General features: G+C 63.7%; 54 protein-coding genes and 1 pseudogene (1 of these 55 cut by a window edge). 22 read left to right on the forward strand and 33 right to left on the reverse strand.

Annotated features, from left to right (window positions below; genetic code table 11):
• Positions 1-109 precede the first annotated feature (109 nt).
• Positions 110-1,006, reverse strand: coding sequence for a D-hexose-6-phosphate mutarotase (locus ABE459_RS10065; protein WP_323830814.1), 897 nt, complete (start codon positions 1,004-1,006; stop codon positions 110-112).
• Positions 1,007-1,079: 73 nt separating this feature from the next.
• A complete protein-coding gene (locus ABE459_RS10070) occupies positions 1,080-1,478 on the reverse strand; it encodes an acyl-CoA thioesterase (RefSeq protein WP_003253317.1) in 399 nt (132 codons plus the stop codon).
• A gap of 360 nt (positions 1,479-1,838) precedes the next feature.
• On the opposite strand from ABE459_RS10070, the gene ABE459_RS10075 reads away from it, so the two are divergent.
• The 8 genes from ABE459_RS10075 to ABE459_RS10110 all read left to right on the forward strand — a co-directional run bounded on the left by ABE459_RS10075 (position 1,839) and on the right by ABE459_RS10110 (position 12,556).
• Positions 1,839-3,128 (forward strand): MFS transporter, encoded by a 1,290-nt coding sequence (locus ABE459_RS10075; RefSeq protein WP_125861144.1) that lies wholly within the window; start codon positions 1,839-1,841, stop codon positions 3,126-3,128.
• 272 nt (positions 3,129-3,400) lie between these two features.
• Positions 3,401-4,399 carry a phosphate ABC transporter substrate-binding protein PstS gene (locus tag ABE459_RS10080; RefSeq protein ID WP_125466086.1) on the forward strand — a complete coding sequence of 333 codons (999 nt, stop codon included), beginning with the start codon at positions 3,401-3,403 and terminating at the stop codon, positions 4,397-4,399.
• A 140-nt stretch (positions 4,400-4,539) separates the two neighbouring features.
• Positions 4,540-6,828, forward strand: coding sequence for an ABC transporter permease subunit (locus ABE459_RS10085; protein WP_125466085.1), 2,289 nt, complete (start codon positions 4,540-4,542; stop codon positions 6,826-6,828).
• Positions 6,829-6,845: 17 nt separating this feature from the next.
• On the forward strand, positions 6,846-8,516 hold the full coding sequence (pstA, locus tag ABE459_RS10090) for a phosphate ABC transporter permease PstA (protein WP_323830815.1): 1,671 nt from the start codon (positions 6,846-6,848) through the stop codon (positions 8,514-8,516).
• Between the two features lie 102 nt (positions 8,517-8,618).
• Positions 8,619-9,452, forward strand: a complete 834-nt coding sequence (gene pstB / locus ABE459_RS10095; RefSeq protein WP_125466083.1) for a phosphate ABC transporter ATP-binding protein PstB — start codon at positions 8,619-8,621, stop codon at positions 9,450-9,452.
• A gap of 130 nt (positions 9,453-9,582) precedes the next feature.
• Positions 9,583-10,353, forward strand: a complete 771-nt coding sequence (phoU, locus tag ABE459_RS10100) for a phosphate signaling complex protein PhoU (protein ID WP_125466082.1) — start codon at positions 9,583-9,585, stop codon at positions 10,351-10,353.
• 164 nt (positions 10,354-10,517) lie between these two features.
• Positions 10,518-11,426 carry a response regulator gene (locus tag ABE459_RS10105; RefSeq protein WP_125466081.1) on the forward strand — a complete coding sequence of 303 codons (909 nt, stop codon included), beginning with the start codon at positions 10,518-10,520 and terminating at the stop codon, positions 11,424-11,426.
• Positions 11,427-11,656: 230 nt separating this feature from the next.
• Entirely contained in the window at positions 11,657-12,556 is a 900-nt protein-coding gene (locus ABE459_RS10110; protein WP_346648023.1) for a peptidoglycan DD-metalloendopeptidase family protein, read from the forward strand.
• A 75-nt stretch (positions 12,557-12,631) separates the two neighbouring features.
• Here ABE459_RS10110 and ABE459_RS10115 read toward each other — a convergent pair whose 3' ends face one another.
• The 3 genes from ABE459_RS10115 to phoB all read right to left on the reverse strand — a co-directional run bounded on the left by ABE459_RS10115 (position 12,632) and on the right by phoB (position 16,324).
• The gene (locus ABE459_RS10115) at positions 12,632-13,972 is read right to left on the reverse strand and encodes a hemolysin family protein (protein ID WP_125466079.1); all 1,341 of its coding nucleotides are present in this window, start codon (positions 13,970-13,972) and stop codon (positions 12,632-12,634) included.
• Positions 13,973-14,167: 195 nt separating this feature from the next.
• Positions 14,168-15,439: a phosphate regulon sensor histidine kinase PhoR gene (phoR, locus tag ABE459_RS10120; protein WP_258646724.1), complete on the reverse strand. Its 1,272-nt coding sequence runs from the start codon at positions 15,437-15,439 to the stop codon at positions 14,168-14,170.
• 195 nt (positions 15,440-15,634) lie between these two features.
• A complete protein-coding gene (gene phoB / locus ABE459_RS10125) occupies positions 15,635-16,324 on the reverse strand; it encodes a phosphate regulon transcriptional regulator PhoB (RefSeq protein ID WP_011536427.1) in 690 nt (229 codons plus the stop codon).
• Between the two features lie 175 nt (positions 16,325-16,499).
• Between phoB and ABE459_RS10130 the strand changes: the two genes are divergently transcribed.
• Positions 16,500-16,871 (forward strand): hypothetical protein, encoded by a 372-nt coding sequence (locus tag ABE459_RS10130; RefSeq protein ID WP_125861140.1) that lies wholly within the window; start codon positions 16,500-16,502, stop codon positions 16,869-16,871.
• Positions 16,872-16,927: 56 nt separating this feature from the next.
• Here the strand turns inward: ABE459_RS10130 and ubiA are convergent, their stop codons facing one another.
• Together ubiA and ABE459_RS10140 are read right to left on the reverse strand one after the other, a co-directional pair.
• Positions 16,928-17,818, reverse strand: coding sequence for a 4-hydroxybenzoate octaprenyltransferase (gene ubiA / locus ABE459_RS10135; protein ID WP_323830816.1), 891 nt, complete (start codon positions 17,816-17,818; stop codon positions 16,928-16,930).
• On the reverse strand, positions 17,818-18,375 hold the full coding sequence (locus tag ABE459_RS10140) for a chorismate lyase (protein WP_125466075.1): 558 nt from the start codon (positions 18,373-18,375) through the stop codon (positions 17,818-17,820). Before ABE459_RS10140 ends, ubiA begins: the two co-directional genes overlap by 1 nt.
• Positions 18,376-18,590: 215 nt before the next feature.
• Between ABE459_RS10140 and ABE459_RS10145 the strand changes: the two genes are divergently transcribed.
• The 4 genes from ABE459_RS10145 (at position 18,591) to ABE459_RS10160 (ending at position 20,940) form a co-directional block, all read left to right on the forward strand.
• Positions 18,591-18,758, forward strand: coding sequence for a rubredoxin (locus ABE459_RS10145; RefSeq protein WP_008091623.1), 168 nt, complete (start codon positions 18,591-18,593; stop codon positions 18,756-18,758).
• 31 nt (positions 18,759-18,789) lie between these two features.
• Positions 18,790-19,938, forward strand: a complete 1,149-nt coding sequence (locus ABE459_RS10150; RefSeq protein WP_323830817.1) for an FAD-dependent oxidoreductase — start codon at positions 18,790-18,792, stop codon at positions 19,936-19,938.
• Positions 19,939-20,126: 188 nt separating this feature from the next.
• Positions 20,127-20,423 carry an HU family DNA-binding protein gene (locus tag ABE459_RS10155; protein ID WP_110991978.1) on the forward strand — a complete coding sequence of 99 codons (297 nt, stop codon included), beginning with the start codon at positions 20,127-20,129 and terminating at the stop codon, positions 20,421-20,423.
• A 142-nt stretch (positions 20,424-20,565) separates the two neighbouring features.
• Positions 20,566-20,940: a helicase gene (locus tag ABE459_RS10160; RefSeq protein WP_323830818.1), complete on the forward strand. Its 375-nt coding sequence runs from the start codon at positions 20,566-20,568 to the stop codon at positions 20,938-20,940.
• A 114-nt stretch (positions 20,941-21,054) separates the two neighbouring features.
• Here the strand turns inward: ABE459_RS10160 and ABE459_RS10165 are convergent, their stop codons facing one another.
• From ABE459_RS10165 to exbB, 6 genes are all read right to left on the reverse strand, one after another.
• Positions 21,055-22,458, reverse strand: coding sequence for an aminoacyl-tRNA deacylase and HDOD domain-containing protein (locus ABE459_RS10165; protein ID WP_125861132.1), 1,404 nt, complete (start codon positions 22,456-22,458; stop codon positions 21,055-21,057).
• A 78-nt stretch (positions 22,459-22,536) separates the two neighbouring features.
• The gene (recG, locus tag ABE459_RS10170; RefSeq protein ID WP_323830819.1) at positions 22,537-24,615 is read right to left on the reverse strand and encodes an ATP-dependent DNA helicase RecG; all 2,079 of its coding nucleotides are present in this window, start codon (positions 24,613-24,615) and stop codon (positions 22,537-22,539) included.
• Positions 24,616-24,619: 4 nt separating this feature from the next.
• Positions 24,620-25,546 (reverse strand): hydrogen peroxide-inducible genes activator, encoded by a 927-nt coding sequence (locus ABE459_RS10175; protein WP_258705375.1) that lies wholly within the window; start codon positions 25,544-25,546, stop codon positions 24,620-24,622.
• Positions 25,547-25,640: 94 nt separating this feature from the next.
• Complete coding sequence (locus ABE459_RS10180) at positions 25,641-26,375, reverse strand: TonB family protein (protein ID WP_258643760.1); 735 nt, start codon at positions 26,373-26,375, stop codon at positions 25,641-25,643.
• On the reverse strand, positions 26,372-26,800 hold the full coding sequence (gene exbD, locus ABE459_RS10185; protein WP_110991985.1) for a TonB system transport protein ExbD: 429 nt from the start codon (positions 26,798-26,800) through the stop codon (positions 26,372-26,374). The genes ABE459_RS10180 and exbD overlap by 4 nt, the downstream gene beginning before the upstream one ends.
• Positions 26,801-26,803: 3 nt before the next feature.
• Complete coding sequence (exbB, locus tag ABE459_RS10190; protein WP_125466068.1) at positions 26,804-27,766, reverse strand: tonB-system energizer ExbB; 963 nt, start codon at positions 27,764-27,766, stop codon at positions 26,804-26,806.
• A gap of 192 nt (positions 27,767-27,958) precedes the next feature.
• Here exbB and ABE459_RS10195 point away from each other — a divergent pair, with 192 nt between their 5' ends.
• On the forward strand, positions 27,959-28,816 hold the full coding sequence (locus ABE459_RS10195) for an SDR family oxidoreductase (RefSeq protein ID WP_323830820.1): 858 nt from the start codon (positions 27,959-27,961) through the stop codon (positions 28,814-28,816).
• Positions 28,817-28,973: 157 nt separating this feature from the next.
• On the opposite strand, the gene ABE459_RS10200 is transcribed toward ABE459_RS10195, so the two are convergent.
• From ABE459_RS10200 to ABE459_RS10220, 5 genes are all read right to left on the reverse strand, one after another.
• Entirely contained in the window at positions 28,974-29,699 is a 726-nt protein-coding gene (locus ABE459_RS10200; protein WP_125466066.1) for a hypothetical protein, read from the reverse strand.
• A gap of 59 nt (positions 29,700-29,758) precedes the next feature.
• A complete protein-coding gene (locus ABE459_RS10205; protein WP_110991989.1) occupies positions 29,759-30,139 on the reverse strand; it encodes a RidA family protein in 381 nt (126 codons plus the stop codon).
• A 23-nt stretch (positions 30,140-30,162) separates the two neighbouring features.
• Positions 30,163-32,271, reverse strand: coding sequence for a bifunctional GTP diphosphokinase/guanosine-3',5'-bis pyrophosphate 3'-pyrophosphohydrolase (spoT, locus tag ABE459_RS10210; protein WP_110991990.1), 2,109 nt, complete (start codon positions 32,269-32,271; stop codon positions 30,163-30,165).
• Between the two features lie 59 nt (positions 32,272-32,330).
• Complete coding sequence (gene rpoZ, locus ABE459_RS10215) at positions 32,331-32,594, reverse strand: DNA-directed RNA polymerase subunit omega (RefSeq protein WP_003253383.1); 264 nt, start codon at positions 32,592-32,594, stop codon at positions 32,331-32,333.
• Positions 32,595-32,813: 219 nt separating this feature from the next.
• Positions 32,814-33,686, reverse strand: coding sequence for a LysR family transcriptional regulator (locus ABE459_RS10220; protein WP_110991991.1), 873 nt, complete (start codon positions 33,684-33,686; stop codon positions 32,814-32,816).
• 207 nt (positions 33,687-33,893) lie between these two features.
• Between ABE459_RS10220 and ABE459_RS10225 the strand changes: the two genes are divergently transcribed.
• The 3 genes from ABE459_RS10225 to ABE459_RS10235 all read left to right on the forward strand — a co-directional run bounded on the left by ABE459_RS10225 (position 33,894) and on the right by ABE459_RS10235 (position 37,715).
• Positions 33,894-35,276 (forward strand): glutamine synthetase family protein, encoded by a 1,383-nt coding sequence (locus ABE459_RS10225; protein WP_125466065.1) that lies wholly within the window; start codon positions 33,894-33,896, stop codon positions 35,274-35,276.
• 4 nt (positions 35,277-35,280) lie between these two features.
• Positions 35,281-36,060 carry a gamma-glutamyl-gamma-aminobutyrate hydrolase family protein gene (locus tag ABE459_RS10230; RefSeq protein WP_323830821.1) on the forward strand — a complete coding sequence of 260 codons (780 nt, stop codon included), beginning with the start codon at positions 35,281-35,283 and terminating at the stop codon, positions 36,058-36,060.
• 107 nt (positions 36,061-36,167) lie between these two features.
• A complete protein-coding gene (locus ABE459_RS10235) occupies positions 36,168-37,715 on the forward strand; it encodes an APC family permease (protein WP_110991994.1) in 1,548 nt (515 codons plus the stop codon).
• Positions 37,716-37,849: 134 nt separating this feature from the next.
• Here the strand turns inward: ABE459_RS10235 and gmk are convergent, their stop codons facing one another.
• A complete protein-coding gene (gmk, locus tag ABE459_RS10240; RefSeq protein ID WP_323830822.1) occupies positions 37,850-38,506 on the reverse strand; it encodes a guanylate kinase in 657 nt (218 codons plus the stop codon).
• A 14-nt stretch (positions 38,507-38,520) separates the two neighbouring features.
• Entirely contained in the window at positions 38,521-39,384 is an 864-nt protein-coding gene (locus ABE459_RS10245; RefSeq protein ID WP_323830823.1) for a YicC/YloC family endoribonuclease, read from the reverse strand.
• A 227-nt stretch (positions 39,385-39,611) separates the two neighbouring features.
• On the opposite strand from ABE459_RS10245, the gene rph reads away from it, so the two are divergent.
• Positions 39,612-40,334 (forward strand): ribonuclease PH, encoded by a 723-nt coding sequence (rph, locus tag ABE459_RS10250; RefSeq protein ID WP_110991997.1) that lies wholly within the window; start codon positions 39,612-39,614, stop codon positions 40,332-40,334.
• A 138-nt stretch (positions 40,335-40,472) separates the two neighbouring features.
• Here the strand turns inward: rph and ABE459_RS10255 are convergent, their stop codons facing one another.
• Entirely contained in the window at positions 40,473-41,252 is a 780-nt protein-coding gene (locus ABE459_RS10255; RefSeq protein WP_110991998.1) for an exodeoxyribonuclease III, read from the reverse strand.
• An 80-nt stretch (positions 41,253-41,332) separates the two neighbouring features.
• Between ABE459_RS10255 and pyrE the strand changes: the two genes are divergently transcribed.
• Complete coding sequence (gene pyrE / locus ABE459_RS10260) at positions 41,333-41,974, forward strand: orotate phosphoribosyltransferase (RefSeq protein ID WP_125466060.1); 642 nt, start codon at positions 41,333-41,335, stop codon at positions 41,972-41,974.
• A 55-nt stretch (positions 41,975-42,029) separates the two neighbouring features.
• Here the strand turns inward: pyrE and ABE459_RS10265 are convergent, their stop codons facing one another.
• The 8 genes and pseudogenes from ABE459_RS10265 to coaBC all read right to left on the reverse strand — a co-directional run bounded on the left by ABE459_RS10265 (position 42,030) and on the right by coaBC (position 48,505).
• The gene (locus tag ABE459_RS10265; protein WP_110992000.1) at positions 42,030-42,239 is read right to left on the reverse strand and encodes a hypothetical protein; all 210 of its coding nucleotides are present in this window, start codon (positions 42,237-42,239) and stop codon (positions 42,030-42,032) included.
• Positions 42,240-42,390: 151 nt separating this feature from the next.
• Positions 42,391-43,038 carry a DUF799 domain-containing protein gene (locus tag ABE459_RS10270; protein ID WP_223277235.1) on the reverse strand — a complete coding sequence of 216 codons (648 nt, stop codon included), beginning with the start codon at positions 43,036-43,038 and terminating at the stop codon, positions 42,391-42,393.
• Between the two features lie 8 nt (positions 43,039-43,046).
• A complete protein-coding gene (locus ABE459_RS10275) occupies positions 43,047-43,415 on the reverse strand; it encodes a DUF4810 domain-containing protein (protein WP_258643747.1) in 369 nt (122 codons plus the stop codon).
• A 29-nt stretch (positions 43,416-43,444) separates the two neighbouring features.
• A complete protein-coding gene (locus tag ABE459_RS10280; protein WP_110992002.1) occupies positions 43,445-44,125 on the reverse strand; it encodes a CsgG/HfaB family protein in 681 nt (226 codons plus the stop codon).
• Between the two features lie 263 nt (positions 44,126-44,388).
• Positions 44,389-45,294 carry an acetylglutamate kinase gene (gene argB / locus ABE459_RS10285; RefSeq protein WP_110992003.1) on the reverse strand — a complete coding sequence of 302 codons (906 nt, stop codon included), beginning with the start codon at positions 45,292-45,294 and terminating at the stop codon, positions 44,389-44,391.
• A 30-nt stretch (positions 45,295-45,324) separates the two neighbouring features.
• Positions 45,325-46,692 (reverse strand): annotated as a pseudogene (locus ABE459_RS10290) (phosphomannomutase/phosphoglucomutase); the annotation flags it as partial.
• 140 nt (positions 46,693-46,832) lie between these two features.
• Complete coding sequence (dut, locus tag ABE459_RS10295; RefSeq protein WP_102684802.1) at positions 46,833-47,288, reverse strand: dUTP diphosphatase; 456 nt, start codon at positions 47,286-47,288, stop codon at positions 46,833-46,835.
• Positions 47,289-47,293: 5 nt separating this feature from the next.
• Complete coding sequence (gene coaBC, locus ABE459_RS10300) at positions 47,294-48,505, reverse strand: bifunctional phosphopantothenoylcysteine decarboxylase/phosphopantothenate--cysteine ligase CoaBC (protein ID WP_110992005.1); 1,212 nt, start codon at positions 48,503-48,505, stop codon at positions 47,294-47,296.
• A gap of 127 nt (positions 48,506-48,632) precedes the next feature.
• Here coaBC and radC point away from each other — a divergent pair, with 127 nt between their 5' ends.
• Complete coding sequence (gene radC / locus ABE459_RS10305; protein WP_258705372.1) at positions 48,633-49,313, forward strand: DNA repair protein RadC; 681 nt, start codon at positions 48,633-48,635, stop codon at positions 49,311-49,313.
• An 86-nt stretch (positions 49,314-49,399) separates the two neighbouring features.
• Here the strand turns inward: radC and gltP are convergent, their stop codons facing one another.
• From gltP to ABE459_RS10325, 4 genes are all read right to left on the reverse strand, one after another.
• Positions 49,400-50,734: a glutamate/aspartate:proton symporter GltP gene (gltP, locus tag ABE459_RS10310; RefSeq protein WP_110995031.1), complete on the reverse strand. Its 1,335-nt coding sequence runs from the start codon at positions 50,732-50,734 to the stop codon at positions 49,400-49,402.
• 741 nt (positions 50,735-51,475) lie between these two features.
• Complete coding sequence (locus ABE459_RS10315) at positions 51,476-51,946, reverse strand: inhibitor of vertebrate lysozyme family protein (protein ID WP_322359744.1); 471 nt, start codon at positions 51,944-51,946, stop codon at positions 51,476-51,478.
• A gap of 3 nt (positions 51,947-51,949) precedes the next feature.
• A complete protein-coding gene (locus ABE459_RS10320) occupies positions 51,950-52,111 on the reverse strand; it encodes a DUF1328 domain-containing protein (RefSeq protein ID WP_003252966.1) in 162 nt (53 codons plus the stop codon).
• Between the two features lie 36 nt (positions 52,112-52,147).
• Positions 52,148-52,432, reverse strand: a complete 285-nt coding sequence (locus tag ABE459_RS10325) for a hypothetical protein (protein WP_323831235.1) — start codon at positions 52,430-52,432, stop codon at positions 52,148-52,150.
• Between the two features lie 402 nt (positions 52,433-52,834).
• Here ABE459_RS10325 and algB point away from each other — a divergent pair, with 402 nt between their 5' ends.
• Complete coding sequence (algB, locus tag ABE459_RS10330) at positions 52,835-54,181, forward strand: sigma-54-dependent response regulator transcription factor AlgB (RefSeq protein WP_125462088.1); 1,347 nt, start codon at positions 52,835-52,837, stop codon at positions 54,179-54,181.
• An 8-nt stretch (positions 54,182-54,189) separates the two neighbouring features.
• Positions 54,190-55,360, forward strand: the 5' portion of a protein-coding gene (locus ABE459_RS10335) for a KinB sensor domain-containing domain (protein WP_323831234.1). Its footprint extends 596 nt past the window's final position; 1,171 of the gene's 1,767 nt are visible here — the first part of the coding sequence; it begins with the start codon at positions 54,190-54,192; its stop codon lies off the right edge, out of view.

A 55,360-nucleotide genomic window follows, 5' to 3' on the forward strand; every position in this document is an offset into this window, starting at 1 on the left:
TGCCGGGGCCGGCCGCTGCGCGGTTAACCCCGCTCCAACCGGCCGCCGCATAACCTGTGGGAGCGGGTTTACCCGCGAAAGGGCCGGCACTGACCTTGAAAATTTCAGATCAAAGCGCTTCGCTTCCGATCATTACGCTCAGGGAATGACTCGCCCCAGGCTTCAGCTCCACCACGTCATCCCACACATTCGCCGTCTCGATGCACAGCATGCGCTGCCAGCCATCGTCGGCCATGTCCGCCAGCTCCTGGGCGCGGTCGGTCCAGGGGTTCCAGATCACCGCACTGCGTGAACCGCTGGCCTGCAGGGTGATGCGCCGGTTCCAGTGTGGGTCGACGATGGCCAGCTGTTGGGGCGCGTTCAGGTAGATGCGGTCGGTCTCGCCGGTGAACGCCAGATTGCCCTGCTGCTGGCGCTGCTCCCAGTCGGCCAGGGTTTCGATATAGCCCAGGCCATCGACGCCTTCCACCTGCACCTGGCGCACATCGCTCACGGCGAAGTAACTGTGCAGGGCCTGGCTGAGGGTGAGGTTGGTATTGCCGAGGTTGTAGCTGGTGAGGGTCAGTTGCAACTGATCGCCCAGCTCCATCCGCAGTTTGAGCTCGACGTCATGGGGCCAGCCTGGCAGTTCGCCCTGGGCTTCGGGCAGGGTGAATTCGATAAGCAGGTTGTTGCCGGACTCTTCCATGCCGAGCAACTGCCAGTCGCGGCCACGGGCCAAGCCGTGGGCCGGTGCCTGCTCGCCCTGGAACATGTTCTGGACCGATTGCGGGTTGCGCTGCAGATTGCCGAACCAGGGCCAGCACACCGGTACCCCGGCACGCACTGACTTGCCCTGACGGAAGATGGCCTGGTCGCTCAGCCACAGCAGAGGCGGCTCGCCGATGCGCTGGTAGCTGAGGACCTGCGCGCCCTGCTGGGCGATCAGAAGTTCGGCACGGTCGCTGGTGATGCGCCAGCAGTTGAGTTCGCCGTGTTGCTCGGTGTCGACCTGATAGGTAGCCATTGCGCTCGTCTCATTGAATGCCTGTCGGGCCGTTGGACCCGTTAGCCTGCAATGAGTTTACCGCTCGCCTGGCTCAGCGACGAGGCACCGAGCGCGTGCGACCGCTGCCGTCGATGGCGACGAACACGAACACCGCTTCGGTGACCTTGCGCCATTCGCTGGACAACGGATCGTCGCTCCACACTTCGACCATCATCTGGATCGAGCTGCGGCCGATTTCCAGGGTCTGGGTATAAAAGGAGAGCTGCGCGCCCACGGCCACCGGCACCAGGAAGGCCATGCGGTCGATGGCCACCGTGGCCACGCGGCCACCGGCAACGCGGCTGGCCATGGCGGTTCCGGCCAGGTCCATCTGCGCGACCAGCCAGCCGCCGAAGATGTCGCCAAAACCGTTGGTTTCGCGCGGCAGCGCGGTGATCTGCAAGGCCAGATCGCCCTGCGGGATAGGATCTTCTTGTTCGAGCTCAATCATGCCGTGGGGCCTCTGACCCGTGACGCTTCGTGGGTGGCGCAGTGAAGGACGCCGTAAAAACGATTCAGCTGTTCGCATACTACGCTGATTTCGCTTCGGGGCGGCCAAAGGGGAGACTCTGCGAAACAGTCTGACAATAGAGACCGACGTTTTCGCACAACATCCCGCACCAGAATCAACCTTTTCCTACGAGCGGGCAGTATATAGACCCTTACAGCCAGCGACGACGTCACATTCATGAATATCTGTACGGATTTTGTACCGCTATGAGCGCTGCTCGGCAATTTGTTATCTTCACCCGCCAGCCAATCCAGAAGCCGCATGCCAAGCGGCCTGCACACTACAAGAGAACAAGCAGCGATGACCTCCGTGCCGAGCAGTATCGAGCAGCCTTCCAGGCCGCTGACCCGCAGCGACTACAAGACCCTCTCTCTGTCCGCCCTCGGTGGTGCCCTGGAGTTCTACGACTTCATCATCTTCGTGTTCTTCGCCACGGTGGTGGGCAAGCTGTTCTTCCCCGCCGACATGCCCGAATGGCTGCGCCTGATGCAAACCTTCGGCATCTTCGCCGCCGGCTACCTGGCACGGCCGCTGGGCGGCATCGTCATGGCCCACTTCGGTGACCTGCTCGGGCGCAAGAAGATGTTCACCCTGAGCATCTTCATGATGGCGCTGCCGACCCTGATCATGGGCCTGCTGCCAACTTATGCACAGATCGGCCTGTGGGCGCCGATCCTGCTGCTGTTGATGCGTGTCATCCAAGGTGCGGCCATCGGTGGTGAAGTGCCGGGTGCCTGGGTATTCGTCTCCGAGCACGTGCCGGCGCGCAACACCGGCTATGCCTGCGGCACCCTGACGGCTGGCCTGACCTCGGGCATCCTGCTTGGCTCGCTGGTGGCGACGCTGATCAACACCATCTACAGCCCGGAAGAAGTGGCGGACTACGCCTGGCGCATCCCGTTCCTGCTGGGTGGGGTGTTCGGCTTCTTCGCGGTCTACCTGCGCCGCTGGCTGCATGAAACCCCAGTGTTCGCCGAGATGCAGGCGCGCAAGGCCCTGGCCGAAGAGCTGCCGCTGCGCGCGGTGCTGCGCGACCACCGCGGCGCGATCATCCTGTCGATGCTGCTCACCTGGCTGCTGTCGGCCGGCATCGTGGTGATCATCCTGATGACCCCGGCCCTGCTGCAGAGCCTCTACCACGTCAGCCCCACCGATTCGCTCAAGGCCAACAGCCTGGCCATCGTGCTGCTCAGCCTGGGCTGTGTCGCCGCCGGTAGCCTGGCCGACCGTTTCGGCGCCGGGCGCGTGTTCGTGATCGGCAGCCTGGCGCTGCTGGCCTCGTCCTGGGCCTTCTACCACAGCCTGCCGACCCGTCCGGACCTGTTGTTCCCGCTGTATGCCTTGACCGGGCTGTGCGTGGGTATCGTTGGCGCCGTGCCGTACGTGATGGTCAAGGCGTTCCCGCCGGTGGTGCGCTTCAGTGGGCTGTCGTTCTCCTACAACCTGGCCTACGCCATCTTCGGCGGTTTGACGCCGATGGTGGTGACCGCGCTGCTCAAGTTCAGCCCGATGGCGCCGGCTTACTACGTGGCGTGCCTGTGTGCCGTTGGTCTGGCCGTGGGTCTCTACTTGCTCGCCAACAAGCGCTAAGCGGCTGGCACTGCTGGCCTCTTCGCGGGTAAATCGCAGCGGCGAACCGCCGCTCCCACAGGCAGGGCGCAAGCCTTGTGGGAGCGGGTTTACCCGCGAAGAGGACGGACCTGCTCGAACCCTTCTTGAAACATCTTGAAAGGCCATCCCGGGCAACCGGTGATGGCCTTTCATCCAATTGTCATATTGGAGTCATATCGTGTTCATGCGGCCTGCAGATACTTGGGCCCGTTCCATCACAACCCCTACGATATTCCTGCTAGGAGCAAGGCATGAAACTGAAGCGTTTGATGGCGGCCCTGACCTTTGCCGCCGCTGGCGTTGCCACCGCCAATGCGGTCGCCGCTGTCGACCCAGCCATCCCGACCTACACCAAGACCACCGGTGTATCGGGTAACCTCTCCAGCGTCGGTTCGGACACCCTCGCCAACCTGATGACCCTGTGGGCCGAGGCCTACAAGAAGGAATATCCGAACGTAAACATCCAGATCCAGGCCGCCGGCTCCTCCACCGCGCCACCCGCTCTGACCGAAGGCACCGCCAACCTGGGCCCGATGAGCCGCAAGATGAAGGACGTCGAGCTGCAGGCTTTCGAGCAGAAGTACGGCTACAAGCCAACCGCCATCCCGGTTGCCGTCGACGCCCTGGCCGTGTTCGTGCACAAGGACAACCCGATCAAGGGCCTGACCATGGCTCAGGTCGACGCCATCTTCTCGTCCACCCGCCTGTGCGGCGCCAAGGCTGACGTGAAGACCTGGGGTGACATCGGTGTGACCGGCGACCTGGCCAACAAGCCAATCCAGCTGTTCGGCCGCAACTCGGTATCGGGCACCTACGGCTACTTCAAGGAAGAAGCCCTGTGCAAAGGCGACTTCAAGCCTAACGTCAACGAACAGCCTGGCTCGGCTTCGGTCGTGCAGTCGATCAGCTCCTCGCTGAACGGCATTGGCTACTCGGGCATCGGCTACAAGACCGCCAGCGTGAAGACCGTGGCCCTGGCCAAGAAGGAAGGCGGCGAGTTCATCGAAGACAACGAAGCCAACGCCCTGAACGGTTCGTACCCGCTGTCGCGCTTCCTCTACGTCTACGTCAACAAGGCCCCGAACAAGCCTCTGGCCCCGCTGGAAGCCGAGTTCGTCAAGCTGGTGCTGTCGCAGGCTGGCCAGCAGGTCGTGGTGAAGGATGGCTACATCCCGCTGCCGGCCAAAGTGGTCGACAAGACCCTGGCTGACCTGGGCCTGTCCCACGCCGGTAACGTCGCAAAGAAGTAAGTAACTGAGGATGAGGCCGGTGCTGATGCCCGGCCTTGTCCACGAATCTCTCAGTCCGAAGCCAGGGTTCCTGCGCGGCGGGCTTTCTTGCGTCACTGCATTGTCATGTTTTTGTCATACGGGACCGCTAGGGTGTGCGCATGAATGATCTGGCCAACTCCACCATGACCCAAAATTCCCCGCCGGTGCGCATTGATTTCAATACGCCCGAGCTGCAACGCAAGCGCCGCATGCGCGCCCTCAAGGACCGCCTGACCCGCTGGTACGTCCTGGTGGGCGGGCTGGCCGTGCTGGCTGCCATTACCCTGATCTTCTTCTATCTGGCCTACGTGGTGCTGCCGCTGTTCCAGGGCGCCACGCTGACCAGCAAGAAAGCGCTGGAGCCGACCTGGCTGCAGCAGGACGCCGGCAAGCCGCTGATGATCGCCCTCGAGGAACAGAACCTCGTGGGCATGCGCGTTTCCGACAAGGGCCAGGCCCTGTTCTTCGATACCAAGACCGGTAACGAACTCAAACGCGTCGACCTGCCAGTGCCCGCCGGCACCCAGGTCAGCTCGATCAGCACCGATCAGCCGGGCAGCCCGCTGGTGGTGCTGGGCCTGTCCAACGGCCAGGCGCTGGTGTTCCACCACACCTACAAGATCACCTATCCGGACAACAAGAAGACCATCGAGGCGGGCATCGACTACCCCTATGGTCAGGACCTGTTCACCCTGGATGACCAGGGCCGCGCGCTGGAACACGTGAGCGTCAACGTCAATGGCGACACCCTGTTGCTGGCCGGCTCCACCGGTGCCCACCTGCAGGTGATCGAACTGTCGCGCACCGAGAACATGATGACCGACGAGGTCACCGTCGAGCAGAACCGTATCGAGCTGCCGCAGATGACCGAGACGGTGAAGAACATCTTCATCGACCCGCGCCAGCAGTGGCTGTACGTGGTCAACGGCCGTGCCACCGCCGACGTCTTCAGCCTGCGCGAGAAGAGCCTCAACGGCCGCTACAAGCTGCTCGAGGACGGCAACGCCGAAATCACCGCCAGCGGCCAACTGGTCGGCGGCATCTCGCTGATCTTCGGTGACTCCAAGGGTGGCCTGAGCCAGTGGTTCATGGCCCGCGACCCGGATGGCGAGTCGCGCCTGAAACTGATCCGCAGCTTCCAGCTGGGTAACGCCCCGGTGGTGCAGATCGACGCCGAAGAGCGCCGCAAGGGCTTCATCGCCCTCGACAGCGCCGGCAAGCTGGGCGTGTTCCACAGCACCGCGCACCGTACCCTGCTGGTCGAGCCGGTCGCCGAAGGCGCGGGCATCCTGGCCCTGTCGCCGCGCGCCAACCGCATCATCATCGAAGAAGGCGGCAAGCTGCTGCCACTGAGCCTGCGCAACCCGCACCCGGAGATTTCCTTCAGCGCGCTGTGGGGCAAGGTCTGGTACGAGAACTACGACGAGCCTAAATACGTCTGGCAGTCCACCGCCTCGAACACCGACTTCGAACCCAAGCTGAGCCTGTCGCCGCTGACCTTCGGTACGCTCAAGGCCGCGTTCTACGCGATGATCCTGGCTGCCCCGCTGGCCATCGCCGCCGCCATCTACACCGCCTATTTCATGGCCCCGGGCATGCGCCGCAAGGTCAAGCCGGTGATCGAACTGATGGAAGCGATGCCGACAGTGATCCTCGGCTTCTTCGCCGGCCTGTTCCTCGCGCCGTACCTTGAAGGCCACCTGCCGGGCGTGTTCAGCCTGCTGCTGATCCTGCCGGTGGGCATCCTGGTCGCAGGTTTTGCCTGGAGCCGCCTGCCGGAGTCGATCCGCCTGCGTATCCCGGATGGCTGGGAAGCGGCGATCCTGATCCCGGTGATCCTGGCGATCGGCTGGTTCGCGCTGTACATGAGCCCGTTCATGGAAAGCTGGTTCTTCGGTGGCGACATGCGCCTGTGGATCAGCAACGACCTGGGGATCACCTACGACCAGCGCAACGCCCTGGTAGTCGGTATCGCCATGGGCTTTGCGGTCATCCCGAACATCTACTCCATCGCCGAAGACGCCGTGTTCAGCGTGCCGCGCAGCCTCACCCTGGGCTCGCTGGCCCTGGGCGCCACGCCGTGGCAGACCCTGACCCGCGTGGTCATCCTCACCGCCAGCCCGGGTATCTTCTCGGCGCTGATGATCGGCATGGGCCGTGCGGTGGGCGAGACCATGATCGTGCTCATGGCCACCGGCAACACCCCGGTGATGGAAATGAACCTGTTCGAGGGCATGCGCACCCTAGCCGCCAACGTGGCCGTGGAAATGCCGGAATCGGAAGTCGGTGGCAGCCACTATCGTGTGCTGTTCCTCGCCGCCCTCGTGCTGCTGATGTTCACGTTCATCATGAACACCTTGGCCGAGCTGATTCGCCAGCGCCTGCGCAAGAAATACTCGTCGCTTTGATAGAAAGGTAGAGATCCGTGAAAAAGGATTCCCTCAAAGGCTGGTTCAAGAGCGGCGCCCCCGGCGTCTGGATCAGCGGTGGCGCGGTAGCCATGGCGGTCATCATGACCGTCGGCCTGCTGGCCGTGATCGCCGTGCGTGGTTTGGGCCACTTCTGGCCGGCCGACCTGGTCCAGGCCACCTACAAGGTGCCTGGCCAGGCTGACCACGTGATCATCGGTGAAGTGGTACAGAAGGAAGAAGTACCGCGCGAACGCCTCAAGGGTGCCGGCCTGCCGGTGCCCGACCAGGGCCCGGAGTTCATGACCCGCGAGCTGATCAAGATCGGTAACCGCGACCTCAACGGCAGCGACTTCACCTGGGTGGTCGGCGACTGGCTGGTGGACCAACAAAAGCCCGCCGAGCTGATCGCCCTGGAGCGCCGCGAGTGGGGCAACTTCTACGGCTACCTGGTCAGCGTCAAGGAAGAAGGGCGGGTGGTTGCCCAAGGCCCCGAGGCCTGGAACGAGCTGCAGGCCCGCCTCAAGCGCGCCAGCGAACTCAACGACCAACTGGTGAAGCTCGAGAAGAAAGACATCGGCGCCATCAACCATGGCCTGGAGCGCCTGCGCCTGCATGGCCGCAAGCTGGAACTGGACGGCAAGCTCGATGCCGCCGCCCAGGCCGACATGGACGCCGAGCGCGCCGAGCTGAACAACCGCTACAAGGCCATCGAAGAGCGCCTGAGCGGCCTGCACCAGGCCTTCGCCCGCGACAGCCTGGTGGCCCGCGACGGCAACGGCCGCGAAGTGGAGATCAACCTGAGCAAGGTGGTCCACGCGATCCAGCCGAACGCCATGTCTGGCCTGACCAAGATGGGCGCCTACTTCGCCAAGGTGTGGGAGTTCCTCAGTGATGACCCGCGTGAGGCCAACACTGAAGGCGGTATCTTCCCGGCCATCTTCGGCACCGTGATGATGACCCTGATCATGGCCGTGATCGTCACCCCGTTCGGCGTTCTGGCCGCAGTTTACCTGCGCGAGTACGCCAAGCAGGGCCCGGTGACCCGCTTGATCCGCATCGCCGTGAACAACCTGGCCGGTGTACCGGCGATCGTTTACGGTGTGTTCGGCCTGGGCTTCTTCGTCTATGTGCTGGGCGGCTCGATCGACCGCCTGTTCTTCCCCGAGTCGCTGCCGGCGCCTACCCTGGGTACGCCTGGCCTGCTGTGGGCTTCGCTGACCCTGGCGCTGCTGGCGGTGCCGGTGGTGATCGTGGCCACCGAGGAAGGCCTGGCGCGCATCCCACGCACCGTGCGTGAGGGCTCTCTGGCCCTGGGTGCGACCAAGGCCGAGACCCTGTGGAAGATCGTCCTGCCGATGGCCAGCCCGGCCATGATGACCGGCATGATCCTCGCCGTGGCCCGCGCCGCCGGTGAAGTGGCCCCGCTGATGCTGGTGGGTGTGGTGAAGCTGGCGCCATCGCTGCCGGTGGACGGCAACTACCCGTACCTGCACCTGGACCAGAAGATCATGCACCTGGGCTTCCACATCTACGACGTCGGCTTCCAGAGCCCCAACGTCGAGGCCGCGCGGCCGCTGGTGTATGCCACCGCGTTGCTGCTGGTGCTGGTGATCGCCACCCTCAACCTCTCGGCGGTGTGGATGCGTAACCACCTGCGCGAGAAGTACAAGGCCCTCGACAGCTGAGTTCAGCTTTAAGCCACAAGCGGCAAGCTCCAAGCAGATTGCCGCTCTGTCCAAACTTGCAGCTAGCAGCTTGAAGCTTGCAGCTTCAAATGGAGTAAGAACATGCAACACGAAGCTCATACCCACGGTATCGACATGTCGGCCCTGGGCCGCGACAAGCAGAGCCTGCGCCTGGCTGAAGAGACCGTGGCCATCGAAGTGCCCGGCCTGTCCCTGTTCTACGGCGACAAGCAGGCGCTGTTCGACGTCAGCATGAATATCCCCAAGCAGCGCGTGACCGCCTTCATCGGCCCGTCCGGCTGCGGCAAGTCGACCCTGCTGCGCACCTTCAACCGCATGAACGACCTGGTTGACGGCTGCCGCGTTGAGGGCGCCATCAACCTGTACGGCAACAACATCTACCGCAAGGGCGAGGACGTGGCCGAGCTGCGCCGCCGCGTGGGCATGGTGTTCCAGAAGCCCAACCCGTTCCCCAAGACCATCTACGAGAACGTGGTCTATGGCCTGCGCATCCAGGGCATCAACAAGAAGCGTACCCTCGACGAAGCCGTGGAATGGGCGCTGAAGGGCGCGGCCCTGTGGGATGAGGTCAAGGACCGCCTGCACGAATCGGCGCTGGGCCTGTCCGGTGGCCAGCAGCAGCGTCTGGTGATTGCCCGTACCATCGCCGTCGAGCCGGAAGTGCTGCTGCTCGACGAGCCGTGCTCGGCACTGGACCCGATCTCGACGCTGAAAGTCGAAGAGCTGATCTACGAACTGAAATCCAAGTACACCATCGTCATCGTTACCCACAACATGCAGCAAGCGGCCCGTGTTTCGGACTACACCGCGTTCATGTACATGGGCAAACTGGTCGAATTCGGTGATACCGACACCCTGTTCACCAACCCGGCGAAGAAGCAGACCGAAGACTACATCACCGGTCGCTACGGCTAACGGCGCCGTTGGCGCAGCTGCAAGCTTTGAGCTGCAAGCTGCAAGATAAAGCGGTTAGCGCGGAGCCAGGGAACGACACGAACCACTTGAAGCTTGCAGCTTATAGCTAGCAACTTCGCGGAGCGACAGCATGATCAACAAAGAAAGCCTTACCCATCACATCTCCCAGCAGTTCAACGCCGAGCTCGAAGAGGTGCGCAGCCACCTCCTGGCCATGGGCGGGCTGGTCGAGAAGCAGGTCAACGACGCCGTCACCGCGCTGATCGAGGCCGACTCGGGCCTGGCCCAGCAAGTGCGTGAAGTCGACGAACAGATCAACCAGATGGAGCGCAACATCGACGAGGAATGCGTGCGCATCCTCGCCCGCCGCCAGCCGGCGGCCTCCGACCTGCGTCTGATCATCAGCATTTCCAAGTCGGTGATCGACCTGGAGCGCATCGGTGACGAATCCACCAAGATCGCTCGGCGCGCCATCCAGCTGTGCGAGGAAGGCGTGTCGCCACGGGGTTATGTCGAGGTGCGCCACATCGGCGACCAGGTGCGCAACATGGTGCGTGACGCACTGGATGCCTTCGCCCGTTTCGACGCCGACCTGGCGCTGTCGGTGGCCCAGTACGACAAGACCATCGACCGCGAGTACAAGACCGCGTTGCGCGAACTGGTCACCTACATGATGGAAGATCCGCGTTCGATCACTCGCGTGCTCAGCGTGATCTGGGCCCTGCGCTCGCTGGAGCGGATCGGCGACCACGCGCGCAACATTTCGGAGCTGGTGATCTACCTGGTACGCGGGACCGACGTGCGTCACATGGGCCTCAAGCGCATGAAAGCGGAAGTGCAGGGCGAGGCCTTCGATGAGGGCGAAATCGCTAATGTTCCGGCTGAACCGGACGATAAATAGAATTGCTCCCGAGCAACAACGCCCGGCATCCGCCGGGCGTTTTCGTTTGCGGTCGAGCACCCTGCAGGCAGCCGCGAACGTGAAGAGAAGTCCCGGCGTGACCCGTGTTTTGGCAAATGGCCATCAGTCGGCGGTATGCTAGTCGGGATTCAAGAGGAGTATCGATGAGTAAAGTCAATGTGCTGGTCGTGGACGATGCCCCGTTCATCCGCGATCTGGTAAAGAAGTGCCTGCGTAATGCCTTCCCGGGCATGGTAATCGAAGATGCGGTCAACGGCCGCAAAGCCATGGCCATGCTCAGCAAGGAGCGTTTCGACCTGGTCCTGTGCGACTGGGAGATGCCGGAGATGTCCGGCCTCGAGCTGCTGAGCTGGTGCCGCCAGCAGGAAGAAATGAAGACCATGCAGTTCATCATGGTGACCAGCCGTGGTGACAAGGAGAACGTGATCCAGGCCATCCAGGCCGGCGTCTCCGATTTTGTCGGCAAGCCGTTCACCAACGAACAGCTGCTGACCAAGGTGAAAAAGTCGCTGACCAAGATCGGCAAACTCGACAGCCTGATGGCGAGTGGGCCGGCGCGGGTCAACTCGGCATTTGCCAACGATTCGCTCAGCGCCCTTACCGGGGGCCGCCCGGAAGCCGCCAAGGTAGCCGCCCCTGCCGCGCCAGCAGCAACGGCCGCCAAGCCGTTGATCAACGCGCCTGCGCCGAAAGCGGCCGCAGCTGCAGCACCGACCGGCCGCGGGCAAGGTCAGCTGCGCCTGGCCAGCGGTCCGCAACCTTGCGTGATCAAGGCCCTGAGCCTGAAGGAGGCGTTGCTGGTGGTGCGTCGCAGCGCCAACCTGCCGCAGGTGCTCGAAGGCGCGGTGCTCGACCTTGAGCAAGGTGATAACGCCGAAGTGGCGCGGCTGAACGGCTACCTGCACGCCGTTGCGGCGCTGGAACCGAAGCCGGACAGCGACTGGCTGCAATTGAACTTCAAGTTCGTCGATCAGGATGCGCAGAAGCTCGATTACCTGTCGCGGCTGATTGCCCGTGGCACTGCGCAGAAGCACTTCACGCCCGGCGCCTGAGGCGCAGGGCTTGCCTTCGTAGGAGCGGCCTTGCGTCGCGAAAGGGCTGCGCAGCGGCCCCAGATTTTGACCAATGGCAAAGATCGCTGGGGCCGCTCTGCGGCCCTTTCGCGGCACAAGGCCGCTCCTACAGGTCGGTGTGAGCTCATGTCTTCCGACCAGCTGTAGCAACTCGTCTTGAAATCGGCTGCTAGGCTTCGACAGAACTCAACTGTCAAAAAGCCACTATCATGCCGCCCGCCCGCCTGCTGCTGTTCTGTGCCTTGCTCACGGCCTCGGCGTCGAGCCTGGGCATGACCATCTACAAAACCACCGACGATTTCGGTGTGGCCTCCTATTCCGAAAGCCCCAGCCCAGGGGCAAAACCGTTGATCGTTCACGAGCCCATGGTCGAGCGTCTCGACGGCCAGGTGCGCCTGCAGACCGAGGCATTCCGTGGCGGCGTGCGTTTCGTGGCGCGTAACGAGCTGCATGTGCCCATGGAGGTCGAACTGCGCCTCAATGGCCTGGCCAATGCCTTTGGCGGCAATGCCCCACGCTTGGTCAGGCGTGTGGTGCCCGCGCGTTCGACCCAGGTGCTCAGCGTCATACTGGCCGCACCCAGCGGGCCGTTGAAATACGTCAGCAAGTTCGAATACGCCATGGGCGATCCCATCCAGCGCACTCAGGGCTATCGCTACCCCTTCCCGTGGAAGGGCGGGCCGTTTCGCATCAGCCAGGGGCCCAACGGCCGCTTCAGCCATTTCGGCCCGAAGGGGCGCTACGCCATCGATATCGCCATGCCCGAGGGCACGCCGATCATCGCCGCCAGGGGCGGGGTGGTGGTCAGGATCGAGAACAGCCAGACCGGGCGTGGTAGCAACCCGGCGGGCAACTTCGTGCGCATCCTGCACCCGGACGGCACCATGGGCGTCTACCTGCACCTGATGCGCGGTTCGGTGGTGGTGGCAGAGGGGCAACAGGTGGTGGTGGGGCAGGCACTGGCCAAGTCGGGAAATACCGGCAACAGCAGTGGGCCGCATCTGCATTTCGTGGTGCAGCGCAACGTGGGGCTGGCGCTGGCGTCGACCCCCTACCAGTTCGCCCGGCCGCTGGGTGGGATGCCGGATTTCACCGCCGGCAACCCCTGAACGCATCGCGGGGCAAGCCCGCTCCCACAGAGCACGTGGGAGCGGGCTTGCCCCGCAATAGGTTGCTGATGTGGGTCAATCCAGCTTGAGCACCTTGGCCAAGACGATCTTCGGCCCTTTCATCTTTTTGATGATGATGCGCAGGCCTTCGACCTCCAGCACTTCCTCTTCCTCAGGCACGCGCTTGAGGGTCTCGTAGATCAAGCCGGCAAGGGTTTCCGCCTCGATGTGATCGAGGTCGATCCCCAGCAGCCGCTCGACCTTGAACAGCGGCGTATCGCCCCGTACCAGCAGCTTCCCGGGCTGGTAGGCGAGGATGCCGCGTTCGGTCTTGCGGTGTTCGTCCTGAATGTCGCCCACCAGCACTTCCAGCACGTCTTCCATGGTCAGGTAGCCGATCACCTTGCCGTCGGCCTCTTCGACCAGCACGAAGTGCGCGCCGCCTTTGCGGAACTGCTCGAGCAGTTGCGACAGCGGCATGTGCCGGGACACCCGCTCCAACGGCCGGGCCAGGTCGTCCAGGTCGATGGTCTGCGGCAGGTGGTCCAGTTCGGCCAGCTCCAGCAGCAGGTCCTTGATGTGCAAAAGGCCGGTGAACTCTTCGCGCTCGGCGTCATACACCGGGTAGCGGCTGAACTTGTGCCGGCGCAGCAGCGCGAGGATGTCCTTGAGCGGGGCATGGGCGTCGATGCTGACCATGTCCTCGCGAGAGTTGGCCCAGTCGACCACTTCCAACTCGCCCATCTCCACTGCCGAGGCCAGCACGCGCATGCCCTGGTCGCTCGGGTCCTGGCCGCGGCTGGAGTGCAGGATCAGCTTGAGCTCCTCGCGGCTGTAGTGGTGCTCGTGGTGCGGGCCGGGCTCGCCTTGCCCGGCGATGCGCAGGATGGTGTTGGCGCTGGCGTTGAGCAGGTAGATGGCCGGGTACATCGCCCAGTAGAACAGGTACAGCGGCACCGCCGTCCACAGCGACAGCAGCTCGGGTTTGCGGATCGCCCAGGACTTGGGCGCCAGCTCGCCGACCACGATGTGCAGGTAGGAGATGACGAAGAACGCGACGAAGAACGAGATGCCCTTGATCAGTTCGGGAGAGTCGACGCCGAAATAGGCCAGCAGCGGTTCGAGCAGGTGGGCGAACGCCGGCTCGCCGACCCAGCCCAGGCCCAGCGAAGCCAGGGTGATGCCCAGCTGGCAGGCCGAAAGATAGGCGTCGAGCTGGTTGTGTACCTTGCGCAGGATGCTGCCACGCCAGCCATGCAGCTCGGCGATGGATTCGACGCGGGTGGAGCGCAGCTTGACCATGGCGAACTCGGCGGCAACGAAGAAGCCGTTGAGCAGCACCAGGAACAGGGCAAAGAGAATCATGCCGAAATCGGCGAACAACGAGGTGAGGCTGATACCAGGGGAAGGGTCCATGATGGAGTTTTACGGGGTCCGTCTGCTGAAAAGTAAGAAAAAAAGTGCCAGCTTTTGCTGGCACAGGGGATCCAATGTAGCGGCTGAAGCCGCAAAAGCAAAGGGGAGGGCTATGCCCGGTTGGCGCATCGCGGGGCAAGCCCGCTCCCACGGATCTGCAAAGGCATCGTGGGAGCGGGCTTGCCCCGCGAGGGATCAACCTTTGTTCGCGACCAATTGTGCCGGCGCGAAATGGCAGGTGAAGGTGCTGCCATGCCCCGGCACGCTGCTGATTTCCAGGCGCCCGCGATGGCGCATCAGCACATGCTTGACGATCGCCAGGCCCAACCCGGTCCCGCCGGTGTTGGAGGCGCGGCTGGAGTCGACGCGGTAGAAGCGTTCGGTCAGGCGCGGCAGGTGCTTGGCCTCGATGCCGACGCCCGAGTCCTGCACCGACAGGTGCGCGCCCTGGTCATCGGCCCACCAGCGAATGCGGATGGTGCCCTCATCCTGGGTGTACTTGACGGCGTTGAACACCAGGTTGGAAAACGCGCTGCGCAGTTCCGACTCGCTGCCCTTCAAACGGATGCCGGGTGCGGCCTCCAGGGTGATGCGTTGGTTGCGCGGGCCGGACAGCGCCTGGGCATCGTTGTTGATGGCAGTGAGCAGGGCGTCGACCAGCACCGGCTGGTTGTCCGAGGGGTAGTCGGTGGCTTCGAGCTTGGCCAGCAGCAGCAGGTCGTTGAGCAGGGTCTGCATGCGCGAGCCTTGCGCGCTCATCTGTTGCAGCGCACGGCCCCAGCGCGGGTTCACGCCTTCGACGTTGTCCAGCAGGGTTTCCAGGTAGCCGGTGATCACCGTCAGCGGCGTACGCAGCTCGTGGCTGACGTTGGCGACGAAGTCCTTGCGCATCTGTTCGAGCTGATGGATGCGGGTCACGTCGCGTACCAGCATCAGGTGCTCGTTGTTGCCGTAGCGGGTGAGTTGCAGTTGCACGCGCAGGCGGTCGTTGATCGGTGAGGGGATCTCGAGCGGTTCGGCATAGTTTTCCGCTTCGAAGTACTCCTTGAAGCGCGGGTGGCGCACCAGGTTGGTCACCGGTTGGCCGCCGTCCTGCGGGGTCTTGAAGCCCAGCAGGGTTTCGGCGGCGCGGTTCCACCACTCCAGGTTGCCTTCGCTGTCGAGCATGATCACCGCGTCACGCAGTGCGGCGGTGGACTCCTGCACCCGGTCGATCACCGCCTGCAGGCGGCCACGCACGCGCTGGTCGCGGCGCTGCAGGTGATAGATGCTGTCGAACACCTCGCCCCATAGGCCATAGCCGTCTGGCGGTGCCTCATCGGGTTGGTGGTGGCGCAGCCAGTCGTGCAGGCGCAGCAGCTGCTTGAGCGTCCAGCCCAGGTAGAACGCCAGGCCGATGGCCAGGCTCCAGCCGTAGAAACCGCTGATCAGGCCGCCGATCAGGCAGACGGTGATCAGCAGCAACATGTGGCGAATCAGGGTTGCGTGCCAGTTCTGGTTCAATTGACGGATCCTTCGGACCGAGCTCCAAGCTGCAAGCGGCAAGCTACAAGAAGAAGCGGATCGGTGATGCGGTTAGTCCATTATTTCGAGCCAAGCGCTGTAGGCTCTTTCTTGCAGCTTGCAGCTTGCAGCTTGCAGCTTGCAGCTTGCAGCTTGCAGCTAGCTCTTGGTCGAGAACCGATAGCCAGTGCCGCGGACGGTTTGTACCAGATTTTCGTAGGCTTCACCCAGCGCCTTGCGCAGGCGGCGGATGTGCACGTCGACCGTGCGCTCCTCTACGTAGACGTTGCCGCCCCAGACCTGGTCGAGCAGCTGGCCGCGGGTGTAGGCGCGCTCCTGGTGGGTCATGAAGAACTGCAGCAGGCGGTATTCGGTGGGGCCCATCTCGGCAGGCCTGCCGTCGATGGTCACACGGTGGCTGATCGGGTCGAGCAGCAGGCCGCCCACTTCGATGGGCGCTTCGCTGTCGCTCGGGCCGGTGCGACGCAGCACGGCCTTGAGGCGCGCCACCAGCTCGCGGGGCGAGAACGGCTTGGTGATGTAGTCGTCGGCGCCCACTTCGAGGCCCTGGATCTTGTTGTCCTCTTCGCCCTTGGCGGTGAGCATGATGATCGGGATATCGCCGGTCAGCTCGTCGCGCTTGAGGCGGCGTGCCAGTTCAATGCCCGAGGTGCCCGGCAGCATCCAGTCGAGCAGGATCAGGTCCGGCTTGCGGTCGACGATGATGGCGTGGGCCTGTTGCGAGTTCTCCGCCTCAAGGCAGTCATAGCCAGCCATTTCCAATGCAACGGCGATCATCTCGCGGATAGGCGCTTCGTCGTCGACGATCAGAATGTTTCTGCCAACCATGCTCAATTACCTCTCCCGGGAACGGTGTCTTGGCCCGCATTAGATAACGGAATTATTGCAGCTGTGTGACAGGGCATGGGCAGTTCTGGCGACATTGCATGACTGGGCTAGGCTTCACAGGGCCGCTGCAGCGGCTACCAGAACCCTTCCACCCCCCGAAACGATGGTGATTCCAATGACACGACATACGCTGAGCTGGATGGCCCTTTGCGCTGCGCTGGCAGTGCCGGGGGTGGCGTCGGCTCATCACGCCATGGAGAAGGATGGCATGTGGGTCGACCACAACGACATGACCCTGTACACCTTCGACAAGGATGCAGGCGGCAAGTCGATGTGCAACGGTGATTGTGCGAAGAACTGGCCGCCTTTGATGGTGAAGCAGGACGACGAGGCGCCAAAGGACAAGTGGACGCAGATCAAGCGTGACGACGGTTCGATGCAGTGGGCCTACGATGGCAAGCCGCTGTACACCTTCGTCAAGGACAAGAAAGCCGGGGACATGACCGGCGATGGCATGAAGGATGTCTGGCACGTGGCCAAGCCTTAAGAGCGCCTTGTAACCTGTGGGAGCGGGTAAACCTGCTCCCACAGGGGCTGTGACGCTCAACGCAACGCGTAATCCAGCACCACCCCGATAAAGATCAGCATCCCCGCCCAGTGGTTGTGCAGGAACGCCTTGAAGCAGGCGTCCCGATCCAGCTTGCGCGTCGACCAGAACTCCCAGGCGAAGCACACCGCTGCCGCCAGCAACCCCAGATGGAACCAGCCCCCCAGCTCGAAACGGCTGCCGGCCAGCAGCAGGCAGCCCAGCGACAGCAACTGCAGGCCGAGGATGATCACCCGGTCGGCCTCGCCGAACAGGATGGCGGTGGATTTCACCCCGATCTTCAGGTCGTCGTCACGGTCGACCATGGCGTAGTAGGTGTCATAGCCCACCGTCCACAGCAGGTTGGCGATGTACAACAGCCAGGCGGCGGCCGGCAGCTCACCGCCGGCGGCGGTGAAGGCCATGGGGATGCCCCAGGAGTACGCGGCACCCAGCACCACCTGCGGGTAATAGGTGTAGCGCTTCATGAACGGGTAGCAGAACGCCAGGGCCACGGCGCCGAACGACAGCCAGACGGTGCGGGCGTTGGTGCACAGCACCAGCAGGAAACTCACCCCCACCAGCACGGCGAACAGCACCAGGGCTTCGCGTGGCTTGACCCGGCCACTGGCCAGCGGCCGGTCGGCGGTGCGCTTGACGTGGCCGTCCACCTTGCGGTCGGCGAAGTCGTTGATGCAGCAGCCGGCGGCACGCATCAGCACCACCCCCAGGCCGAAGATCAGCACGTTGGCCACGCTGGGTGCGCCATTGCCGGCGATCCACACGGCCATCAGCGTCGGCCACAGCAGCAGGTAGATGCCGATCGGGCGGTCCATGCGGCTCAGCTGGACGAAGTCCCAGGCCCGTGGGTGCAGGCGGTTGAGCGATTTGAGCAGTTGCAGGTACATCAGCAGGTTGCCTCCTTGGCCGCTTGCCACAGTGCCGGCAGGAAAATCTCTGCCACCAGCAGGTCGAGGCCGGCACGCTCGAAGCGCGAACGCCGCCCCCACAGCCCGGCATGGGCGGCCTCGGCAGGCAACCAGCCCTGTGGATAACTGCACACCTCGATGGGGTGGCGGATGAACGCCTGGTCGCAGAACAGCAACTCGCCAAGCGAGCGGGTACCCAGGGTCTCCAGGTCCAGGCCGCCGCGTTCCAGCACACTGCGCCCGGCCACGCTGCGGGCGAACACCCAGGGCTGGCCATGGCCGCGCAGGTAGACCTCACGCACCCAGCCCTCTTCGCCAGGCGCAAGGCCGAGCGCTGCGCATTCGTCATCGCGCAGCGGTTGCCAGCCTTCGAACAAGGGCGTGACGCTGAAGTGGTCGTGGGACAGTTGGGTCAGGCGGCGGGTCAGGGAGCCTTGGTCGAACAGCCAGTCGAGGGTCGGCTGGTCGAGCGCGCTCGCCAGTTGTGGATACGGCAGCCACGCGACAGCGGCTGCTTGCGGGGTTTCGTACGACACGTCGGTATGCTTGTGACAGCCAGAGAGGCGGCGAGCTTAGCATGATTGCCCTGGCGGCTTGCATACAGTACAAAGCCCGGACGAGATTGCGCGGTGCCTCTATCGCGGGGCAAGCCCGCTCCCACTGGGTCCACGCAAGTCCAGTGGCAGCGGGCTTGCCCCGCGATAGAGGCCATCAGCAGCGACACATCAAGCCTGACCGAGGAACGACCCCCATGAAGAAGTGGCAATGTATTGTCTGTGGCCTGATCTACGACGAAGCCGAAGGCTGGCCGGATGACGGCATCGCCCCGGGCACCCGTTGGGAAGACGTGCCGCAAGACTGGCTGTGCCCCGACTGCGGCGTGGGCAAGAGCGATTTCGAAATGATCGCCATCGGCTGATCGCAACCCTACTGGAAGAGGAAGCACCTGCATGACGTCCCCCGTGGTGATCATCGGCACCGGCCTTGCCGGCTACAACCTGGCCCGCGAGTTTCGCAAGCTCGACAGCGAAACGCCGCTGCTGCTGATTACCGCCGACGACGGCCGCTCCTACTCCAAGCCGATGCTCTCCACCGGTTTCGCCAAGGGCAAGGACGCCGATGGCCTGTGCATGGCCGAGCCCGGCGCCATGGCCGAGCAGCTGAAGGCCGAGGTTCGCACCCATACCCGGATCAGCGGTATCGACCCAGGGCACAAACGCCTGTGGATCGGTGAAGAAGCGGTGGAGTACCGCGACCTGATCCTGGCCTGGGGCGCGCAGACCGTGCAGGTGCCGGTTGAAGGCGATGCCGGCGACCAGGTGTTCCCGATCAACGACCTCGAGGACTACGCGCGCTTCCGTGCCGCCGCTGCCGGCAAGCAACGGGTGCTGATCCTCGGCGCCGGCCTGATCGGCTGCGAGTTCGCCAACGACATGACCCTGGGTGGCTACCAGTGCAACGTGGTCGCCCCCTGCGAGCAGGTGATGCCGACCCTGCTGCACCCCGCCGCCGCCAGCGCCGTGCAGGCGGGCCTCGAGGGCCTGGGCGTGCGCTTCCACCTGGGGCCGGTGCTGACCCGTCTGCAGCGGGCGGGCGCGGCCCTTGAAGCGCACCTGTCCGACGGCAGCGTGATCCCCTGCGACCTGGTGGTTTCAGCCATTGGCCTGCGCCCACGCACCGATCTGGCGGCCGCCGCCGGTTTGCAGGTGAACCGTGGCGTGGTGGTCGATCGCCAACTGCGCACCTCCCACGCCAATATCTTCGCCTTGGGCGATTGCGCCGAAGTCGATGGCATCAACCTGCTGTACGTCATGCCCCTGATGACCTGCGCCCGTGCCCTGGCCCAGACCTTGGCCGGCAACCCGACGGCGGTCGCCTATGGGCCGATGCCCGTCACCGTGAAGACCCCGGCCTGCCCGTTGGTGGTGTCACCCCCACCCGCCGGCATGGAAGGTAGCTGGCAGGTGGAAGGCAGCGGCGCCGACCTCAAAGTGCTGTGCCACGGGGCTGACGGCCGGCTGCTGGGCTACGCCCTCACGGGCGCGGCCGTCATGGAGAAACTGGCGCTGAATCGCCAGTTACCGCCGCTGATGGCGTAAATGGCGGGCGTTCTGTCGGATTTCTCCTGTTCTTGCCGCGACAATGGCCGCCCAGGTACTGGCGCGGCCTCGGACGGCGTGCCATTCTCACTGGCGTCTACCGCAGCCTAGAGCCTGCGGTGCCTTGAACGCTGCCGCCCTTGGCAGCACGGCATAACAACAAGAAATTCCGTCAAAGAGGCTTCACTATGCGTAAACCAGAACTCGCCGCCGTCATCGCCGACAAGGCCGATCTGACCAAGGAAAAGGCCAATCAGGTCTTGAACGCGATTCTCGACAGCATCACCGGCGCACTCGACAAGGACACCGTCACCCTGGTCGGTTTCGGCACCTTCGAAAAGCGTCACCGTGGCGCCCGCACCGGCAAGAACCCGCAAACCGGCGAGCCGGTCAAGATCAAGGCCAGCAACACCGTCGCCTTCAAGCCAGGCAAGAACCTGCGCGACAGCGTCAACGTACCGGCCAAGCCTGCCAAGAAGAAGTGATCGGCAACGACAACGGTCATTCGAACGGGCGCCCTTGAGGCGCCCGTTGTGTTTCTGCGGTGAAAATGCAGCGAACTTGCATAAACCGCTCAGGAAGCGGATAAACTGCGCGACTCAGTCATTTTTCAATCGAGGCGCGTTGATGAAGTTTCGCTTTCTTCTCTGGGCCATGGGGCTGCTGATGGCCAAGGCCAGCCGCAACAACCCGGCGTTCCAGCAGCAGCTGCAGGACAAGGACCTGGTGTTCCAGATGCAGACGCTGGACGGCAAGGTGGCCCGCCATTTCGTGGTCAAGGATCAACGCATCAGCAGCAAGGGCGGTCTGCACCCGCAGCCGGCGTTCGCCATTGCCTTCAAGGATGCCAGCTACGGCTTCGCCACCCTGCAGGCGGGCAACAAGCAGCTGGCGTTCATGCAGGGCATTCAGGACAAGAGCATCCAGATCAAGGGCAACCCGGCGCTGGTGATCTGGTTCCAGGGCTTGATGAAATACCTGAAGCCGAAGAAGAAGGGCTGATATACAACACAGAACAATGCACCTGTGGGAGCGGGTTTACCCGCGAATACGCTTGTGGATTTACCACCGCATTTGCGGGTAAACCCGCTCCCACAGGACAGGCGCCCGGCTCAATCAGTGCGGCGCGTGAAACTGCGATGCCAGCTCACGCAGCAAGGCTTCCGCCTCCAGCACCTTGTTCACCACTTCCTCGGCCTTGTCCCGGGTCAGCCCCAGGCGATCGAGCAGGGCATCCGGGATTTCGTCCTGCGGGCCCGAACCGATACCCCGCGAACGCAGCAGGCGCACCGACAGGCAGACCAGGTTGGGGAAGGCCGAGTGCTCGCCGTCGTACGATGGGTCGTGCTGGAAGCGCAGCGCGGTGGACAGCTCTTCGGGCATGTCCCACAGCTTCATCAGCCAGGCGCCGATCTGCTCGCGACTGATCCCCAGCAGGTGCTGCTCCACATAGCTGTGGCACAGGTGCGGATTGACCTCCAGATGGCGGCAGATCAGCGAGAAGTGCGGCGGGAACACGTGGGCCAGCAGCAGATAACCGAAATTGTGCAGCAGGCCGGCGAGGTAGGTCAGGCCGGCTTCCGGGCGCTCCGGGCGTGGCATGGCACGGGTCAGGCCCTCGATGACCGCAGCGGTATAGATCGACTGCTGCCAGTAGGGAGTGGCCTGTTGCGGATGGTCCTTGGGCAGGCTCAGGGTCTTGCCCAGGGCCAGGCCGAGGGCCAGGTTGATCACCAGGTCGAAGCCCAGCACCCGTACGATCGCATCTTCCACCGAGCGGATCTTGCCCGGCGAGGCGTAGTAGGGCGATGCCGCCCAGCTGACCACCTGGGCGGCCAGGGCGGGGTCGGTTTCCACCACGCCGGTGACGTCATCGGTGCTGGCATTGGGGTCGACCCGCAGCTTGATGATTTTTTGCGCGGTATCGGCCAGTGGCGGGATCTCGATGGTTTCTTCCAGGCGCTTCTGGATACGTCGAGCGGTGAAAGCCTGGACAGCCTGGGTGATCTCCTTGGAGTCGTCGTTCGGGCGGTCGAGGTTGGGGCGAATCTCGCGGACCGGCTGGCCAAAGCTTCCTGCGCTGGACTTGTGCAACATGCGCTTGAAGTCGTCGCGCTTGATCGACAGCAGGATGCCCAACTCGCCCGACTGGATCAGCAGGTGCTCCTGCTCGAGCAGCTTGCCTTCATACAGGCAAGGCGAGCTGGTGAGTGCCGGAATGGCTGGCAGGGTCTTGAGGTGGTGCTTGTCGAGCATCTGCTTGAGGCGCGGCAACGGCACGGCCTTGAGCTTGCGGCCTGTCAGCTCCTCGAGGCGGTTGAGGTCCAGCAGCTTGCTCTGCGGGTACAGCACCAGCAGGGCACCGACTTCGTCATCGAGCAGGATGGCCTGAACCTTCGATGCGGGCAGTTGCTTCGGGCTTTCTGGCACTTCGACATAGGGTACGCCGAGTTTTTCGAGCAACAGCCGGATGACAGACGGTGCGTGTGGGGTTGCGATATCCAGAGCAACTTCAGTCATGGCCTGTATCCACTAATTCCTTTGAACGCGAAGTATAACCAGCCTGATCGGCAAGCTGGTTCTGTATTGGGACGGCCGTCACACTTGGCCATATTGTTGGCCGTGGCGTAGCCAGCGGTCGAGCAGCGGGCTGACGTGGTGGGGCCAGCGCGCCAGCAAGGCCTGGGCGGCATCGCGCACGGCCGGCAGCAGGTCGGCGTCGCGCATCAGGTCGGCGACCTTGAACTGTAGCAGGCCGGTCTGGCGGGTCCCGAGCATCTCGCCGGGGCCGCGCAGTTCCAGGTCCTTTTCGGCGATGATGAAGCCGTCGTTGGTTTCGCGCATGATGCCCAGGCGCTCGCGGCCGATCTGCGACAGCGGTGGGTGGTACAGCAGCACGCAGTGGCTCACGGCGCTGCCCCGTCCAACCCGGCCGCGCAACTGGTGCAGTTGGGCCAGGCCCAGGCGCTCGGGGTTCTCGATGATCATCAGGCTGGCATTGGGTACGTCCACGCCGACCTCGATGACCGTGGTGGCCACCAGCAACTGCAGGTTGCCAGCCTTGAATTCAGCCATCACCGCAGCCTTCTCCGCGGGCTTCATGCGCCCGTGGATCAGGCCCACGCGCAATTCGCCCAAGGCACTGCCGAGGTCTTCAAAAGTGCTTTCGGCCGCCTGGCAGGTCAGTTCTTCGGACTCTTCGATCAGCGTGCATACCCAATAGGCCTGGCGCCCCTCGGCGCACGCGGCGCGGACCCTTTCGACCACTTCGAAGCGGCGGCTGTCGGCCACCAGCACGGTATTGACCGGCGTGCGCCCGGGCGGCAGCTCGTCGAGGATCGAGGTGTCCAGGTCGGCGTAGGCACTCATGGCCAGGGTGCGCGGGATCGGGGTGGCGGTCATGATCAGCTGGTGTGGGCACAGCTCGCCGTTGACGCCCTTCTTGCGCAGGGCCATGCGTTGCTGCACGCCGAAGCGATGCTGTTCGTCGATGATCGCCAGTGCCAGGTGCTTGAAGCGCACCTCTTCCTGGAACAGCGCATGGGTACCGACCACCATCGGCGCACCGCCGGCGATCTGCTCCAGGGCGCTGGCGCGGGCCTTGCCCTTGAGCTTGCCGGCCAGCCAGGCGACTTCGATGCCCAGCGGTTCGAGCCAGCGCTTGAAGGTGATGAAGTGCTGTTCGGCGAGGATCTCGGTGGGCGCCATCAGCGCGACCTGATAACCGGCCTCCAGCGCCTGCAGCGCAGCGAGGGCGGCAACCACGGTCTTGCCGGCGCCGACGTCGCCCTGTACCAGGCGCATCATCGGTTCGGGCTGGCTGAGGTCGTAGGCGATTTCGTTGCCGACCCGTTGCTGGGCGCCCGTGGGGTTGAAGCCCAGGTTGGCCAGGTACTGCGCGGGCAGGCGAGTGGCCTTGGGCAGCACTGGCGCCCGCAGGCTGCGCAGGCTTTCACGCAGGCGCTGCTGGGACAGCTGGTGGGTCAGCAACTCTTCGAAGGCCAGGCGGTGCTGGGCCCAGTGCTGGCCTTCGGCGAGTTCATCGACATCGGCGTCAGCCGGTGGATTGTGCAGGTAGCGGATGGCATCGCTCAGTGGCGCCAGCTGGTAGTCACGGGCCAGCTCGTCGGGCAGCCAGTCGGGCAGGCTGCGCGGCCCGAGCTGGCCGAGGCTCTGCTGGCACAGCAGGCGCAAGCGCTGCTGTGTGAGGCCCTCGGTGGTCGGGTAGATGGGCGTCAGGGTCTGTTCTACCGGCGCTGCCGGCTCGTCGCCGCTCAGGGCGCGGTACTCGGGGTGATAGATCTCCAGCCCCGAGGCGCCTGGGCGGGCCTCGCCATAGCAGCGCACGTGGGTGCCGCGCTTGAGGCCTTCCTTCTGCGCATTGCTGAAGTGATAGAAGCGCAGGCTCAGCACACCGGTGCCGTCGCCCAGGCGCACGACCAGGCTGCGGCGCTTGCCCATGGTCACGTCGGCGCCGCTGACCACACCTTCGATCACCGCGTCCTGCCCTGGCCGCAGTTGGCCGATGGGGACTACGCGGGTGCGGTCCTGGTAGCGCAGGGGCAGGTGGAACAGCAGGTCCTGCAGGTTCTCCAGGCCAACCTTGGCGAGTTTCTCCGCCATGGCATCGCCAATGCCCTTGAGCGCGGTGACCGGCACATTCGACAGCTCGGTCATGGGGTCAGGCCGGTTGTGCCACGGGCGCCTTGGCCACCGAGCAGAGGCGGACCGAGTCGGCAAGAATTTCGATGGCCTTGGGCCGCGGGAAGCTGGCGCGCCAGGCGATGGCCACGGTGCGGAACGGCGCCGGCGAAGTCAGCGGGCGAACCTCGATGACACCGGGCGCGTAGTGGTGGCTGTGCACCGCCGACAGCGGAAGAATCGAGACGCCCAGGCCGGAGGCGACCATGTGGCGGATGGTTTCCAGCGAGCTGGACTCGACCGTGGTGTGCTTGGCGCCTTCGCCACCCTTGTTGAGGGTGGGGCAGGCTTCCAGTACCTGGTCGCGGAAGCAGTGGCCTTCGCCCAGCAGCAGCAGGCTCTTGTCATTGAGCATGGCGGTGTCGATGGTCTTCTTCGCGGTCCACGGGTGGTCGGCCGGCATCAGCGCGCAGAAGGGCTCGTCGTACAGCGGCAGCGTCAGCACGTCGGCTTCATTGAACGGCAGGGCGACGATCACCGCGTCAAGCTCGCCATTGCGCAGTTTCTCGCGCAGCACGTGGGTGAAGTTCTCTTCGATGTACAGCGGCATCTGCGGCGCCACGCGGTGCAGTTGCGGGATCAGGTGCGGGAACAGATAGGGGCCGACGGTATAGATGGCGCCAACCTTGAGCGGGGCAGTCAGTTGGTTCTTGCCGGCCTGGGCCAGTTCGCGGATACCCTGGGCCTGTTCCAGGACCTTCTGCGCCTGGGCGACGATGCTCTCGCCGACCGGCGTGAGGCGCACCGCGCTCTTGCTGCGTTCGAAGATCAGCACGCCGAGCTCGTCCTCGAGCTTCTTCACCCCGACCGACAGGGTGGGCTGGCTGACGTGGCAACGCTCGGCGGCGTGGCCGAAGTGCTGCTCCTGGGCGAGGGTGACGATGTAGCGAAGTTCGGTGAGGGTCATAACGTGCGTCCATGAAGTTGCGGCCCCAGCATAGCGGCTGCAATTGATAGACGCACGTTATCAGACTTGCCGTTTTGTGACAGAAACAAAAGCGTCAGCGTCGGTCCAGCGAGTAGACGAACGGTGCAACGACTTCGATCGTGCCATTGGTCAACAGCTCAGCCGGAGGCTTGGGTACCGTGCCGGCCCGGCGGATCATTTCCATTGTGGCCCGGTCCAGCGCCGCGCTGCCCGACCCACCCGCCATCGAGTACGAGACCACCTTGCCTTCGGCGTCGACGACGAAACGCAGGCGGTTGATGCCCTGCAAGCCGCGACGGCGAGCGTCCTCGGGGTACTTCTTGTACTTCGCCAGGTGGCGCAACAGGTCGCTCTGCCAGCTCGGCAGGGCATTGCTGTTCGAGGCGATGCTCGGTGCCGGTGCCGCCGACTTCTGCGGTGGCGAATTGCTCGGCGGGGTATCCGCGACGTCGTCCTTGGCCGGCGGTTCATCCTTGGGCGGCTCAAGCTTTTTCTCAGGCTTGGGCGGCTGCGGCTTGGCCTTGGGCTTGGGCGGCTTGGGGATGGCGATTTTCGGTTTTGGCGCTTCTGCCAGTTTCGGCAGCGGCGGTTCCTCGACCGGGGTCGGCGGCTTCGGTGCGGCCTTCGGCGGTGGCGGTGGGGCGGGCTCGGGCAGCGGTGCCAGTTCGACCATCATGGCTGCCGGTGGCAGCTCGATGGCCTGGGGCACCGACCAGTTGAGCGTCAGCACCACGGCGACCACGTGCACGGCCAGCACGATGGCCAGGCCGATGCCGTAGCGCGCCATGTTTGAGCGCGTTTTCGTCATTTCTTGGCTGCCGTCTCGAGCCCGACCAGGCCAACCTTGAGGTAGCCGGCGGCGCGCATGGTGTTCATCACTTCCATCAGGTCGCCGTAATCGACGCCTTTGTCAGCCTGGAAGAAGATGGTGGTTTCCTTGTCACCCTTGGTCTTGGCGTCGAGCATCGCGCCAAGCTGATCCTGCTGGGCCACCAGGTCATCGCCGAGGTACAGCTTCTTGTCGGCCTTGACGCTGACGAACACCGGCTTCTCCGGCCTTGGCGCCGGCTTGGCGGTCGAGGCGGGCAGGTCGACCTTGATGTCGACGGTGGCCAGGGGGGCGGCGACCATGAAGATGATCAGCAGCACCAGCATCACGTCGATGAACGGCGTGACGTTGATTTCGTGGTTCTCGGCGAGGTCGTCGCCACCTTCGTTCAGATGCAGGCCCATGGCTTACCCCACTTTCACCATGTGCGGGGTGGCGCGTTCGCCACCTTGGTGGTCCAGGTCACGGCTGACCAGCAGCAGTACCTGAGCGGAAGCGTCGGATACTTGCGCCTTGTAGCCGGCGATAGAGCGGGCAAAGACGTTGTAGATGACCACTGCGGGGATCGCTGCAACCAGGCCCAGGGCCGTGGCCAGCAGGGCTTCGGCGATACCCGGGGCAACCACGGCAAGGTTGGTGGTCTGGGTCTTGGCGATGCCGATGAAGCTGTTCATGATGCCCCACACGGTACCGAACAGGCCGACGAACGGCGCGGTGGAACCGATGGTGGCCAGTACGCCGGTGCCGCTGCTCATGGTGCGACCGCTGGCGGCCACCAGGCGTTCGAGGCGGAAGCTGACACGCTCCTTGATGCCTTCTTTTTCGCGGGCGTTGGCCGACAGGCGCATCTCTTCAAGGGCGTCGTGCACCAGGGTGTGGGCCAGGGTGCCTTCCTTGTTGGAGACTTCGCTGGCTTCCTTGAGGCTCACCGAGCGCTTCAGGGCCGCGATTTCACCACGCAGGCGACGCTTGGCGCCCATCAGCTCGAAGCCTTTGGCGATCCAGATGGTCCAGGTGATGATCGAGGCGATGGCCAGGCCGATCATCACGGCCTTCACCACCACGTCGGCGTTCTTGTACATGCCCCATGGGGACAGGTCGTGGGCCATGCCCAGCGAGGTGTCTTCGACCAGCGGCTGCACGTTCTCTTCGACCGGGGCCTGGGCGTCAACCGGCGCGGTTGCGCCTACCGGAGCCTGGCCATCAGCGGCCGGCGCAGCCGGAGCGGTGGCGGCGGCCGGGGTGGCGGCAGTGGCGGTTGGCTCATCGGCCATTGCAACGGGTGCCAGCACCAGGCTGAACATCAGCGCGGCAATGGCGCGCCAGGCGCGCGACGTGGTTGGCGAAGCGGAAGGTTGAGTGCGTGTCATGCTGGCCGGACCTGATGAAGAGGAAAAGATTGAGTTCTCCAGGGCCTCGAAACAGGCCGAGAACAGACAAGGCGGCCATTATTGCAATTAATTCTTGTTAACAAAAGTAATGTGATTGCTTTTTTTGACCTTGGTATAGCCGTTTATCGTCAGAACGCTATAGCCTGCTCCTTTAGGAATAGGAGTTTTGGCATGCCAGACGTATCTGCTTTGATCGTAGGTTGTGGTGATGTCGGCAGTCGTCTGGCCCGCCAACTGCTGGCCCTCGGCTGGCAGGTGAGCGGCTTGCGGCGCTCGGTACAGCAGTTGCCCAAAGGGGTCGAACCCATCGCCGCCGACCTGTCCGACCAGCGTATGCCGGCTGACTGGCCCGAGCGCAACCCGGACTACCTGGTGTACTGCGTGGCGGCCAGCCAGCATGACGAAGCCGGCTATCAGGCGGCCTACGTCGCGGGCTTGCGGCATGTACTGGCTTGGCTGCAGCGCGGCGGCAAACTGCCCCGGCGGCTGCTGTTCGTGTCCAGCAGCAGCGTTTTCGCGCAGAAGGACGGCGAGTGGATTGACGAGACTGCCAGCACTGAGCCCGAGGGCTATTCCGGCAAGGTGATGCTTGAAGCCGAGCAGCTCGCTCTGGGCAGCGGCATCCCCGCCAGTGTCGTGCGCCTGACGGGTATCTATGGCCCAGGGCGTGAGTGGTTGTTGAGCCAGGTGCGGCAGGGCTATCGCGTTGCCGAGGAACCACCGCTGTATGGCAACCGGATCCATGCCGAGGATGCGGCGAGCCTGCTGGCGTACCTGCTGCAGGCCGATGCCCGTGGTGTGGTGCTGGACGACTGCTATATCGGTGTCGACGACGACCCGGCGCCTTTGGCCGATGTGGTGGCCTGGCTGCGTGAGTACATGGGCGTCACCGAATGGTCGGATGACCAGCGGGTGCGGCGTACCGGCAGCAAGCGCTGCAGCAATGCGCGGGCGAAGGCGTTGGGGTGGGTACCGCAGTATCCGAGTTACAAAGAGGGGTATGCGGCGATCCTTGTGGGGAATAGCTGAGGTATCAGGCTTGGCGCGGCCTCTGTGTAGGAGCGGCCTTGTGTCGCGAAAGGGCCGCAAGGCGGCCCCAGGGTTTCAGCGGTGATGCATAAATCGCCGGGGCTGCTCTGCAGCCCTTTCGCGACACAAGGCCGCTCCTACAGGGCGGGCAGGCGTTTCAGTCCTTCTCCAGCACCCACTGCCGGGCGCCGGCAGCCAACTCGGGCATCTCGTCCGGCTGGGCGCGGTTCACCGCCCGGAAGATCTCCAGGGTGTCGCCATCGCGCTTGAAGATCCACGGCGCACCGCGCTGGTTGCGTTCCAGCCACATGCTGTCGTTGCCGCCGCCCATGGTCGCGCAATCGCCCGCCAGGCACACGGCGAAGCGGTCAACCCCAGGCAACCCGGTGACGTTGCCGGTGTCACTGAAGCGCACGGTAGTGCCTTGGCCCTGGCCCTCGACGATCTTCCATTCACCACCGAGGAAGGCTTTGTACAGCGCCTTTTCGAAGCTGCCACCCAGCGGGGTGTTGCTTGCCGCTTCGCTGCGTACGAAGTGCTGCTCTGCGCCTGCCGGGTTGATGACCCGAAGTTCGTCGCCATCCAGCACCAACTGTTCGGTCTGGCCACCTGCAAAGCTGACTTGCCAGTTGTTCTTGTTGGCGCTGAGTTGGCCGTCGACCGCTTCGAAGCCATTGCTGAAGCTGGCTTTCTGGCTGGCGACATCCAGCTTCCACTCGAGCTCGATGCCATTTTTGTTCAGCGGCTCACTCACACGGCCGCTTTTGACGACTGCGTCGATGGCGTCCTGGTTGATCCAGGTGCCGTTGAAATCTTCGGGTTTGTGGCTGGCGCAGCCGCCCAGTAGCAGGGCTGCCAAAGCCAGAGGCAATGCGTGGCGCATGGGGAGAACCTTGGGGCAGGAGGGGCGGTGACGGGCGTGGTGCCCGTCACCCGGGGGTATTACTCGAGGACCAGAATGGCGTCCATTTCAACCTGGGCGCCTTTTGGCAGCGCGGCCACGCCGATGGCGGCGCGGGCAGGGTAGGGCTGTTCGAAGTAACGGCCCATGACCTCGTTGACCTTGGCGAAGTGGCTCAGGTCGGTGAGGAAGATGTTCAGCTTGACGATGTCCTTGAACGAACCGCCAGCGGCCTCGGCGACCGACTTCAGGTTTTCGAACACCTGGACGGTCTGGGCTTCGAAGCCTTCAACCAGTTCCATGGTTTTCGGATCGAGCGGGATCTGGCCCGACATGTACACAGTGTTGCCGGCCTTGATCGCCTGGGAGTAAGTACCGATGGCGGCAGGGGCCTTGTCGCTGGTGATGACAGTCTTGCTCATGATGACTCCTTGCGGTTGGCGGACTACGCACGCGTCCGGGTGATGCGGACCACCCCGGTCAAGGTGCGCAGCTTCTTGATCACGCGGGCCAGGTGCACGCGGTCGCGCACGCTGACCACCAGTTGGACCACGCTGATACGGCCGTCGCGTTCGTCCATGCTGATTTTTTCGATGTTGCCGTCGGCGGCGTTGACGCTGCTGGCCAGGAGGGCGATCAGGCCGCGCTGGTGTTCCAGCTCGACGCGCAGCTCGACATTGAACTCGCCAGCGACATCCTTGGCCCAGGAGAGCTGCAGGCACTTCTCTGGGTTATGACGGATTTCACTGATGTTGCGGCAGTCTTCCAGGTGCACGACCATGCCCTTGCCTGCCGACAGGTGGCCGACGATCGGATCGCCCGGGATCGGCGTGCAGCACTTGGCGTAGCTGAGTACCAGGCCCTCTGTGCCGCGGATGGTCAGCGGGCCTTCCGGAGCCGGCAGCTCCTCGCCATCGGCGGACAGCAGGCGGCGGGCGACCACATAGGCCATGCGGTTGCCCAGGCCGATGTCTTCGAGCAGGTCTTCGATCAGCTCCAGGCGGTACTCGGCGAGAATCGCCTGGATGCGCTCCTGGGGGATCTTCTCCAGGCTGCTGTCGAAGCCGGTCAGCACCTTGTTCAGCAGGCGCTCGCCGAGGCTGATGGACTCGGAGCGGCGCTGCTGCTTGAGGGCATGGCGGATGTGCGTGCGGGCCTTGCCGGTCACCACGAAGTTGAGCCAGGCCGGGTTCGGACGGGCGCCCGGGGCGCTGACGATCTCCACGGTCGAGCCGCTTTGCAGCGGTTCGGACAGCGGCGCCAGGCGGCGGTTGATACGGCAGGCAATGCAACTGTTGCCGACGTCGGTGTGCACCGCGTAGGCGAAGTCGACGGCGGTGGAGCCCTTGGGCAGCTCCATGATCCGGCCTTTGGGGGTGAAGACGTAGACCTCGTCCGGGAACAGGTCGATCTTCACGCTCTCGATGAATTCCAGCGAGTTGCCGGCACGCTGCTGCAGTTCGAGGATGCCCTTGACCCACTGGCGGGCGCGGGCGTGGCTGCCCTTGGGCTGCTCTTCCTCGTTGGACTTGTACAGCCAGTGCGCGGCAATGCCGTTGTTGGCCATCTCTTCCATTTCGCGGGTGCGGATCTGGATTTCGATGGGCACGCCGTGCATGCCGAACAGGGTGGTGTGCAGCGACTGGTAGCCGTTGGCCTTGGGGATCGCGATGTAATCCTTGAAGCGCCCCGGCAGCGGTTTGTACAGGTTGTGCACGGCGCCCAGCACGCGGTAGCAGGTGTCGACCTTGTCGACGACGATGCGGAAGGCGTACACATCCATGATTTCGGTGAAGGCGCGGCGCTTGCCACGCATCTTCTTGTAGATGCCATAGAGGTGTTTCTGCCGTCCGCTGACCTCGCCTTCGATACCGTCGGCGGCCAGGCAGTTGGCCAGCGAGGTTTCGATCTTGGCGACGATCTCCTTGCGGTTGCCACGGGCGCTTTTGACCGCGCGGTGGATCAGCGAGGAGCGCATCGGGTGCATGGCCTTGAAGCCCAGGTCCTCGAACTCCACGCGCACGGTGTGCATCCCCAGGCGGTTGGCGATGGGGGCGTAGATCTCGAGGGTTTCCTTGGCGATGCGCCGGCGTTTTTCGCCGGACAGCACTTCCAGCGTGCGCATGTTGTGCAGGCGGTCGGCCAGCTTGACCAGGATCACGCGAATATCGCGGGCCATGGCCATGGCCATTTTCTGGAAGTTTTCCGCTTGCGCTTCGGCCTTGGTCTCGAAGTTCATCTGGGTCAGCTTGCTGACCCCGTCGACCAGCTCGGCGACGGTTTCGCCGAACTGCTGGCTCAAGGCTTCCTTGGCGATGCCGGTGTCTTCGATCACGTCGTGCAGCATGGCCGCCATCAGGCTCTGATGGTCCATGTGCATGTCGGCGAGAATGCTGGCGACCGCCAGCGGGTGCGTCACATAGGGTTCGCCGCTGCGGCGGCGCTGGCCGTCGTGGGCTTGTTCGGCATAGAAGTAGGCCCGGCGAACCAGGTTGACCTGTTCGGGGCCCAGATAAGTCGACAGCCGTTCGGCGAGGGCTTCTATACCCGGCATGGTTTCACCTCTTGCGAAAGAAGAGGGCCTTGCGCCGCACGGTGTCGACTGGGCATCAATCAGACGGCCTCGTTGTTCTCGTCCTCGAACGCGGCGAATACCGGATCCTCGGTGACGATTTCTTCGGCGGCGATGAATTCGTTGGTGACGATGCCTTCGGCGATTTCACGCAGGGCGACAACGGTTGGCTTGTCGTTTTCCCACGCTACGCGTGGCTCTTTGCCGCCGGTAGCCAGCTGGCGGGCGCGCTTGGTCGAGAGCATGACCAGCTCAAAGCGGTTATCCACGTGTTCCAGGCAGTCTTCAACAGTTACGCGGGCCATGGTCTTCCTCAGTAGCAAATGCGGTAGGCGTGCGCCCATGAATGGGCAGGCGGACTCGATAGTTTAAAAAATCACCAGCCAATAGGGAAGGACTGTTTTCTCTGATGCCCCATCGCAAGCACCCCGTGGGGGCGGGCTTGCCCCGCGAAAGCGCCGGAACAGACAGGCGCCAAGCCTGAGGCTGACAATAACGTCAGCCAGCCCGCAAACACAACAGCCTCACAGCATCGCGTCGCGCAGCCGCGGGGTCAGCTCCTCGAACAGGGTCTGCACCGAGCGCAATGCGCGGCAATCCGGGCGGGTCAGCAGCCATAGCTGGGTATCGCAGCCGGGCAGCGGGCCGCTCAGCGCATCGACGCCGGGCAGGGCGTGGACCATGTAGTCGGGCAGTGCCGCCACGCCCAGGCCGGTGCTCACCAGCTGGGCAATGGTCGACATGCCGCTGCACTGGTAGCGCGGGCTCAGCCCCGGGTACTGCTGGTTGCGCCAGACCACGGTGGCGTGGTCCTGCATGGAGTCGTCCGGGGCGATCCACGGCACGCTGGTGGGCGAGCTGTCGAGGCGCTCGCGCAGCTCGGGGCGGCCGCAGATCACGTAGCTGGTCGAGCCCAGGCAGCGACCGACCAGGTGCTCCGGCGGTGTGTTGGTCAGGCGCAGGGCAATGTCGGCGTCGCGTCGGCTGAGGTTGGCGAAGGTGTTGGAGGTGCCCATTTCCAGCGAAAGCGCCGGGTAGTTGGGCATGAACTCGGCCAGTGCCGGCAGCAGCAAACTGTGCAGTACCGCCTCGGTGCAGGTCAGGCGCACCGTACCGCTGACCACCTGTTCGCCGCTGGTCAGGGCAATGCGCGCGGCATCCAGCGCCTGTTCGGCGCGCTCGGCCTGCTCGGCCAGGGCCTGGGCGGTGTCGGTGGGCAGGTAGCCCTTGCGGCTCTTGACGAACAGCGCGGTGCCCAGCGCCGATTCCAGCCGGCGAATCGAGCGGAACACCGTCGAAACATCGACCTTCAGCAGTTCGGCAGCCTTTGCCAGGGAGCGGCCGCGTTCCAGGGCCAGGACCAGTGAAAGGTCCGCATGGTTGATCTGATATTGCATTGGTGCACGCTCTGCTTGCCGAATTGCCAATGTCTAGTTGCGCTGGAGCCATTTTATAGTGAAACCGCCGCCAGGAATCAATGCACCCGGTCGGCAACCAGCCCCCAACGATGGGCCAGTGAAAAGAACAACAGTAATTCCATCGTCGCCTTAGCAGGCGTCAGCCGTATCCCCACATCGCCGCTCCGAATCAAAGGATGTACAGCCATGACGTCGGTCTCCCCGTGCGCCAGTTCTTCCCGCGAGATGAATGAATTCCTGGAAGCCCATCCGGACACCCAGTACGTCGATCTGCTGATCTCCGACATGAACGGCGTGGTGCGCGGCAAGCGCATCGAGCGCGCCAGCCTGCACAAGGTGTACGAGAAAGGCATCAACCTGCCGGCCTCGTTGTTCGCCCTCGACATCAACGGTTCGACCGTCGAAAGCACCGGCCTTGGCCTGGACATCGGCGACGCCGACCGCATCTGCTTCCCGATCCCCGGCACGCTGTCCGACGAGCCGTGGCAGAAGCGCCCGACCGCTCAGCTGCTGATGACCATGCATGAGCTGGACGGTGCGCCATTCTTCGCCGACCCGCGGGAAGTGCTGCGCCAGGTGGTGAGCAAGTTCGACGACCTGGGCCTGGATATCTGCGCCGCGTTCGAGCTGGAGTTCTACCTGATCGACCAGGACAACCTCAACGGTCGCCCGCAGCCGCCGCGTTCGCCAATCTCCGGCAAGCGCCCGCAATCGACCCAGGTGTACCTGATCGACGACCTCGACGAATACGCCGACTGCCTGCAGGACATGCTCGAAGCCGCCAAGGAGCAGGGCCTGCCTGCTGACGCGATCGTCAAGGAAAGCGCCCCGGCGCAGTTCGAAGTGAACCTGCACCACGTCGCCGATCCGCTGAAGGCCTGCGACTACGCGATCCTGCTCAAGCGCCTGATCAAGAACGTCGCCTACGACCATGAAATGGACACCACTTTCATGGCCAAGCCCTACCCGGGCCAGGCGGGCAACGGCCTGCACGTGCACATCTCGTTGCTCGACAAGAAGACCGGCAAGAACATCTTCGCCAGTGACGACCCGCTCGAAAGCGACACCCTGCGCCACGCCGTCGGCGGTGTGCTGGAAACCATGCCGGCGTCGATGGCATTCCTCTGCCCGAACATCAACTCGTACCGCCGCTTCGGTGCCCAGTTCTACGTGCCCAATGCGCCGAGCTGGGGTGTGGACAACCGCACGGTGGCGGTGCGCGTGCCGAACGACAACCGCGACAACGTGCGTATCGAGCACCGCGTGGCCGGCGCCGATGCCAACCCGTACCTGATGCTCGCCGCGATCCTGTCCGGTATCCACCATGGCCTGACCAACAAGGTCGAGCCGGGCGCGCCGATCGAGGGCAACTCCTACGAGCAACTGGAGCAAAGCCTGCCGAACAACCTGCGCGATGCCCTGCGCGCGCTGGACGACAGTGAAGTGCTCAACCAATACATCAGCCCGGACTACATCGATATCTTCGTGGCCTGCAAAGAGAGCGAGCTGGCCGAGTTCGAAGTGTCGATCTCCGACCTCGAGTACAACTGGTACCTGCACACGGTGTAAGCCCATGAGCGCAATTGCGGTCCCCTTGATCGGTGTCAGCGCCTGCCGTCAGCAGGTGGGGAAGAACTCGTCGCACACGGTGGGCGACAAGTATGTCGAGGCCGCAGGCTTTGCCGGCCTGCCGCTGATCCTGCCGGCCCGTGATGGCGGCAGCGACACGCGGGCGCTGCTGGCGCAACTCGACGGCATTCTGTTTACCGGCTCGCCTTCCAATATCGAGCCGCATCATTACAATGGCGCGCCCAGCGCGGCAGGCACCCGCCACGACCTTGCGCGTGACCGCCTGACCTTGCCGTTGCTGCAGGCGGCGATTGCCGCCGGGGTACCGGTGTTCTGCATTTGTCGTGGCTTCCAGGAATTGAACGTGGCCCTTGGCGGCACCTTGCACCAGCGGGTGCAGGAACTGCCCGGCTACCTGGACCACCGTGAACCTGAGGACGCACCCCTGGAGGTGCAATACGGCCCTCGTCACCCCGTCGCTGTTGCACCAGGCGGGTTGTTCGAGCGCCTGGGCCTGGCGGCGCAGTTCGAGGTCAACTCGCTGCACAGTCAGGGCATCGACCGTCTGGCCCCAGGCCTGCGTGTCGAGGCACGGGCCCCGGATGGCCTGATCGAAGCGGTGTCGATGCCGGATGCGCCGGGCCTGGTGCTCGGTGTGCAGTGGCACCCGGAATGGCGTTACGCCGAAAACCCGGTCTCGCTGCGCCTGTTCGAGGCGTTCCGCGAGGCCTGCATTGCCCACGCTGCACGGGAGGGTGTGCGCTCGAAAACATTCGGGCGTTAGCCGAAGGTCGAGGATGACCGTGCCCCCACCGCAAGCTTTCAATGAGTGAAAGCGGGCCCTCTACGGCGGGCCTGTGAGAACAATTCCAATAGTTACGGCAAATACTCATGAGCAATTACACAGAAGCCGGCCGCCCACCTGATGTGGCAGCCGACTCGGGCAACAACACCCAAGGCGCCAGCAAAGGCCTGGCCAAGGGCCGCCTGGGCCTTTTGGCCAGCGTGGTGCTGGGCATTTCCACCATTGCCCCGGTCTACACCCTGACCGGCGCCCTCGGCCCGACCGTGCGCGAAGTCGGCGCCCACCTGCCGGCGGTGTTCATCGTCGGCTTCCTGCCGATGCTGCTGGTGGCCCTGGGTTACCGCGAGCTGAACTCGGCGGAGCCAGACAGCGGCACCTCGTTCACCTGGTCGGCGCGGGCGTTCGGCCCGATGATCGGCTGGATCGGCGGCTGGGGGCTGGTAGTCGCCACCACCATCGTGCTGTCCAACCTGGCGGGCGTGGCCGTCGACTTCTTCTACCTGTTCCTGGCCCAGATCACCGGCACCCAGGAGCTGGCGGCCCTGGCAGACAACCTGCTGATCAACGTCACCACCTGTTGCGTGTTCATCGCCCTGGCGGTGTGGATCTGTTGTCGCGGCATGGCGACGACCATGACGGTGCAGTATGGCCTGGTGGCCCTGCAACTGATGGTGCTGATCGGCTTTGCCTTCGCCGCGTTCAGCGAGTCCACGGCACCTCCGCCGCTGGCCTTCGACCTGGCCTGGTTCAACCCGTTCGGGGTCGAGTCGTTCTCGGCGTTCGCCGCCGGCCTGTCGTTGTCGATCTTCATTTTCTGGGGCTGGGACGTGTGCCTGACCGTCAGCGAAGAGTCCGTCGGCAGTGACGAGGTGCCGGGCAAGGCGGCCACCTGGACCGTATTGCTGATCCTGATGCTGTACTTGCTCACCGCCATCGCCACCTTGCAGTTCGCCGGGATCAGCGACACTGGCCTGGGCCTGGGTAACCCGCGTATCCAGGAGAACGTGTTTGCCCACCTGGCCGGCCCGGTGATGGGCCCGCTGGCAATCCTGATGTCCATCGCCGTGCTGGCCAGTACTGCCGCATCGTTGCAGTCGACCTTCGTGTCGCCGGCGCGCACCCTGCTTGCCATGGGTTACTACGGCGCCGTGCCACAGCGCTTCGCCAGCGTCTGCCCGCGTTCGCAGACTCCGCGTTATGCCACCATCTGCGCTGGCGTCGCCGCGGGCTTGTTCTACGTGACCATGCGCACCCTGAGCGAGAACGTGCTGGCCGACACCATCACCGCCCTGGGCATGATGATCTGCTTCTACTACTCGCTGACCGCGTTCGCCTGCGTGTGGTACTTCCGCCACAGCCTGTTCACCAGCGTGCGCCACTTCTTCATGCGCGGCGTGTGCCCGCTGTTGGGTGGGGTGATCTTGTCGGTGATCTTCGCGCGCACCGCGATCGACAGCGCTTCGCCGGACTTCGGCAGCGGCTCGCATGTCGGCGGGTTGGGCCTGGTGTTCGTGATCGCAGCGATCATCTCGGCGCTGGGCATCGTGCTGATGCTGCTCTCGCGGTTGCGGGCGCCGGCGTACTTCCTGGGGGCTACCCTGCGCCAGCAGGCGACCATTCAGTTGCAGGAATAATGCTGGGGGCGCTTTGCGCCCCTATCGCGGCACAAGGCCGCTCCTACAGGAGATCGCATCGGTCCATATTGACGCGATCCCCTGTAGGAGCGGCCTTGTGCCGCGATAGGGCCTCGAAGAGGCCCCGTCCATCTTCAGCCGATCAGCTCTTCGAGTAGCGCATGGTGCACTCGCTGCTGGTTGGCCAGCGTCAGCTTTTCAGCATGCGCCACGGCATCTGCACCGTCTTCGCGGTTCGAGCGGAACACCGCCTTGAGGTCTTCAAGTGCATCATCGAACTGGTCGTTGATGATGACGTACTCGTACTCGTTGTAATGCTTCATCTCGCTGACCGCTTCCTTCATACGCCCAGCGATGATTTCTTCGCTGTCCTGGCCACGGCCGTCCAGGCGCTGGCGCAGGGCTTGTTGGCTCGGTGGCAAGATGAAGATCGAGCGAGCCTTTGGCATTAGCTTGCGCACCTGGCGGGCGCCTTGCCAGTCGATTTCCAGTATCAGGTCTTTTCCCTTGTTCAGCGTCTGCTGCATCGCGCTGCGCGAAGTGCCGTAGAAGTTGCCGAAAACCTCGGCATGCTCAAGGAAGTCATTCTTGGCGATGAGCGTCTTGAACTCGTCATGGCTGACGAAGTGATAGTTCGTTCCATGCTTCTCGCCCGGACGCATCTTGCGTGTGGTATGCGATACCGAGACGCTCACACGCGGATCTTGCTTGATCAGCTCGGTGACCAGGCTGGTCTTGCCGGCGCCGGACGGTGCCGAAACGATGTAGAGGGTGCCGCTGCTGTGGTTCATGGTCGGGGGTGGCCTTACTCGATGTTCTGTACTTGTTCACGCATCTGCTCGATCAACACCTTCAGGTTGACCGCCGCCTGCGTGCTGCGTGGGTCAAAGGCCTTGGAGCCCAAGGTGTTGGCTTCGCGGTTGAGCTCCTGCATCAGGAAGTCCAGGCGCCGGCCGGCGGCACCGCCGGACTTGAGCACCCGGCGCACTTCGGTGACGTGGGTGCTGAGGCGGTCGAGCTCTTCGGCAACGTCGCTCTTCTGTGCCAGCAGCACCATCTCCTGCTCCAGGCGCTGCGGGTCGAGCTCGGCCTGCATGTCGCCGAAACGGTCGAGGATCTTCTGCCGCTGCACGGCCAGCATCTGTGGCACCTGGGTGCGCAGGGTGGCCACTTCGCTGGCCATGCTGTCCAGGCGCTCGTTGATCAGACGGGCCAGCTCGGCACCTTCACGCAGGCGTCCGGCCTTGAGTTCGGCCAGCGCTTCGTCGAACAGGGCGATGGCTTCGGCGTTGAGGGCCTGGGGGTCGTTGGCGTCGGCCACCAGCACGCCCGGCCAGGCCAGGACTTCCAGCGGGTTAAGCGGTGCCGGTTGCTTGATCAGGCTGGCGACGGTCTCGGCGGCGGCGACCAGTTGCGCGGCGCGTTCACGGTCAACCTGCAGCGGCTTGCCGGTGCTGTCTTCGTTCAGGCGCAGGGTGCATTCGACCTTGCCCCGCGACAGCCCTTGGCGCAGGCCTTCGCGCACGGCGCCTTCGAGGTCGCGCAGGGCCTCGGGCAGGCGCAGGTGGGGTTCGAGATAGCGATGGTTGACCGAGCGCAGCTCCCAGACCAGGGTGCCCTGGCTGCCGGCGCGTTCGGCGCGGGCAAAGGCGGTCATGCTGTGCACCATGGGGAGTACCTCGCGTAATCGGGTGAGCGGGGGAGCCTTACGGCTGCAAGGCGCAGGATTGTAGCGCAGTGCGGCCCGGGCGCCCAATCCGGCCATGCTACCGCTGCCCCGCCGCCGTGGTCGGAAAAGGCGACAGGCTGCGCTGGGTGCGACGATAGGCATGTCTTCGCGGGGCGACGGGCTCTATAATGCTCGGCAGATTTAAAGTCCCAGTACAGGTATCCCAGATGAAACGTCCAAGTGGTCGCGCCGCCGATCAGCTCCGCTCGATCCGCATCACCCGCAACTACACCAAGCACGCCGAGGGGTCGGTACTGGTCGAGTTCGGTGACACCAAGGTCATCTGCACGGTCAGCGTCGAAAATGGTGTTCCCCGCTTCCTCAAAGGCCAGGGCCAAGGTTGGCTGACTGCCGAGTACGGCATGCTGCCGCGTTCCACCGGCGAGCGTAACCAGCGTGAAGCCAGCCGTGGCAAGCAAGGTGGCCGCACCCTGGAAATCCAGCGCCTGATCGGCCGCTCCCTGCGCGCTGCGCTGGACATGAGCAAGCTCGGCGATATCACCCTGTACGTCGACTGCGACGTGATCCAGGCCGACGGCGGTACCCGTACTGCCTCGATCACCGGTGCCATGGTCGCCCTGTGCGATGCGCTGGCCGTGATCAAGAAACGTGGCGGCCTGAAGGGCGGCAACCCGCTCAAGCACATGATCGCCGCCGTATCGGTGGGCATGTACCAGGGCGAAGCGGTGCTCGACCTCGACTACCTGGAAGACTCCGCCGCCGAGACCGACCTCAACGTGGTCATGACCAGTGCCGGTGGTTTCATCGAAGTGCAGGGCACCGCTGAAGGTGCGCCGTTCCAGCCGGAAGACTTCAACGCCATGCTGGCGCTGGCGCAAAAAGGCATGGGCGAGATCTTCGAGCTGCAGAACGCCGCACTGGCCGACTGACAGATAGCAAATGGGGCCGCTTTGCGGCCCATCGCTGGCAAGCCAGCTCCCACAGGTACGGCGCATGACTTGAGGTCTACGCAGTTGGTGTGGGAGCCGGCTTGCCGGCGATGGGGCGCGAAGCGGCCCCATTGCTTTTTAGATCGTCAACGTCCAGTCGTAATCCACGATCAGCGGCGCGTGCCGGGAGAAGCGTGGCTGGCGCGGCAGGCGTGCATTGCGCACGAAGCGGCGCAGGCCTGGGGTGAGGATCTGGTAATCGAACCGGTAACCCAGGTTGAGCATCTCGGCCTGCTCGTTGTCCGGCCACCAGCTGTACTGGTCGCCTTCACGGCTGACTTCGCGCAGCGCATCGACGTAGCCCATCTCGCCGGTGATCGCGTCCATCCAGGCGCGCTCTGGCGGCAGGAAGCCGACCGACTGCTGGCTGTCGCGCCAGTTCTTGATGTCGAGCTTCTGCTGCGCCACGTAGAACGAGCCGCAATAGATGTATTCGCGACGCTTGCGACGCTGTTTGTCCAGGTACTTGGCGAAGTCGTCCATCAACTTGAACTTCTGGTTCAAGTCTTCATCGCCGTTCATGCCCGAAGGCAGGAGCAGCGTGGCAATACTTACCTTGTCGAAATCTGCCTGCAGGTAGCGCCCGTAACGGTCAACTGTCTCGAAGCCCAGGCCGGTGATGACTGCCTTGGGCTGCATGCGCGAGTACAGTGCCACGCCACCTTGGGTGGGCACCTCCGCGTCGCAGGCGTAAAGGAAATAGCCATCGAGCTGGAAAGCTGGGTCGTCGAGTTCAAAGGCCGAGGCGCGGGTATCCTGAAGACAGATGACGTCGGCATTCTGGGCTTGCAGCCAGCTGAGCAATCCACGCTCGGCTGCAGCCTGAATGCCATTCACGTTCACACTGATGATCCGCATAAATGGCCCCAAAAATCTCGTGCGTGTATGATACCCGAGCTCAACACATTTAGCTAAATCCGTGGTGTCCGGGACCTTTTATGCAGCCGTATCAGCGCGACTTCATTCGTTTTGCCATCGATCGCGGCGTTCTGCGCTTCGGTGAATTCACCCTGAAATCGGGGCGTACCAGCCCGTACTTCTTCAATGCCGGCCTGTTCAACACAGCTTCCGCCCTGGCGCAGCTGGGGCGTTGCTACGCGGCGGCCATCGTCGACAGCAAGATCCCGTTCGACGTGCTGTTCGGCCCGGCGTACAAGGGCATCCCTCTGGCGGCGGCCACGGCTGTGCAACTGGCCGAGCACCACCAGCTCGACGTGCCATGGTGCTTCAACCGCAAGGAAGCCAAGGACCACGGCGAAGGTGGCAGCCTGGTTGGCGCCCCGCTGGCCGGTGACGTGCTGATCATCGACGACGTGATCACCGCCGGTACCGCCATCCGTGAAGTGATGCAGATCATCAACGCCCAGCAGGCCAAGGCCGCTGGCGTGCTGATCGCACTGAACCGCGAAGAGCGCGGCAACGGCGAGCTGTCGGCGATTCAGGAAGTCGAGCGCGACTTCGGCATTCCGGTGGTCAGCATCGTGTCGCTGACCCAGGTGCTGGAGTTCCTGGCCGACGATCCGCAACTCAAGCAGCACTTGCCGGCGGTCGAGGCGTATCGCGCCAAGTACGGAATCTGACGCGAACGTGCAAAGAAAAGGCGACCTCAGGGTCGCCTTTTTTATTTCCGCGCATTCAACGGCCGTTCGGGTAAGGGTCCTGCACCGCGTCGCCCTGGCCGCTCAAGATCTTCCAGCCACGCAGTGGGTGGGTAGCAGGCTTGAAGTGGGGGCAAGGTGGAAGCGAGGTCTTGCTCTGGTTGGAGTATTTGTGGCCGCAATCTGCGCACGAGTACGTGCCGGCGGATACATCGCTGCCGTATTTGACCAGGGCTTTCTGCGTCATAGCTGCATCTCCTTTGTTGGAAGCGGCAATGATAGGCAGCCGATAAAGACAGCGGTTGTAGTATGCGTCCGTCGTTTTAGTAGGACTTTTCCCGCTGAACAGCGCGCTACACAGAGATGAAAAAGGCGACCCTTGGGTCGCCTTTACTGTGTCAATCCGTACCGTACTTTGGCGAACGAGGCCCGTACAGGATCCCGCCGTTAGGACCAGGCGACAGCAGGCGCGCGCTGGTCATGCCGGCAATCGGGTAACCGGCGTCATCCTGCACGCTGCTGATGATCTGGTTGACCGCCGCAGCCACCAGCATGCCGATCAGGCCGCCCTGGTTCTGCCGGCCTTCCTCGCTCGACGCGGTGGCGCTGCCGGTCCACAGGGTGGCGCCGGTCTTGAGGTCGACCAGCTTGGCGTTGGCGGTGACGATGGTCGCGCTGCTGAGGATCATGTAGCGGGTACCGTAGTCGCTGACGGTGACATACAGGCCCGCGTCGGCGCCGAAGATCTCGTGCAGCTTGCCGGTCGGCAACTGGTGGATGTCGGCCGGCGTGGTCATGCCGTTCTGGCGGAAAGTTTCGTCCACCAGTGCCACCGGCATCACGTAGTAACCCGCTTCGGCCAGTGGGTAGGTGACCTGGGAGAGCATGCTGTAGGTCGCCTTCACGTCAGGCGATTCATTCAGCGGCGGCAGGATCAGGATCGATTTTGGACGGCTCTGCTTGTAAGCCGAATAGTCGATGGTCTTGCGCTCGGCACAACCAGCGAACAACGCCAGCACACAGGCACCGACGATCAGTTGGGTCAGGCGCTTGATCACTGTTTGGCCCCTTTGCTGGCGTTTTTCATCAGGAAGTCCATGTAGGCCGTCGATTCAGGGAACAGCGCCTTCTCGGTGCGGAACTGCTGAATCATCTGGTCATCCTTGCCGAGGCTGGAATACAGCAAGCCCAGCTGTGCGTGATAACCCGGCGGTACCGCGCCGTTCTTGGCCTTGATCTTCTCCAGATCACGCTCCAGGGCGGTGATTTGCTCTTCCTTGGCGTCACCTTTGAGGTAGCTGTACACCTGGGGCTGATAGCTTTCCCACTGATACAGCGTTTTGTGCGAGTTGCAGCCGGCCAGCAGCGCGCTGCCCAGCAGCAGGGCGGCGACGGTGCGCCGGCCTTGGGGGATGATGGTCATCGTACGTCTTCCTTGTCGCAATCCAGGTGTTACTGGGCTTGTGGCTTCCACTGGCCGCCTTCGACGGCGCCAACCAGCTTGTTGACCGCTTCGCGCATGGCCAGGTCGAGGACCTTGCCGTTGAGGGTCGAGTCATAGCTGGCGGTGCCGCCGAAGCCGATGATCTCGCGGTTGGAGAGGGCGTATTCACCCGCGCCCTGGCTGGAGTAGACCACTTCCGAGGTGCTGATATTGACGATGTTCAGTGCAACCTTGGCGTAGGCGATCTGGGTTTTGCCGCGGCCGAGGATGCCGAACAGCTGGTGATCACCGACTTCCTTGCGGCCGAATTCGGTGACGTCGCCGGTGACCACGAAGTCGGCGCCTTTCAAGCGCTGAGCCTGGCCTTTGATGGCAGCTTCCTGCTGGATCTCGCCCATGTTGTCGCGGTCCAGCACGTTGAAACGGTTGGTCTGCTGCAGGTGGGTGATGAGGATGGTCTTGGCCTGGCCACCCAGGCGGTCGACGCCGTCGGAGAAGATGCCGCGCATGTAGCTGGAGCGGTTGTCGAACTTACCCACGGCAATCGGGGTGCGCACGCCGCTGTAAGGGCGGTTGACGCTTTCGACCTGTTGCACGGCAACAGCGGTGGAGGTTTCAGTGGCACAGCCGGCGAGGGACCCGACAGCCAGGGCGGCTGCCAGCACGAGTCCATGTGATGCGTATTTCACGCGTGTTCTCCAGGTAAATAAAAACTATTTGCAACAAGGCTGCATTCTGCCACGTTGAGGCGACAGCTTAACCAGTAAATTGATGGCGAAAAATGAAAAAAGATGGCTCAAGGCCATCTTTTTTGTATATCCGATCGAATGCACTGCGGGCGGTGTAGCGATCCGGCCGCGATGGCCAGTAAAAGCATCGCGGGGCAAGCCCGCTCTCACCTTGAGGTGCCAAGGTGGGAGCGAGCTTGCCCCGCAACAGGGTTACAGCTGGATCAGTGACGTTTGCGATTGGTGATCAAGGTGCCCACGCCGCTGTCGGTGAAGATTTCCAGCAGTACCGCGTTGGGCACGCGGCCATCGATGATGTGCGAGCTGTTCACGCCGCCCTGCACCGCCTCCAGCGCACACTTGATCTTCGGCAGCATGCCACCGTAGATGGTGCCGTCGGCGATCAGTTCGTTGACCTGTTCGGTGGTCAGGCCGGTCAGTACCTGGCCTTGCTTGTCCATCAGGCCGGCGATGTTGGTCAGCAGCATCAGCTTCTCGGCCTTCAGTGCTTCAGCGACCTTGCCGGCGACCAGGTCGGCGTTGATGTTGTACGACTCGCCGTTCTTGCCCACGCCGATCGGCGCGATCACCGGGATGAAGTCGCCTTTGACCAGCATGTTCAGCAGGTCGGTGTTGACGCTCTCGACCTCGCCTACATGGCCGATGTCGATGATTTCCGGTTGGGTCATCTCTGGGGTCTGGCGGCTGACGGTGAGCTTGCGCGCACGGATCAGTTCGGCGTCCTTGCCGGTCAGGCCGATGGCGCTGCCGCCGTGGCGGTTGATCAGGTTGACGATGTCCTTGTTGACCTGGCCGCCCAGGACCATTTCCACCACGTCCATGGTCGCCGAATCGGTGACGCGCATGCCGTCGATGAAGTGGCTCTCGATCGACAGGCGCTTGAGCAGGTCGCCGATCTGTGGGCCGCCGCCATGCACGACCACCGGGTTGATGCCCACGGCCTTCATTAGCACGATGTCACGGGCGAAGCCCGTCTTGAGCTCCTCGCTTTCCATCGCGTTGCCGCCGTACTTGATCACCAGGGTCTTGCCGACGAAGCGGCGAATGTAAGGCAGTGCTTCGGACAAAACCTCGGCTACATGGGAAGCGGCATCGCGATCGAGGGTCATGCAGGGCTCCAGGTAAGGAACGGATAGTCGTCAGAACGGCAGTTGCAGGCCTGGTTGGACCCGTAGCAACTGCGTGCGGAATACAGCCTTGATACGGTCGAGTTCTGCCGCGCTGTCGGCCTCGAAACGCAGCACCAGCACCGGTGTGGTGTTGGAGGCGCGAACCAGGCCCCAGCCGTGGGCGTAGTCGACCCGCACACCGTCGATGGTGGTCAGGTTGGCATCGCCCCAGTCGGCGTCGCGTTGCAGAGCATCAATGATGCTGAATTTACCCTCGTCGGTCACATCAATGTTGATTTCCGGCGTGGAAATATCATCGGGGAACGCGGCGAACAGGTCTTCGGCGCTTTGCCCGGCCTTGCTGAGGATCTCCAGCAGGCGCGCGGCGCTGTAGATACCGTCGTCGAAACCGTACCAGCGTTCCTTGATGAAGATGTGACCGCTCATCTCGCCGGCCAGCAAGGAGCCGGTCTGTTTCATCTTCTTCTTGATCAACGAGTGGCCGGTCTTCCACATTAGCGCGCGGCCACCGTGCTGTTCGATCAGCGGGGTCAGGCGGCGGGTGCATTTGACGTCGAAGATGATCTCGGCGCCCGGGTTGCGCGACAGCACGTCCTGGGCGAACAGCATCAGCAGGCGGTCGGGGTAGACGATGCTGCCGGTGTTGGTCACCACGCCCACGCGGTCGCCGTCGCCGTCGAAGGCCAGGCCGATATCGGCGCCGGTCTCTTTCACCTTGGCGATCAGGTCTTCCAGGTTCTCAGGCTTGCCCGGGTCCGGGTGGTGGTTGGGGAAGTTGCCGTCGACCTCGCAGAACAGTGGGATCACCTCGCAGTTCAACGCCTCGATCAATTGCGGGGCGATCACCCCAGCGGCGCCGTTGCCGCAGTCGACCACCACCTTCAGGCGCTTGGCCAGCTTCACGTCGTCGACGATCTGCTGGTAGTAGCGCTCGAGGATCTCGACTTTTTCCACATGGCCATCGCCACGGGTCAGGTCGTTGGTCTTCAGGCGGGTCAGCAGGGCCTGGATCTGTTCGTTGGCCAGGGTGTCGCCGGCGATGACGATCTTGAAGCCGTTGTAGTCCGACGGGTTGTGGCTGCCGGTGAGCATCACCCCCGACTTGCCGGCCAGCACGTTGGCGGCGTAGTACAGCGCCGGGGTCGGCACCAGGCCGACATCGCTGACCTGGCAACCGGCCTCGACCAGGCCCTTGATCAGTTGCTCGACCAGCATCGGGCCGGACAGGCGGCCGTCACGGCCGACCGAGATCTGGGGTTCGCCCTGGGCGAGGGTCTGGGCGCCAATGGCGCGGCCGATCCAGTAGGCCGTTTCGGCGTGCAGGGTCTTGCCGACCACGCCGCGGATGTCATAAGCGCGGAAGATGCTGTCGGGCAGTGCGGGGACCAGGTGGGCCATGTCGTTCATCTCTGGGGACTCCATAAGTCAAAGGCTTCTGGGCAGGCGCAAACTGAACGCTTGGACGGCGGTTTCGCCAGAGAGTTCGCCATCCATGGCCCGAACGGTCTGCTGTTGCCTCAGCGAGTGCCTGAGTGGCCGAAGCCGCCAGCACCGCGCTGGGTCTCGTCGAACTGCTCGACGATGTCGAAATGCGCCTGCACCACCGGCACCAGGATCAGCTGCGCGATGCGCTCGCCGACGGTGATGGTGAACGGCGTGCTGCCGCGGTTCCAGCAGCTGACCATCAGCTCGCCCTGGTAGTCCGAGTCGATCAGGCCGACCAGGTTGCCCAGCACGATGCCGTGCTTATGGCCCAGGCCCGAGCGCGGCAGGATCATCGCCGCCAGGCCTGGGTCGCCGATGTACACCGACAGGCCGGTGGGGATCAGCAGGGTCTGGCCGGGCTCGAGAACGGTGTCCTCCTTGAGCAGGGCGCGCAGGTCCAGGCCGGCGGAGCCGGGGGTGGCGTACTGCGGCAGGGGGAATTCGGTGCCCAGGCGTGGGTCGAGGATCTTGGCTTGAAGAGCGTGCATGTAACTTATTGAACCTGGTTGAGCCGTTCGGCGATGAAGGCAACCAGCTGGCGGGCGATCTTGCCCTTGCTGGTCTGCGCGAAGAGGGTTTGATGCTGCTGCCGGTCGATCACGGTCAGGGCGTTTTCCTCGCTGTTGAAGCCGATGCTGGGGTTGGCCACATCATTGGCGACAATCAGGTCGAGGTTCTTGTCCTTGAGCTTGCGCGTGGCGTAGTCGAGCAGGTGCTCGGTCTCGGCGGCAAAGCCCACGCTGAACGGGCGATCGGCGCGGCCGGCAATGGTCGCAAGGATATCGGGATTGCGCACCATCTGCAGCAGCATACCGTCGCCGGTGGTGGGATCCTTCTTGAGCTTCTGTGCGGCGACGACTTCCGGGCGGTAGTCCGCGACCGCGGCCGAGGCGATGAACAGGTCACAGGGCATGGCTGCTTCACAGGCCGCGAGCATGTCCCGCGCGCTGACCACGTCGATGCGGCTGACCCGGTCCGGGGTCGGCAAGTGTACCGGGCCGGTGACCAGGGTCACCCGGGCCCCGGCTTCGGCGGCCGCCTCGGCCAGGGCAAAGCCCATTTTCCCTGAACTATGGTTGGTGATATAGCGCACCGGGTCGATGTTCTCCTGGGTCGGCCCGGCGGTAATCAGCACGTGCTTGCCAGTCAGTGCCTGGCGCTTGAAGCTCTCGGCGGCGCACCAGGCCAGGTCGGTGGCTTCGAGCATACGGCCCAGGCCCACGTCGCCACAGGCCTGGCTGCCGGAGGCCGGGCCGAACACCTGGATACCACGGCGCTTGAGCAGCTCGAGGTTGTCCTGGGTTGCCGGGTCGCGCCACATGGCCTGGTTCATCGCTGGCGCCACGGCGACGGTAGCGTCGGTGGCCAGCACCAGGGTAGTCAGCAGGTCGTCGGCCATGCCCTGGGCCATGCGCGCCATCAGGTCGGCGGTGGCCGGGGCAATCAGCACCAGGTCGGCCCATTTGGCCAGTTCGATATGGCCCATGGCCGCTTCGGCGGCAGGGTCGAGCAAGTCCATGTGCACGGGGTGGCCGGACAGCGCCTGCAGGGTGAGCGGGGTGATGAATTCGGCACCACCACGGGTCATGACCACGCGCACCTGCGCGCCGTGTTCCAGGAGTCGGCGAATCAGCTCGGCGCTCTTGTAGGCGGCGATGCCGCCACCCACGCCGAGAACGATGCGCTTGCGATACAACCGCTGCATAGGCCTTGCCTTATTCCAGTGAAAGCGGGCGGCGACGGTGACTGCCTGCGGCAGATCGTCGCATTTTCGAAGCGAACTAGATTAACACAGCGCCCAAACGGGCCGTAGTGGCAGGCGAGGAGGGAGGATGAACATCAGGGAGTGGCCGGTCGAGGAGAGGCCGAGGGAGAAGTTGTTGCAGCGCGGCGCGGCGGTGCTGTCGGATGCCGAGCTGGTGGCGGTGTTGCTGGGGTCGGGGGTCGCTGGGCGTAATGTGCTGGACCTGGCGCGCGGGCTGCTGGCGAAGTTTGGCGGGCTCAGGCCGTTCCTCGAGGCCGATCGCGCCAGATTGATGCGTGAGCCGGGCCTGGGGCCGGTGAAATACGCCCAGCTGCAGGCGTTGCTGGAGATCGGCAGGCGGTATCTGGACGAAGGCATTGAGCGTGCGTCGGCGCTGGAGTCGCCGACATCGGTGCGGCGCTATCTGAAGTCGATGCTGCGCCATGAGGCCAGCGAGGTATTCGGTTGCCTGTTCCTGGATACCAAGCACCGGCCGTTGGCGTTCGAGATCCTGTTTCGCGGCACCATCGACCGCGCGAGCATCTACCCGCGGGAGGTGGTGCGCCGGGCCTTGTTGCACAACGCGGCGGCGCTGATCCTGTGCCATAACCATCCGTCAGGCCATTGCCAGCCCAGCCAGGACGACGTGCACCTGACGCAGATGCTCAAGCGCTCGCTGGCGCTGATCGATGTACGGGTGATGGACCATGTCATCGTCGGAGATGGCGAACCACTGTCCATGGCCGAGCATGGGTGGCTGGCAGGCTGACAGCAATCGCGGGGCAAGCCCGCTCCCACGACGCCAAAATGCAAAAAGCCCCGACAAGTCGGGGCTTTTGGGTTCAGCGCGAAGGCTTACTGGTTGACGGTCTTGCCGGCCACCACTGCCTCGGTCTTGCCTTTGTCCAGCACCAGCGACTTGTAGTACGCCTCGCCTTTTTCGGCGTCGTACATACCCTGCCATTTGGCGATGACCACGGCGGCCAGGGCGTTACCCACCACGTTCAGCGCGGTACGGGCCATGTCCATGATGCGGTCGACACCGGCGATGAAGGCCAGGCCTTCCAGCGGGATACCGACGCTGCCCAGGGTGGCCAGCAGCACCACGAAGGACACGCCCGGTACGCCGGCGATACCTTTGGAAGTGACCATCAGGGTCAGCACCAGCAGCAGCTGCTGGCTCCAGGACAGATCGATGCCGTACAGCTGGGCGATGAAGATCGCCGCGATGCTCTGGTACAGGGTCGAGCCGTCGAGGTTGAACGAGTAGCCGGTCGGAACCACGAACGAACAGATCGACTTCGGCGCGCCGTACTTTTCCATCTTCTCGATCACGCGCGGCAGCACGGTCTCGGAGCTGGAAGTGGAGTAGGCGAGGATCAGCTCGTCTTTCATGATGCGCATGATCTTGATGATCGAGAAGCCGAACACGCGCGCCACCAGGCCAAGCACCATGAAGGCGAAGAAGGCGATGGCGAAGTACACCAGCAGCACCAGCTTGGCCAGCGGCAGCAAGGAGGCGAAGCCGAAGTTGGCGACAGTGGCGGCGATCAGGGCGAACACGCCGATCGGGGCGTAGTTCATGATCATGTGGGTGACCTTGAACATGGTCTCCGACACGCCCTGGAAGGTGCGCACCAGCGGCTCGCGCAGCTCGGCGTTGAGGCTCGACAAGCCCATGCCGAACATGACCGAGAAGAAGATGATCGGCAGCATTTCGCCACGCATCAGCGCTGCGAAGATGTTCGAGGGGATCAGGTTGAGCAGGGTTTCGATGAACGCGTGCTCATGCTGCACCTCGGCCGCGGTGGCCTGGTACTTGGAGATGTCGACGGTGCCCAGGGTGCTCATGTCGATGCCGGCGCCCGGGTGGAACACGTTGGCCAGCACCAGGCCGACGACGATGGCGATGGTGGTCACCACCTCGAAGTAGAGAATGGTCTTGAGGCCAATGCTGCCCAGTTTCTTCGCGTCGCCAACTCCGGCGATACCCACGATCAGCGACGAAATCACGATCGGGACAACGATCATCTTGATCAGGCGAATGAAGATGTCGCCGGCTGGCTGAAGGACATTGCTGATCCACCATGCCTTTTCTGCACTGAAATGATTCAGTAGCGCGCCGACTGCAACGCCCAGCAACAGACCGATGACGATCTGCCAGGCGAGGCTCAGTTTTGCCTTCTTCATGTCATTACCCTTTGTTGTAGTGGTCAAGGACGCCAACCGCAAAGCCGCGTACCAGAGCCGTTTAGAGCGTGATGGCAACACGACCTTGGCGTGCGGTGGCCCCATGAAAGGACACCGCGAGCACATCTTTCGAGTGCTTGGGCCAGGGAAAAAGGCGGCAACTATTGCGACGGGAAGGGGGGCAGTCTAATGCCGGAAACGAGTACCCCATGCCGAATCGGCATGAGACCGAAACATGAAATCGAGCATCGCCAAGCCCTTGATTTTCAACGTTCGGATTTCCGAACAAGACCAAAGCGCCATAATTCGGCAGATTTGACGGCGCGAGTACGGGGGTTTGAATGGCGTGTTCGACAATCCGAATGGCTGAAATGCCACTGAACCTGAGCTGTCAGTCAGGCTAAAAAATTTCGATGTACGGTCAAGACAAAATGTGTCTTTGGTGAAAAGACGTACATATAAGGAATGAGTCCTACATAAAGGCACCTCGGAAGCCAGATCGGTCTCTGATCTCTGTAGACCATGACCGATCTGAAACTTCCGATGCCACCTTCGCCTGACCCGGCCCTTGCGGAGGTACTCCCTGTACCCCTAGGCCACTCCGATCCTGCATCAATCAGAACAGCCCGGCCCCCTGGTCATGCGCTGCCCCTCCTCGGGGCGGCGCATCATAGAAGCCAGAAAGATAGAAAGGTTCAGCTTCTATTTCGTGACAGTGCGTACCCGCAGGCCTCAAATGGCTCAGTACCAATTCGGGTCGCGCTTGAGCTGCTCCTGCAGCAAGGCCTTCATGCCGTCGTCAGGCTTGCCCAGCCAGCGATAGTCCGCATGGCGGGTGGGCGACTTGTCCGAGGGCAGGCCTTCGGGTACTTCAACGAGCATTCCGTAGGCATTGTCCTTGTCCCAGCTGAACGCCACGATCAGGCGCTTGTAGGTGCAGGTGCTGTCGGCCTCGCACAAGGGGCCGACCAGATACTGCTCGCCGTCCTCGGTGACCGCCGACATCTGCAGCGGGGCGCTGCCGGTGAGGTTGATTACCCATTCGGGCAAACGTTCCTCGCCCTTGATCGTGTGCTGCCAGGTTTCCTGGTATTCGGGGTCCGAGCCTAACAACTGGTTGGCCCGGACCTGGCCGTCATTGGCCGCCAGCGCCAGGCTGCCGGCGCCCGCAAGCAGGGCGCCAGCCAAGGCGTGGCAAAGCATCCGCCTCATGGTTCAACCCCTGCCTCGTCCGAAGAAGAAAGAAGCCACGAACAGCACCAGGAAGACGATGAACAGGATCTTCGCGATGCCGGTCGCCGCGCCAGCGATACCACCGAAGCCCAGGACCGCGGCGACAATGGCGATGATCAGGAAGGTGATAGCCCAGCTCAGCATGATGTTTCTCCTTTCGTGTGCAAAATCGTTGGTGGCCTAGAACACCCAGCGTTGCTCGGGTTGGACGTTCTCGACCCGTGCAGGGGTGGTGTCACCCACCGGCAACGGCGCCACCGCCGCCACCTGGGTGCCCACACGGCTCGCCTTGAGCTGCGTCAGCACCAGGGTCTGCGCCGCCACCTGGTCGGCCAGGCGGGCGGTCTGCCAGCTGTAGTAGAACTGGCCGGCTGCCAGGGTGATCAGCAAGGCCGCGCCGAGGAACAGCAACTGGCGCAGGGGCAGTACGGCGTACTGCGTGCGGTTGGTGGATGGGTGATTCATGCCGGCTCCTCCTGCTGTACTTGTTCTTGAAACCTGAACAGGTATTTGCAGCTCGCGTGCCAGTCTTTTTCAGCCAAGAAAAACCAATAAAATCAGATAGTTATAAAAAGCTAGGAAATCGAGTAGGGCGTATCCTGCACGATGACCGGCAAACGCGTCGGGCGATTTGCACGATTGACCCTCGCACCTGGCCCGCTTTATGGGGTGGGTGTCATCCACCAGAGCTCCGCACAACCTCCATGACGGCCACTTCCTAACATCAAATTTCAAATTTATCAGTCACTTAGCCACTATGAAGGCAACCAGCTAGCATGCAGGGTGTCGGATCAATCAGAATCGACCATGCAACTTGCCCGATTTTTCCGACACTAATTGAGATCTATCCCAAAGGAGCGCAGGAAAATGGAATCAGCCCAGGACAACCAAGGCCGCATTCTGCTGGTGGACGATGAGTCCGCCATCCTGCGTACCTTCCGCTACTGCCTCGAGGACGAGGGCTATAGCGTGGCCACCGCCAACAGTGCCGCCCAGGCCGAGGCCCTGCTGCAGCGCCAGGTGTTCGACCTGTGCTTCCTCGATTTGCGCCTGGGTGAGGACAACGGCCTCGATGTGCTGGCGCAGATGCGCGTCCAGGCCCCCTGGATGCGCGTGGTGATCGTCACTGCCCATTCGGCGATCGATACCGCCGTGGACGCGATCCAGGCCGGCGCTGCCGACTACCTGGTCAAACCCTGCAGCCCTGACCAACTGCGCCTGGCGACCGCCAAGCAACTGGAAGTGCGCCAGCTGTCGGCGCGCCTGGAAGCCCTGGAGGGCGAGCTGCGTAAACCCAAGGACGGCCTCGACTCCCACAGCCCGGCCATGATGGCCGTACTGGAAACCGCCCGGCAGGTGGCGACCACCGATGCCAACATCCTCATCCTCGGCGAGTCGGGCACCGGCAAGGGCGAGCTGGCCCGCGCCATCCATGGCTGGAGCAAGCGCGCGCGCAAGGCCTGCGTGACCATCAACTGCCCATCGCTGAATGCCGAGCTGATGGAGAGCGAGCTGTTCGGCCACACCCGGGGCGCCTTCACCGGCGCCAGCGAAAGCACCCTGGGGCGGGTCAGCCAGGCTGACGGCGGCACCTTGTTCCTCGACGAGATCGGCGATTTTCCCCTCACGTTGCAGCCGAAACTGCTGCGTTTCATCCAGGACAAGGAATACGAACGGGTCGGCGACCCGGTCACCCGCCGTGCCGATGTGCGCATCCTGGCGGCGACCAACCTCAACCTGGACGAGATGGTCCGCGAGAACCGTTTCCGTGAAGACCTGCTCTATCGCCTGAACGTGATCACCTTGCACCTGCCACCGCTGCGTGAGCGCAGCGACGACATCCTGACCCTGGCCGAGCGCTTCCTCGCCCGCTTCGTCAAAGAATATTCACGCCCAGCCCGTGGTTTCAGCGACGAAGCCCGCACCGCACTGCTCAACTATCGCTGGCCAGGCAACATCCGTGAGTTGCGCAACGTGGTCGAGCGCGCCAGCATCATCTGCCCGCAGGAGCGCGTGGAAATCAGCCACCTGGGCATGGGCGAGCAGCCCACCGGCAACGCGCCCAGGGTCGGCGCCGCACTGAGCCTGGACGAACTGGAGCGCGCCCATATCGCGGCAGTGCTGGCGGCCAGCGACACCCTCGACCAGGCCGCCAAGACCCTGGGCATCGATGCCTCCACGCTGTACCGCAAGCGCAAGCAGTTCAACCTGTGAAAACGCCAATGAAGCTGCGCACGCGGCTGTTCCTGAGCATTTCGGCGCTGGTCACGGTGGCCCTGCTGGGGCTGCTGCTGGGGCTGGTCAGTGTGCTGCAGATGGCGACCATGCAGCAGCGCCTGGTGCAGGACACCTCCCACACCCTGGAACTGGGGCTGAAGCTACGGCAGAACCTGGGCGAGCAACTGACCCTGATGCTCGACGAGGACACCACCGCGCAAAGCCTGGCCAGCTTGCAGAGCGAGTTCCAGGCCCTGCTCACCCAAGGGCTGGAGCAGGGCGGCGAACGGACCGGCTTCAGCAAGGCCGCCAGCCATTACCAGGCCTTCCTCCAGGCCTACCGGGAAAGCCCGGCCCCCTGGCGCAGCCTGGGGGCCGAGCAACCCCTGGGGGCGGCCTTCAGCCAGTTGCGCAACGACCTGCTCGACTCACACGAGCAGGCGCTGCAGCACATCACCCGCAGTGAAGAAACATCCCGCGCCCGTGCCTTGCTGATCAGCGGCCTGCTTGGCCTGATGGGCCTGGCCGTGCTGGTGCTGGGCTTCATCACCGCGCACAACATTGCTCGGCGCTTCGGCCAGCCCATCGAGGCGCTGGCCGAAGCGGCCGACCAGCTGGGACAGGGCAACTTCGACGTGACCCTGCCCGTCACCCAGGCCACCGAGCTGAACCAGCTGACCCGGCGCTTCGGGCTGATGGCCGATGCCCTGCGCAAGCATCAGGCGACCAACGTCGACGAGTTGCTCGCGGGCCAGCAACGCCTGCAAGCGGTGCTCGACAGCATCGACGACGGCCTGCTGATCATCGACCGCCAGGGCCGCCTGGAGCACTTCAACCCGGTGGCCCAGCGCCAGTTGGGCTGGGGCCACGACCGCCTGGGCGCGAGCCTGGCCGAAGCGCTGCAACGCCCGGAGCTGGAGCAGCAACTGCGCCAGGTGCTGCGCGGCGGCAGCCTGGATCGCCCACCCGACGACCTGAGCCTGGAGGTGGACGAAGAAAGCCGCCTGCTGACCTACAGCCTGACCCCGGTCAGCCACCCACAAGGGCCGATCCTCGGCGCGGTGATGGTGCTGCACGATGTCACCGAACAGCGCGCCTTCGAGCGGGTACGTAGCGAGTTCGTATTGCGCGCCTCCCACGAACTGCGAACCCCGGTCACCGGCATGCACATGGCCT

Origin of the sequence: Pseudomonas sp. TWI923, assembly GCF_039673365.1 — a bacterium.
In the GTDB taxonomy this organism is placed as follows: domain Bacteria; phylum Pseudomonadota; class Gammaproteobacteria; order Pseudomonadales; family Pseudomonadaceae; genus Aquipseudomonas; species Aquipseudomonas sichuanensis.

Excerpts from the sequence above, each read along its gene's own strand:
- ABE459_RS10065 (WP_323830814.1), bottom strand. The coding sequence starts at position 1,006 with ATGGCTACCTATCAGGTCGACACCGAGCAACACGGCGAACTCAACTGC.
- ABE459_RS10070 (WP_003253317.1), bottom strand. The coding sequence starts at position 1,478 with ATGATTGAGCTCGAACAAGAAGATCCTATCCCGCAGGGCGATCTGGCC.
- ABE459_RS10075 (WP_125861144.1), top strand. The coding sequence starts at position 1,839 with ATGACCTCCGTGCCGAGCAGTATCGAGCAGCCTTCCAGGCCGCTGACC.
- ABE459_RS10080 (WP_125466086.1), top strand. The coding sequence starts at position 3,401 with ATGAAACTGAAGCGTTTGATGGCGGCCCTGACCTTTGCCGCCGCTGGC.
- ABE459_RS10085 (WP_125466085.1), top strand. The coding sequence starts at position 4,540 with ATGAATGATCTGGCCAACTCCACCATGACCCAAAATTCCCCGCCGGTG.
- pstB (WP_125466083.1), top strand. The coding sequence starts at position 8,619 with ATGCAACACGAAGCTCATACCCACGGTATCGACATGTCGGCCCTGGGC.
- phoU (WP_125466082.1), top strand. The coding sequence starts at position 9,583 with ATGATCAACAAAGAAAGCCTTACCCATCACATCTCCCAGCAGTTCAAC.
- ABE459_RS10105 (WP_125466081.1), top strand. The coding sequence starts at position 10,518 with ATGAGTAAAGTCAATGTGCTGGTCGTGGACGATGCCCCGTTCATCCGC.
- ABE459_RS10110 (WP_346648023.1), top strand. The coding sequence starts at position 11,657 with ATGCCGCCCGCCCGCCTGCTGCTGTTCTGTGCCTTGCTCACGGCCTCG.
- ABE459_RS10115 (WP_125466079.1), bottom strand. The coding sequence starts at position 13,972 with ATGGACCCTTCCCCTGGTATCAGCCTCACCTCGTTGTTCGCCGATTTC.
- phoR (WP_258646724.1), bottom strand. The coding sequence starts at position 15,439 with ATGTTGCTGCTGATCACCGTCTGCCTGATCGGCGGCCTGATCAGCGGT.
- phoB (WP_011536427.1), bottom strand. The coding sequence starts at position 16,324 with ATGGTTGGCAGAAACATTCTGATCGTCGACGACGAAGCGCCTATCCGC.
- ABE459_RS10130 (WP_125861140.1), top strand. The coding sequence starts at position 16,500 with ATGACACGACATACGCTGAGCTGGATGGCCCTTTGCGCTGCGCTGGCA.
- ubiA (WP_323830816.1), bottom strand. The coding sequence starts at position 17,818 with ATGTACCTGCAACTGCTCAAATCGCTCAACCGCCTGCACCCACGGGCC.
- ABE459_RS10145 (WP_008091623.1), top strand. The coding sequence starts at position 18,591 with ATGAAGAAGTGGCAATGTATTGTCTGTGGCCTGATCTACGACGAAGCC.
- ABE459_RS10150 (WP_323830817.1), top strand. The coding sequence starts at position 18,790 with ATGACGTCCCCCGTGGTGATCATCGGCACCGGCCTTGCCGGCTACAAC.
- ABE459_RS10155 (WP_110991978.1), top strand. The coding sequence starts at position 20,127 with ATGCGTAAACCAGAACTCGCCGCCGTCATCGCCGACAAGGCCGATCTG.
- ABE459_RS10160 (WP_323830818.1), top strand. The coding sequence starts at position 20,566 with ATGAAGTTTCGCTTTCTTCTCTGGGCCATGGGGCTGCTGATGGCCAAG.
- ABE459_RS10165 (WP_125861132.1), bottom strand. The coding sequence starts at position 22,458 with ATGACTGAAGTTGCTCTGGATATCGCAACCCCACACGCACCGTCTGTC.
- recG (WP_323830819.1), bottom strand. The coding sequence starts at position 24,615 with ATGACCGAGCTGTCGAATGTGCCGGTCACCGCGCTCAAGGGCATTGGC.
- ABE459_RS10175 (WP_258705375.1), bottom strand. The coding sequence starts at position 25,546 with ATGACCCTCACCGAACTTCGCTACATCGTCACCCTCGCCCAGGAGCAG.
- ABE459_RS10180 (WP_258643760.1), bottom strand. The coding sequence starts at position 26,375 with ATGACGAAAACGCGCTCAAACATGGCGCGCTACGGCATCGGCCTGGCC.
- exbD (WP_110991985.1), bottom strand. The coding sequence starts at position 26,800 with ATGGGCCTGCATCTGAACGAAGGTGGCGACGACCTCGCCGAGAACCAC.
- exbB (WP_125466068.1), bottom strand. The coding sequence starts at position 27,766 with ATGACACGCACTCAACCTTCCGCTTCGCCAACCACGTCGCGCGCCTGG.
- ABE459_RS10195 (WP_323830820.1), top strand. The coding sequence starts at position 27,959 with ATGCCAGACGTATCTGCTTTGATCGTAGGTTGTGGTGATGTCGGCAGT.
- ABE459_RS10200 (WP_125466066.1), bottom strand. The coding sequence starts at position 29,699 with ATGCGCCACGCATTGCCTCTGGCTTTGGCAGCCCTGCTACTGGGCGGC.
- ABE459_RS10205 (WP_110991989.1), bottom strand. The coding sequence starts at position 30,139 with ATGAGCAAGACTGTCATCACCAGCGACAAGGCCCCTGCCGCCATCGGT.
- spoT (WP_110991990.1), bottom strand. The coding sequence starts at position 32,271 with ATGCCGGGTATAGAAGCCCTCGCCGAACGGCTGTCGACTTATCTGGGC.
- rpoZ (WP_003253383.1), bottom strand. The coding sequence starts at position 32,594 with ATGGCCCGCGTAACTGTTGAAGACTGCCTGGAACACGTGGATAACCGC.
- ABE459_RS10220 (WP_110991991.1), bottom strand. The coding sequence starts at position 33,686 with ATGCAATATCAGATCAACCATGCGGACCTTTCACTGGTCCTGGCCCTG.
- ABE459_RS10225 (WP_125466065.1), top strand. The coding sequence starts at position 33,894 with ATGACGTCGGTCTCCCCGTGCGCCAGTTCTTCCCGCGAGATGAATGAA.
- ABE459_RS10230 (WP_323830821.1), top strand. The coding sequence starts at position 35,281 with ATGAGCGCAATTGCGGTCCCCTTGATCGGTGTCAGCGCCTGCCGTCAG.
- ABE459_RS10235 (WP_110991994.1), top strand. The coding sequence starts at position 36,168 with ATGAGCAATTACACAGAAGCCGGCCGCCCACCTGATGTGGCAGCCGAC.
- gmk (WP_323830822.1), bottom strand. The coding sequence starts at position 38,506 with ATGAACCACAGCAGCGGCACCCTCTACATCGTTTCGGCACCGTCCGGC.
- ABE459_RS10245 (WP_323830823.1), bottom strand. The coding sequence starts at position 39,384 with ATGGTGCACAGCATGACCGCCTTTGCCCGCGCCGAACGCGCCGGCAGC.
- rph (WP_110991997.1), top strand. The coding sequence starts at position 39,612 with ATGAAACGTCCAAGTGGTCGCGCCGCCGATCAGCTCCGCTCGATCCGC.
- ABE459_RS10255 (WP_110991998.1), bottom strand. The coding sequence starts at position 41,252 with ATGCGGATCATCAGTGTGAACGTGAATGGCATTCAGGCTGCAGCCGAG.
- pyrE (WP_125466060.1), top strand. The coding sequence starts at position 41,333 with ATGCAGCCGTATCAGCGCGACTTCATTCGTTTTGCCATCGATCGCGGC.
- ABE459_RS10265 (WP_110992000.1), bottom strand. The coding sequence starts at position 42,239 with ATGACGCAGAAAGCCCTGGTCAAATACGGCAGCGATGTATCCGCCGGC.
- ABE459_RS10275 (WP_258643747.1), bottom strand. The coding sequence starts at position 43,415 with ATGACCATCATCCCCCAAGGCCGGCGCACCGTCGCCGCCCTGCTGCTG.
- argB (WP_110992003.1), bottom strand. The coding sequence starts at position 45,294 with ATGACCCTCGATCGCGATGCCGCTTCCCATGTAGCCGAGGTTTTGTCC.
- dut (WP_102684802.1), bottom strand. The coding sequence starts at position 47,288 with ATGCACGCTCTTCAAGCCAAGATCCTCGACCCACGCCTGGGCACCGAA.
- coaBC (WP_110992005.1), bottom strand. The coding sequence starts at position 48,505 with ATGCAGCGGTTGTATCGCAAGCGCATCGTTCTCGGCGTGGGTGGCGGC.
- radC (WP_258705372.1), top strand. The coding sequence starts at position 48,633 with ATGAACATCAGGGAGTGGCCGGTCGAGGAGAGGCCGAGGGAGAAGTTG.
- gltP (WP_110995031.1), bottom strand. The coding sequence starts at position 50,734 with ATGAAGAAGGCAAAACTGAGCCTCGCCTGGCAGATCGTCATCGGTCTG.
- ABE459_RS10315 (WP_322359744.1), bottom strand. The coding sequence starts at position 51,946 with ATGAGGCGGATGCTTTGCCACGCCTTGGCTGGCGCCCTGCTTGCGGGC.
- ABE459_RS10320 (WP_003252966.1), bottom strand. The coding sequence starts at position 52,111 with ATGCTGAGCTGGGCTATCACCTTCCTGATCATCGCCATTGTCGCCGCG.
- ABE459_RS10325 (WP_323831235.1), bottom strand. The coding sequence starts at position 52,432 with ATGAATCACCCATCCACCAACCGCACGCAGTACGCCGTACTGCCCCTG.
- algB (WP_125462088.1), top strand. The coding sequence starts at position 52,835 with ATGGAATCAGCCCAGGACAACCAAGGCCGCATTCTGCTGGTGGACGAT.